Here is a 42853-nt window from a genome sequence, read left to right as displayed (position 1 = left end):
CTAAGAAGAAGCTGGACCCCGGATCAAGTCCGGGGTGACGAAGACTGTGAGGTATTTTAAACACCTTAAATCAAATGCCTAACGTCACCCCGGACTTGATCCGGGGTCCAGCTTTATCCCTCAATACCCCGCCCGAACCAGGCGCGCGTGATTCTCAGAATGATTGCACACGAAGCCACGAAGCCACGAAGAAGCCCCTTCTCTTCGTGTCTTCGTGGCTTTGTGTGGAAATTTGGAAAAAGAGCGGCCCCGACGATAGGGCGCATCAGTTCCAAAAGCGTGACGCCTCGCGAAGTGGACTGAAACGTCCGAGATTGGTGGATCGCTGTTCCTCGCTGCTATCGACCGATGGCGTAAAGTTGGCTTAACATCGTGGCGACGTCGCTATCTCGATCCGGATTACTGGGAAGCCCAATTCGATCGCAGACTATAGCTGTCAAATGATTGGCGATTTCGTCGGTCGGCGCATCGGTTTCGAGCAGCTTCAGCACTTGAAGCGCGTACATGTCGTATTCGTCGGAGGCTCCCTCGATACCGCGCACGCCGATCGGATCCCAAGCCCAGTGCAAAATGATTTGGATCATTTGAAGGTCTGCGATGCTGCTCATTGCGCGTTTCTGCGCCACGTATCGAACATCTGCAACTGGGCGAGCCCAGCCCTCACCCGTGCGGCTGCGGCCCCAGTGCCGGATCGAGATCGCGTGGCCGCGTCAGGTCAACCAGCCGCGCGCAACCCGCGTCCACATCCGCCCAGCGCGCCACGTCCAATTCCAACACGGCGAAAGTGGCGGTCGGGAACTTGGCCTCCACCACATCGCGCAAGGGGCTTGATCCATCATCGGGCACCAGATCGAAGATCAGGTCTTCCAGGCCCGGATTGTGGCCGATCATCAGCACGCTGCCCGGATCGCCGGGCAATTCGCGCAGCAAGTCCATCAGCGTGGCCGAGCTGGCGAGGTAGATGCGCCGGTCCCATTCCACCGGAAACACGCGGTTCCACGCCTTGCTGGCCCATTCGATGGTTTCGGCCACGCGCACCGCCGGCGAGGCGATCACGCGGTCAAAGCGGCGGCCGCTGTCGCGCACATGCTCGCCCATGGCGAGCGCGCCGCGCTGGCCGCGTTCGTTGAGCGGACGGTCGAAATCGCGGGCGCGGGCGTCGCTCCAGTCAGACTTGGCATGGCGGAACAGGGCGAGCGTCTTCACGGCGAACTTTCGACTTTCGATGCCAACACCGCCTCATCAACACGGCCGGCGATGGATTGTAAAGCCTGCTCCAGGCTGACCCGGCGCACTGGCGTGCCTTCGGGGAAGGCAGACAGCAGGCGCGATGGGAAGGCAGAGGAGAGGACCACGAAATGGCCCTTGTCATCGGCCGAGCGGATCAGGCGGCCGAATGCCTGGGCCAGGCGCGCGCGAATGATGCGGTCATCGTGCCCCTGCGCGCCGCCCTCTTCGCGCGGGGCGGCCATGCGCCGGGCGCGGTGCAGGATCGATGGCTTGGGCCAGGGCACCTGCTCCATCACTACCAGGCGCAGCGACTGGCCCGGCACATCGACCCCGTCGCGCAGCGCGTCGGTGCCGAGCAACGAGGCGCGCGGATCGTCGCGAAAGATATCCACCAGCGTGCCGGTATCGATCGGATCGACATGCTGGGCATAGAGCGGCAGCCCGGCGCGCGCCAGGCGATCGGCAATGCGCCCATGCACCGCGCGCAAGCGGCGGATCGCGGTGAACAGGCCCAGCACGCCGCCGCCGCTCGCCTCGATCAGGCGGGCATAGGCGCCCGCCAGCGCGGCGATATCGCCCCGCGGCACGTCGGTCACGATCAGCACCTGCGCCTGGTTGGGATAGTCGAACGGGCTCTTGGCGGCGAAGAGTTCGGGCTGCACCTCCAGCCGCGCGGCACCGCTGCGGGTGATCGCCCCGCTCCAGTCGCCGCCATCGGTCAGCGTGGCCGAGGTCATCAGCACGCCATGGGCCGGCGCCAGCACGACTTCGGCAAAGGGCTTCATCGGATCGAGATGGTGGCGGTGCAGCCCCATGTCCCATTCCCGGCCATCAGAGCGATCGAGGGCCAGCCAGTCCACATAATCGGGATCGGCCGGCCCGCCCAGCCGCCCGAGCAGCGCGATCCAACCCGCGAGCAGGTCGGTGCGCCACTGGATGGCACTGCGTGCGCCCTCGATCCGCGCGCGCGCCTGGCCGTCGAGCCAGTCGGGCCCTTCCTCCACGATCGCTTCCAGGCGCAGGGTCAGGCGCAGCAGCGGCTGGCGCAGGTCTTCCAGCGCTTCGAGCGCGGCGGCGGCGGCTTCCAGCATCGGGCCATCGAGTTGCGCCGCTTCGGTTTCCAGGCCATAGCCGGCCTCGGTGCCGCCGCTTTCATCGCGGGCGAGCACGGTGGCGCGTACGGCGGCAAGCAGACGCTCCACCGGGCCATCGGGCGTGCCTTCGCCAATCCGCGCCAGCCAGCCGTCACCGGGCAAAAGCTCAGCGGCCTCGCGCGCCTGGGTGATCGCCGTGGCGCCACCTTCGTCATAGCTGGCGACATCGGCCAGCCGCGCCGAAAGCCCGCGCCGCCGCCCGCGTGACTTGCCTTCCGGGCCGATCACCCAGCGGCGCAGCTCGATCGCCTCGGCCCCGGTCAGCGCCGCGCCAAACGTGCTGTCGGCCGCATCGAACACGTGGTGTCCTTCGTCGAACACGATGCGCGTGGGGCGCTGCGCGACATCGCGGCCGCGTGCGGCGTTGACCATGACCAGCGCGTGGTTGGCCACCACCAGCTCTGCCTCGGCACTGGCGCGCGCGGCACGTTCGATGAAGCATTTGCGATAATGCGGGCAGCCGGCATAGACGCATTCGCCGCGCTGGTCGGTCAGGGCGGCGATGCCGCGCTTGCGGAACAGCGTGCCCAGCCAGCCGGGCAGATCGCCGCCGATCATGTCACCATCCTGGCTATAGGCCGCCCAGCGCGCCACGAGATGCGCGAGGATCGCCGGCCGCCCGGTAAAGCCGCCCTGCAAGGCGTCTTCCAGATTGAGCAGGCACAGATAGTTTTCGCGCCCCTTGCGCACCACCACCGGAGGCGGCGCCTTGCTGCCCGGCGGCGGCATGGCAAAGGCACGCGCACTTTCGCGGCGCAGCTGCCGTTGCAGCGCCTTGGTATAGGTGGAAACCCAGACCGTACCGCCCGATTGCTGCGTCCACAGCGATGCCGGCGCCAGATAGCCCAGCGTCTTACCGGTGCCGGTGCCGGCCTGGGCCAGCACCACGTGCGGCTGCCGCGCCCCCCGGCGCGGCGCAAACATCTGCGCCGCCTCGCGCGCAAAGGCGCGCTGGCCTGGCCGGTCTTCCGCCCCGGCACCGGTCAGCGTGGCGAGCCGCGTCTCCACCGCCTGCGGATCGAGCACGACTTGCGCGGGCTGCGGCCGCTCGCCCGCCTCGTCCCATTCCGGCAGGCGGGAAAACAGCCAGCGCTCGGCGCGTTCGGGCCGGGCGATCTGCCCGGTGAGCAGCGTGGCCCAGGGCCAGCGCAGCTTGATCATGGATTGCAGCGCGCTCCACGCCCCTTCCCGCTCTGGCCAATCGGCCGCAGCAGTGGTGGCCAGCAAGGCCTGCGCCGCCTGCTGCAACAGCAGCGGGACATCGGCGTCTCCGGCCGGCTGCGGCAGGCCCAGCGCATTGGCCAGCCCCTTGGGCGTGGGTACCACGAATCGCGCAGGATGGACGAAGGCATAGAGCTCGAGCAGATCGAGGCCCGACAGATCGGGATAGCCCAGCCGGCTTGCCACCAGCGGCGCATTGAGCATCAGCAGCGGCGTATCGGCCGCCGCCACGATCGCCTCACCCTTGCCCACCGTGCGGGTGGAGGGGAACAGATCCACCCCGCGCAGCCAGCAGCCGCTGTGGCTGGCATGGACTGCGGGCAGATCGAGCGCCGGCGGGGCGGGATTGCCCGGGTCTGGAGCAGCAGGGACAGCCATGCCCGAACCTGTGAACGAAAATGGAACGAGGGGCAAGCATACACCCGTGCCCCACCCCCTCCACTTAAACAATCCGCGCCGGCGCCGTTTTTGCTGGCGAACCGGATGGGAACCGCCGGATCGTCACTCAACCCATAGTGGAGAATGGGAAAATGGCAGTCATCAACACCAATATCGCGGCGCTTCGTGCCGCCAACGCCTCTATCACCGCGTCGCAACAGACCGGCGTTGCGATGCAGCGCCTGTCGACCGGCAAGCGCATCAACAGCGCCAAGGACGATGCCGCGGGCCTGGCCATCACCACCACCATGACCGCGCAGATCCAGGGCATGCAGCAGGGCGTGCGCAACGCCAACGACGGCATCTCGATGGCGCAGACCGCCGATGGCGCGCTCAACGAAGTGACCGCGATGCTCCAGCGCATCCGCGAACTGGCGGTCCAGTCCAAGTCGGCCACCTACCAGGATTCCGATCGCACCGCGATGCAGTCGGAAGTGGGCAACCTCACCGCCCAGATTTCAGACGTGCTCAACAACACCCTGTTCAACGGCAACAACGTGTTCAAGGTGATGACCAGCACCCCCGCCACCGATGGCAGCGACGATCTCACGCTCGATATCCAGGCCGGCGCCAACACCACCAACGTGGTCACGCTGCGCTCCAAGGCGTTCGACGGCCAGATCCTGTTCGGCTCGGGCGCATCGACCTATGATGCTACGTCCACCACCCAGGCGCTGGACGTGAGCGATTCAGCCAAGGCTTCGACCACGATGGACAACATTGACTCCGCCCTGGCGCAGGTGACGGCCGTGCGTGCCGAATTCGGTGCCGGTCAGAACCGTCTGCAATCGGTGGTCAACAACCTGACCGACAACGTCACCAACCTGTCCGATGCGCGCAGCCGCATTCTCGATACCGATTATTCTGCTGAAACCACCGCCATGGCCAAGGCGCAGATCCTCGCCCAGGCATCGACCGCGATGATCTCGCAGGCCAACCAGAACCAGCAGAATGTCCTGACGCTCCTGAAGTAAGTCCCCCATCCACACCCGCTTCGGGAGCCTCCACGGAAATGCGGTACAGCCCACCCCCGGGCTGTGCCGCATTTTCGCATGGAACCGCCGCATCAACCGCCCCAAATGCCTTGCCTTCGCGCGCGGCAGGCGCGAAAGGGCGGGAACCATGACCCAAACCGAACTCACCACCGCCGCCCAAGTGTCGAAGTCCTGGCCGTTCGAGGAAGCGCGCAAGCTGGTCAAGCGCTATCCCGGCGGGAAACGCGACGGCGCGGGCGAGCTGGTGCCGGTGCTGTTCGAAACCGGCTATGGTCCCTCGGGCCTGCCGCATATCGGCACCTTCCAGGAAGTGTTGCGCACCACGCTGGTGCGCCGCGCCTATGAAGTGCTGACCGGTGGCCACCCCACGCGCCTGGTCGCCTTTTCCGACGACATGGATGGGCTGCGCAAGGTGCCCGACAACGTGCCCAACAAGGACCTCCTCACCGCGCACCTGCAGGAGCCGTTGAGCCGCATTCCCGATCCGTTCGGCAAGTACGAAAGCTTTGCCCACCACAACAACGCGATGCTGCGCGAATTCCTCGATCGCTTCAGCTTCGACTATGAATTCGTCTCGGGCGCCGAACGCTACAATTCGGGCGCTTTCGACGAAGCGCTCAAGAGCGTGCTGCGCCACTTTGACGCCATCATGGGCATCATGCTGCCCACCCTGCGCGAGGAACGCCGCAAGACCTATTCGCCGGTCCTGCCAATCTCGCCCAGCAATGGCCAGGTGCTGCAGGTGCCGATCGAGGTGGTCGATGCCGAAAGCGGCATGATCCGCTTTACCGACGTGACCGGCGAGGTGGTCGAGCAATCAATCCTGGGCGGCAAGTCCAAGCTGCAGTGGAAGGTCGATTGGGCGATGCGCTGGGTGGCGCTGGGCGTCGATTACGAGATGTGCGGCAAGGACCTGACCGACAGCGTGACGCAATCGGGCCGCATCGCCCAGGTGCTCGGCGGCCGCCGCCCCGAAGGCCTGATCTACGAACTGTTCCTGGACGAGAAGGGCGAAAAGATCTCGAAGTCCAAGGGCAATGGCCTGACCATCGAGCAATGGCTCGATTACGGCAGCGAGGAATCCCTCGGCTTTTACTTGTTCCGCGAACCCAAGAGCGCAAAGTCGCTGCACGTGGGCATCATCCCCCGCGCGGTCGATGAATACTGGCAGTTCCGCGAAAAGCTGCCCAGCCAGCCGGTGGAGCAGCAACTGGGCAACCCGGTGTGGCACCTGCTGCGCACCAATGGCGAACAATCTGGCGCGGGCGACAAGCTGCCGGTGACTTATGGCCTGCTGCTCAACCTCGTCGGCGTGCTGGGCGCCCATGCCACGCGCGAACAGGTGTGGTCATACCTTGCCAACTATGTCGACAATGCCGATCCGGCCGCCCATCCCGCGCTCGACGCGCTGGTGACGCGGGCGCTGGCTTACAACCGGGATTTCATCGCGCCCACGCTGGTGCGGCGCAAGCCCGAGGCTGGCGAGGCAGCGGCGCTGGCCGCCCTCGACGAAGAACTCGCCGCGACGAGCGACGATGCCACGGCCGAGGAATTGCAGAATATCGTCTATGAAATCGGCAAGGACCCACACTACGGCTTCGAAACCCTGCGTGACTGGTTCAAGGCGCTGTATGAGACGCTGCTGGGCTCTGCCCAGGGCCCGCGCATGGGCAGCTTCATCGCGCTGTATGGTGTAGGCAATACGCGCAAGTTGATTGCTGAGGCGCTGGCAGAGGGCTGACACGCCCTCCCCAAGCCCCTCCCGCAAGCGGGAGGGGAGATAGCTGTTTCCCCCTCCCGCTTGCGGGAGGGGGCCAGGGGGAGGGAATGTTATCCCGCCCCCAACAGCATTACGGCATCAGCACGGCATTGATCACGTGCACCACGCCGTTGGACTGCGGCACATCGGCGATCGTCACCGTGGCCTTGCCGCCCTTGGCGTCGGTCAGGACGACATTGCTGCCATCGAGCATGGCGGTCAGCGGTTCGCCTTCCACCGTGGTCAGCGTGGCAGTGCAGCCGCCGGCCTTGATCTTGGCGATCAGGTCAGCCGCAGTCACCTTGCCGGCCACCACGTGGTAGGTGAGGATCTGGGTTAGCTGCGCCTTGTTTTCAGGCTTGAGCAGCGTGTCCACGGTGCCTGCCGGCAGCGCGGCAAAGGCTTCGTTGGTCGGCGCGAACACGGTGAACGGGCCCTTGCCGTTCAGCGTGTCGACCAGGTCGGCGGCCTTGACGGCGGCGACCAGCGTGGTGTGATCGGACGACTTCGACGCGTTTTCGACGATCGTCTTGGTGCCAACCATCGCGGCGCCACCGACCATCTTCGACGCGGCGGCCTGGGCGGCGGGGGTGAGCGCAAGCGCCAGGCCGGCAGCGGCCAGCGACGCATAGAACTTGCCTTTCAGCATGGGAAACTCTCCACTCGGCATCATTGCCGCCGTTCGAACCAGATCAAACAGGCAGAGTTCCAGCACATGCCCCTGCCCACAAGGGCAACGCGGCGCAAACAAATGAAACGAAGCGGATTTTTAGGGAAAGGCCGCCTTTCCCTTTTGGGCGAAGCACGGCACGCGGCACGGACGCAGCAGCTGCCCGGCCGGGTCAATCGTCTTCGAGCGCCGCCGCCAGACCGCTGCGAATCTGTTCCAGATGCACGCGCAGCCGCGCCACCGCGGCAACCAGCTCGGTTTCCAACGCGGGGCTGGCCTTGCCCATGGGCGCGGTTTCCCGATCCGCTGCCAGCGGTGCAGAGACCGGGCCCTGGTCGGCCTTGTCCAACGCCACAGGCGCGTTGACGCGCAGGTCACCGTCCAGTGCCTGGCGGGCGCCGCGAATGGTATAGCCTTCGTGATTGAGCAGGCGGTCGATCGTGGCCACGAGCGCCACGTCTTCGGCCCGGTAATAGCGCCGGTTACCGGCGCGCGTCAGCGGGCGCAGCATCGGAAACTGCTCTTCCCAATAGCGCAGGACATGCGGCTTCACGCCCAGGAGCCGGGCCACCTCTCCGATCGTGCGCAAGGCATCGGGCGCCTTGCCATCATCAATCACACTTTCGGGAGAAACGAGATGGCCCTTATCCGTCATGTATCCATTCTATCAGGAACCGTCGCTGATGCGATCCTTCAGCATCTGGCTGGCGCGGAAGGTGAGCACGCGCCGTGGCGTGATCGGCACTTCCACCCCGGTCTTGGGGTTACGCCCGATGCGTTCGGCCTTGTCCCGCAACAGGAACGTACCGAAACCGGAAATCTTAACATTCTCGCCTTCGGACAGTGCACCACTCATGTGCTGCAATATGGCCTCGACCATTTCGAGCGAATCCGCCCGCGAAAGACCGACCCGACGATTGATGCTCTCGGCCAGATCGGCCCGTGTCAGCGTACCAACAGAACGCATGGTTGTTTTACCCCCCGGTAAAAAAATCCCTTCCCGTCCCATACAATAGCGCGTTTTGCAGGACAGGCAATGCACTCCATTCCGTCAAAGCCCTGATGGATTTTCTGCGCAGCAAAAATCCAGCGATGATCGGACTGTTTCAGATCGTTTCAGGCATCCCCATGCTCCAAAACGGTCGTGAAATCACTTGGCACCACAGTGGCGCGAATCACATGCGGGCGATGCACGCCCCCCAGGTAAACCCGCCGCCCATCGCTTCGAACACCACCAGGTGCCCCTTGGTGATGCGCCCGTCGCGCACGGCGGTGTCAAACGCCAGTGGCACCGAAGCGGCGCTGGTATTGGCGTGCTGGTCCACCGTCACCACCACCTTTTCCGCCGGCAGACCGAGCTTACGCGCGGTGGCATCGAGAATGCGGTAGTTGGCCTGATGCGGCACCACCCAATCGATATCGGCAGAAACATGGCCGGTGTCGGTCAGCACTTCCTGCAGTACCGAGGCGAGATTGGTGACGGCGTGGCGGAACACCTCGCGCCCCTTCATCCGCAGCTTGCCCACCGTGCCCGTGGTAGAGGCACCACCATCGACATAGAGTAGCTGGTTGTGGGCGCCATCGGCATGGAGGCGGGTGGCCAGAACGCCCGGCGCCGCCGCGTCAGCCGGATCGACTTCGCGCGCTTCGAGCACCATGGCGCCGGCGCCATCGCCAAACAGCACGCAGGTGGTGCGGTCTTCCCAATCGAGAATGCGGCTGAAGGTTTCCGCGCCAATCACCAGGGCGCGGCGCGCCATGCCGGTGCGCAGCATGGCATCGGCCGTACCCATCGCATAGAGAAAGCCCGAGCAGACCGCCGCGACGTCAAATGCCATGCCGCCATTGCAGCCCAGCGCCTGCTGCACGATCGTGGCCGTGGCGGGAAAGGTCTGATCCGGCGTGGCCGTGGCCAGCACGATCAGGTCGATGCTGGCAGGTTCGATCCCCGCAGCCTCGATCGCGCGGCGCGCGGCGAGGATGGCGAGCGAGGACGTGGTTTCGCCCTCCCCCGCGATATAGCGATTGCGAATGCCCGTGCGCTCCACGATCCATTCGTCGGTGGTATCCACCATCTGCGCCATTTCAGCATTGGAAACGGCACGTTGCGGCAGAGCGGAACCGCTGCCGGTAATAACCGAGCGCAGAGTCACAGCGCGGTTTCACCTTCCGTGTTGGCCGCACGGCGCCGGGCCGGCTGGCGAATCGTATCGGGATCGACCGCAGCCACGTCGGCCGCGATACGCTCGATCAGGTTTTCCTCCAGGAGGCGCGCGGTCACGGCGACGGCATTGGCCACCCCCATGGCCGATGCGCTGCCATGGCTTTTCACCACCACGCCATTGAGGCCGAGGAAAACCGCCCCGTTGTGGTTGTTGGGATCGAGATGATGCTTGAGCGTTTCGGTCGCCGGGCGCGAGATCAGGAAGCCTAGCTTGGACCGCAGCGACGAGGCGAAGCTGCGACGCAGCAGATCGCCCACGAAGCGGGCGGCGCCTTCCATCGCTTTCAACGCGATATTGCCGGAGAACCCATCGGTGACGACCACGTCGAAATCGCCGCGCGAGACCTTGTCCGCCTCGGCAAAGCCATCGAACGTCAGCGCGAGCGAGGCAGCGGCCTGCTTGAGCAGGGCGGCGGCATCGCGCAGGTTTTCGGTGCCCTTGGTTTCTTCGGTGCCGATGTTGAGCAGGCGCACGCGCGGACTGTCGAGCCCGTGGACGATGCGCGCATAGGCTGCGCCCATGATGGCGAACTGGAACAGATTGCGGGCATCGCAATCGGTGTTCGCGCCCAGGTCGAGCATGATGACATCGTGCGTGCCCAGCGTGGGCAGGAGGGCAGCCAGTGCCGGGCGATCGATGCCAGGCATGGTGCGCAGCGCCAGCTTGGCCATGGCCATAAGCGCGCCGGTATTGCCGCTGCTCACCGCAGCGCCAGCCTCGCCACGCTTCACCGCATCGATGGCCAATCCCATCGACGTGGTGCGTGCGCGGCGCAGGGCTTGGGTGGGCCGTTCATCGCCGGCCACCGCTTCGGGCGCGTGGAGGATTTCCGACGCGCTGCGAAGGTTGGGATGATGGTCAAGGGCTTGAGCGATCTTCGCCTCGTCCCCGACCAGCAGGAACTTGAAGCGATCGTGACGCCGACGCGCAAGCGCGGCGCCTTCGATCATCACGCGCACACCTTCGTCACCGCCCATCGCATCGACGGCGATTCTGGGCAGGCTCATGATCCGATCATCCCTCCGTCAGATCGGCTCAGGCGCCGACGGCGATGATTTCGCGACCGTTGTAGTGACCGCAAGCGTTGCACAGCATGTGCGGGCGCTTGAGTTCACCGCAGTTCGAGCATTCGTGGAATGCTTCTGCCTTCAGCGCATCGTGGCTGCGGCGCATGCCCCGGCGGGACGGGGAGGTCTTTCTTTTTGGGACGGCCATTTCGGCACCTGTTCCTGAAAATTACAACGATTGCGGGCGCGATAGGGAAAACCGTGCCACCGCACAACCCCGCATCTCACGACGAAGGGTTCATACGGCTTCCGTTCTGGATTAGAGCGGGTGGACCGGCATCGCCTATCACGGGCGAAGGCCGCGCCTATACGGATTTTCTGGTGCTTTGCAAGCATGGCCTCGTCGCAAAGGCGGCATTTGGCCCATGCACCGGCGCAGAAAACCTGGGCAGAACATGCGAGAGGGGAAAATACGCGATGCCGATCATCCTGCCCATCACCCTGGTTTCCGCCGGGGCGGCGGCGATTCTCAATTTCTGGCTGATGGTGCGCATCGGCATGGTGCGGCGCGAAGCCAAGATCGCGCTGGGCGATGGCGGCCATCCGCCGCTGGTCGCGCGCATGCGCGCCCAGGCCAACTTCATCGAAAGCGCCCCGATCGTGCTGGTCCTATCGGGCCTGGTGGAACTGGCGCGGCCGGGCAGCCCGTGGCTGCTCGGCGTCATGGGCATCTATATGCTGGGCCGCGTTGCCCATGGCGTGGGCATGGATGGCAAGCAGCCTTCGCGCCTGCGCATGATCGGCGCGCTGACCACGATTCTCGCGCTGCTTGGCCTTGCCGTCTGGGCGATTTCCATCGCGGCCGACGCCTGAAAAACCTGCGGGCCTGATTCGCTACGAATCAGGCCCGCCTCGTTCAGGCGAGCGCGGCATCCCCCACCCAGGGGTTGCTCGCGCGTTCATGGCCAAATGTGCTGCGCGGGCCGTGGCCGGGATTGAACATCACGTCGTCGCCCAGCGGCCACAGCCGCCCGGTGATCGAGGCGACCAGATCGTCAAAGTTGCCGAGCGGGAAATCCCAGCGGCCAATGCCGCCCTGGAACAGCACGTCGCCCACCACGGCAAAGCGCGAGGGCTGGTGGAAGAACACCACGTGGCCCGGCGTGTGCCCCGGGCAATGCAGCACATCGAGCGTCAGATTGCCCACCGTGACCGTATCGCCCTGGTCGAGCCAGCGCGTCGGCGTGAAGATTTCCGCCGGCACGCCCCAGCGCCCGCTATCCTCGGCCAGCTTGGCGATCCAGAACAGGTCCGCCTCGTGCGGCCCTTCGATCGGCACGCCGAGGTCGCGCGCCAGCTGCGCCGCGCCGCCGCAGTGATCGAGGTGCCCATGGGTGATCAGCAGCTTTTCCACTGTCACGCCAGCCTTGGCCACCAGGGCCTTGATCCGGTCGAGATCGCCACCCGGATCGATCACCGCCGCCTTCATCGTGGCCGTGCACCACAACAGCGTGCAGTTCTGCTGCAACGGCGTAACAGGCAGAATCGCCACTTGCATGGGCGGCAGGGTGCTGGATGGGGTCTGGTTCATGCCCCTGAAATGGCCAGCGCGCCGGCAAATGGCAAGCCATTGGCGCGCCGCACCTTCAGATCTTGCCGCCCTTCCACACCACGCGGCCGACCACGTCCACATCGGCCATGGGGCGTTCCATACGGGGATAGGCGGGGTTGTCGCTGATCACGCGGATCATGCCCGCCGCGCCTGCTTCCAATCGCTTGACCAGCAGCACATCGTCCACGCGGATCACGTGGATGCCGGCGCGCAGGGGGCGCGGGGTGCGGTCGACCAGGATTTCGTCGCTGTCGCGCAGCGTCGGCTCCATCGAGTCGCCTTCCACCTCGATCACGCTGAGCATGGCCGGATCGAGGCCCTGCGCCTTGAGCCAGCGGCTGGAAAAGCGCAGCCGGCCGACCGGCACTTCATCGGCCGTCAGCGCCCCTGCCCCGGCCGAAGCGCCCAGCGCCAGGCGGGGAATGTCAGCCCATTCGGCCTGGGTTCGCGGCGTGGAAAGACCGACGCCATCCTGCCGCAGCGCCGCGGGCACATGCACCGCCGGATCGGGCGCGCCCAGTTCCGCCTCGTCCACGCCAAAGAACCGCGCCAAGGTGCCGCGATCGATCTCTTCCAGCTTGCGCGGCGAACCCTTGCGCACGAATTGCTGAAGATAGCTAGCATTGCGCCCGATCAGCCCGGACAGCGCCGAGAGCGAAACCCCCCGCGCGGCAGCCAGTTCGACCAGCCGCGCCCGCGCCGGATCGAGCGGTTCGCCGCCACCTTTGCCTATCGTGCCAGCGCTTTCGACAGATTCCAGAGACTTCGCCATGGTGCGTCCAAACTCGAAGGATTTTTCCTAGACACTAAGCCTATCCAGCGGTTTATAGGATTTTTATCGGGATTTGTCCACAGGACTACACCGGAATCCGAGGAAATTTCATGTCGCGATTCAAGCCATGTCCTTAACCATCCAGACCAGCCTGCATGGCCGCGACAGTGGCAAAAGTGCCAAAGAACATTTCATGAACATATTGGGTTTTCAACACAAAGGATTGCTTCCCATGCTGCGCAATCACGATGCTTTCAGCCCCGGCAATGCCCCTCGCCCGCGCCGAGTCGCGCCAGGCCTGGCGCCGCGCGTGGTGCGCAGCGTGCTGGCGCTGGCCGGGCGTAACGCGCAACTGATCGATCACCGCGAACGCCCCTGGGCCAGCGTAACCTTTTCCGGCGCGCGCCACACCGTGATCCTGCGCTATACCGGCTGGGAAGCGTGCGACGATGGCGAGGCGCTGATCGCCGCCCTGCCCGATCACGAATTCACCGTGCCCGGCGCCGTGGTGGCCGATGTGACCGTGGTGCGCACCGACGAGGCCGTGCTGCCGCAGCGCACGCTGGAGGTGGAGCTGGAACTGCTGCTGCTCGATCAGGGGTGATTGGTGTGGCGCGCGCGGGCTTCGACAGGCTCAGCCCGAACGGGAGAGAGAGAGTTTCTTTTCATCCCCGTTCGCCCTGAGCTTGTCGAAGGGCCTTTTTAACCCAAGCGCCAGTCCCAGCCGAGTGGGTCGCCATCCATCGCGTCCACGCCCTGGGCCGCCAGTTCATCGCGCAAGGTGTCGCTGCGGGCAAAGTCCTTGGCGGCGCGGGCTTCGTGGCGGGCAGCGATGCGCTGGGCGATCTCGTCCTCGGTGATCGTGGCCGCCTTGGGCCGCAGGCGCAGGGCGGTGCGATCGAGCGTGAGCAGGTTGAGGCCCAACACGCTGTCGAACGCCGCAATCGCCGCCAGCTTGAGCGCCGGGTCGATCTTCTTGAGCGCCACCGCCTCGTCCAGCACGGTGAGCGCCACGGCGGTGTTGAGATCATCGCTGATCGCGGCGTCGAAGCGCTCCACCAGCGGCGCCAGCTTGGCATGGCTGCGCCAGGCGCTGGTATCGACGCCTTCTTCCGCGCGCTCTTTGAGCTGGGCCACGGCCATGACCATGCGCTTCAATCGCGTCAGCGCCGCGCCCAGCCCTTCCCAGGAAAACTCCAGCTCGCTGCGATAGTGTGCCTGAAGGCACATCAGGCGATAGGCGAGCGGGTGATAGCCCCGGTCGATCAAGAGTTGCAGGCGCAGGAACTCGCCCGAGGACTTGCTCATCTTGCCAGAGCGTTCGACCAGGAAATTGTTGTGCATCCACATGCGCGCGCCCGAATTGGCCGGGTCGGTGAGGCTGCCGGCGCAGCAGAACGCTTGGTTTTGCGCGATTTCGTTGGGGTGGTGGATCTCGCGGTGGTCGATACCGCCGGTGTGGATATCGAACGGAAAGCCCAGCAGCTTGCCCGACATGACCGAGCATTCCAGGTGCCAGCCCGGTGCGCCGCGCCCCCACGGGCTGTCCCACTCCATCTGGCGGGTCTCGCCCGGCGGTGTCTTGCGCCAGATCGCGAAATCGGCCTGGTGGCGCTTGCCCTCGACCTGTTCGATCCGCCCTTCGCCCTCGTCGGTCGCAGCGCGGGCGAGCTTGCCATAGTCGGCCACGGTGGAGACATCGAAATAGAGCCCGCCGGGCAACTCGTAGCAGTGCTTGTCGGCAATGCTTTGGGCAAATTCGATCATCGCCGGCACATAATCGGTGGCGATCGACCAGTGCGCCGGCTGGCGAATGCCCAGCGCGTCGATATCAGCCCAATAGGCCTGGGTATAATGGCGGGCGATGTCCCAGATCGACTGCGCATTGGCGCGCGCGGCCTTTTCCAGCTTGTCCTCGCCGGCATCGGCATCGTCAGTCAGGTGGCCCACGTCGGTAATGTTGATGACGTGGGTAAGCGCATATCCCTTCCACGACAGCGTGCGGCCCAGCACATCGGCAAAGACATAGGCGCGCATGTTGCCGATGTGGGGATAGTTATAGACCGTCGGCCCGCAGGAATAGACCCGCGCTTCGCCAGGATGGACCGGCACGAACGGTTCGAGCGCGCGGGTAAGGCTGTTGAACAGCATGAGCGGGGCGGATTGGTCGGTCATGCCGCGCGCTTTGCCCCGCGTGGGGGTGTGCGGTCAAGGTTGGGGTGGTGGGAGGGATGCGACAGCGCCCTTCGACAGGCTCAGGGCGAACGGGGGAGGCATAATACCCCCAAGACCCCGTTCGGGCTGAGCTTGTCGAAGCCCGTTGCAGGTGAGCGCAGTGCCAGCGCCCTTCGACAGGCTCAGGGCGAACGGAATATTGAAGTCAGGTTGCTGGAAAGCCCGGCAACCCAGCCCTCAATCCACCTCGAACAGGTCGGCCAGCTGTTCCACGATCGTGCCGCCCAGTTGCTCCACGTCCATGATCGTCACGGCGCGGCGGTAATAGCGGGTCACGTCGTGGCCGATGCCGATGGCGACCAGTTGCACCGGGCTCTGCTTTTCGATCCAGTCGATCACCCGGCGCAGGTGCTGTTCGAGGTAACCGGCGTGGTTGACCGAGAGCGTGCTGTCGTCCACCGGCGCGCCATCGGAAATCACCATCAGGATGCGGCGATCCTCTTGCCGGGCGAGCATGCGGGTGTGCGCCCAGAGCAGCGCCTCGCCGTCGATGTTTTCCTTGAGCAGGCCTTCGCGCATCATCAGGCCCAGGTTCTTGCGCGCGCGGCGCCAGGGCTCGTCAGCCTTCTTGTAAACAATGTGGCGCAAGTCGTTGAGACGGCCGGGATGCGCCGGCTTGCCACCCGCCAGCCACGCCTCGCGCGATTGGCCGCCCTTCCAGGCGCGGGTGGTAAATCCGAGCACTTCGGTTTTCACGCCGCAGCGTTCCAGCGTGCGCGCCAGGATATCGGCGCTGATCGCCGCGATCGAGATCGGCCGCCCGCGCATCGAGCCGGAATTGTCGATCAGCAAGGTCACGACGGTGTCCTTAAACTCGACTTCGCGCTCGATCTTGTACGACAGCGAATGGCCCGGCGCGATCACCACGCGGGCCAGCCGCGCGGCATCGAGCAGGCCTTCCTCCTGGTCGAAATCCCAGCTGCGGTTCTGCGCGGCCATCAGGCGGCGCTGCAGGCGGTTGGCCAGGCGCGTCACCACACTTTGCAGGCCCTTCATCTGGTTGTCGAGATAGGCGCGCAAACGCGTCAGCTCTTCCTCGTCACACAGGTCGGTGGCGGCAATCACTTCGTCGAAACGGGTGGTATAGGTCTTGTAGTCGAAATCCTCGGGCAGGTCGGTCCACGGACGGTTGGGCCGGGTGGGCAGCATGCCTTCCTCGCCCTCGTCGGCCATGTCGGCGTCGGCGGCATCATCGGGGCGATCGGCCTCTTCCTGCTGATCGCCATCGCCTTCCCCGTCAGAGGTATCGCCGGCCTGCTCGACCGGTTGCTGGTCATCCGCGCTGGACTCGGACTCTTCGGGCTTTTCGGTGCCGTCGTCCTGTTCGTCCTCGCTGTCTTCGTCCTCGTTCTCGTTCTGCTCGGGCGCAGAGGCCTGGGTGAGATCGAGATGGCCGAGCATCGAGAGCGCCAGCTTCTGGAACGCCTTCTGGTCTTCCAGGCTGCCAGCCAGGCTTGCCATGTCGTCGCCGGCCTTGGCCTCGATCCAGCTGCGCACCATGTCGGTGCCAAGCTTGGCCAGCGCCGGGATTGGCGCGCCGGTAAGCTTTTCGCGCAGCAGCAACGAAAGCGCGGTGGGCAGCGGCACTTCTTCGGGCTTGGTCGCGCGGCTGATCGGATCGGCGCTGACCCGCTGCGCGGTCACGGCATCGAGATTGCCGCGCATGCCCTGATATCCGTCAGAGCCGAGCACTTCGTAGCGCACCCGCTCCACCGCGTCATAACAGGCGCGGGCGAGCATTTCCGCCGGCGCGCCGGCATTGTGCAGCGCATCGTTGTGATAGCGCAGGCGCAGCGCCATGGAATCGGCGGCGCCACGCGCCTGGGCCACCTGCTCTGCCGGCAAGGCGCGGCCGGGCATGGGCACGCGCATCAGCTTGCCGGTCTGGCTGGCCTGGTCCGATGTCCATGCCACTTCCACTTCGGGCTGTTCCGCCAAGGCGCGGGACGTGCCGGTGAGAACGGAGCGGAAGGTATCGAGCGGGGATTCGGCAGCCAAGAATCAATCCAGTTTTGCAAATCGCGCCCCGGCCACAGAAACCGGGGCGCGTGTGTTCATCAACCGATAGATTGGCCGGTCTTGGCCCAATCCGCAAGGAACCCTTCGATGCCCTTTTCGGTCAGGACATGCTTGAACAGGCCCTTGATCACCGCCGGCGGTGCGGTGATCACGTCGGCGCCGATGCGCGCGCTTTCCAGAATGTGGATGCCATGGCGGATCGAGGCGACGAGGATTTCGGTCTCGTAGGCATAGTTGTCATAGATCAGGCGGATGTCGCGGATCAGGTCCATGCCGTCAAAGCCGTTGTCATCGTGGCGGCCGACGAAGGGCGAGACGAACGTCGCGCCGGCCTTGGCCGCAAGCAGCGCCTGGTTGGCCGAGAAGCACAGCGTGACGTTGACCATCGTGCCATCGGCGGTCAGCTTCTTGCAGGTCTTGAGGCCGTCGATCGTCAGCGGCACCTTGATGCACACGTTGTCGGCGATCTTGCGCAGGATTTCGGCCTCGCGCATCATCCCGGCGTGATCGAGCGCGACCACTTCGGCCGAAACCGGCCCGTGCGTGAGGTGGCAGATTTCCTTGGTCACCTCGATGAAGTCGCGGCCCGACTTGGCGATCAGGCTGGGGTTGGTGGTCACGCCATCGAGAAGCCCGGTGGCGGCCAGATCGGCGATTTCGGCGGTATCGGCCGTGTCGACAAAGAACTTCATGAGGGATTGTCCTGCGCAAGGGTTATGATTTGATAATGGCGTTAACACCATAACGGCGAATCTGGCGCGGGCTATAGGGCAGCCCCATCGCGCTGTCAGGCCTGCTTGTGCGCCATACCCCGATCAACGTTGGCGCAAAGGCCGCGTTCCCCATTTGCCCCATGCGCCCGGCTGCCTATATGCACGGGGTGATGAGCCAGCCCCCGCCGCGCAGCCAATCCCGCCGCATCCGTTGCGTGGTGTTCAACGCCGCGCTGGGGCCGCTCGACTACAAGGTGCCCGCACATCTCGATGTGGTGCCGGGCCAGGTGGTGGTCTGCCCGCTGGGGCCGCGCCAGATTCTGGGCGTGGTATGGGAAGAAGACCGCCTGCCCAGTGCCGACGTGCCCGAACACAAGCTGCGCCCGATCCTGGGCGTGGTGCCGGTGCCGCCGCTCGGCGCGCCGCTGCGCCGCCTGATCGAATGGTGCGCCGATTACTACATGGCCCCGCTTTCGGCCGTGGCGCGCATGGCGCTGTCGAGCACGGCGGCGCTGCAAGGCGGCAGCACAGTTACCGAATATCGCCTGTCCGGGCGCGAGCCGGGCCGGCTGACACCGCAACGCGCGCAGGCGATGGACCTGTTGATCGACCAGCAGGCGACGATCCGCGAACTTGCCGAAATTGCCGAGGTTTCCGACGGGGTGCTGCGCGGCATGGTCAATGCCGGCCTGCTCGAACCCGTCACGGTCGATGCCGACCGGCCCTACCCCGCCGCCGATCCGCGCCATGCCGTGCCGGAATTGACCCCCACCCAGGCGCAGGTCGCCGGGCGGCTGGTAGAGGCCGTGGCGGCGCGGCGTTTCGTCACGTTCCTGCTCGACGGGGTGACCGGATCGGGCAAGACCGAGACTTATGCCGAGGCGATTGCCGCCGCGCTGGAACAGGGGCGCCAGGTGCTGGTGCTGCTGCCCGAAATCGCGCTGACGCAAAGTTTCCTCGCCCGGTTCGAGGCGCGCTTTGGCGTGGAGCCGGTCACCTGGCATTCCTCGCTCAAATCGTCGGAACGGCGCCGGGCCTGGCGGGCGGTGGCGCAGGGGCGCGCGCAAGTGGTAGTGGGCGCGCGGTCGGCACTGTTCCTGCCCTTTGCCGCGCTGGGCCTGATCGTGGTGGACGAAGCCCACGAGATCTCGTTCAAGCAGGACGACGGCGTGCGCTACAACGCGCGCGATGTGGCGGTGATGCGCGGCTATTTCGAAAGCATCCCGGTGGTGCTGGCCAGCGCCACCCCCGCGCTGGAAAGCCTGCATATGGCCGCGAGCGGGCGCTATGAACGGCTGGTGTTGCCCAGCCGCTTTGGCGGCGCCGGCCTGCCCGATATCCGCATTCTCGACTTGCGCGAACAAGCGCCGGAGCGCGGCCACTGGCTGGCCCCGCCGCTGGTGGAGGGCCTGCGCGAGCGGCTGGCCAAGGGTGAGCAGAGCCTGCTGTTTCTCAACCGGCGCGGCTATGCCCCGCTGACGCTGTGCCGCACCTGCGGCTATCGCTTCCAGTGCCCCAATTGCTCGGCGTGGCTGGTCGAACACCGCCTGTCGCAGCGCCTCGCCTGCCATCATTGCGGCCACGAGGTGCCAACGCCCCGCGCCTGCCCCGAATGCGGCGAGCCCGATTGCCTGGTCGCCTGCGGCCCGGGGGTGGAGCGCATTGCCGACGAAGTGGCCACGATCCTGCCCGAGGCGCGCGTGGCGCTTGTCACTTCGGACACGTTGACGAGTGCGGCCAAGGCGGCCGAATTCGTGGCCCAGGCAGAGAACAAGGCCATCGACGTGATCGTGGGAACGCAACTGGTAACAAAGGGCTATCACTTCCCCGACCTAACCCTGGTGGGGGTGGTCGATGCCGACATGGGCCTGGAAGGCGGCGACTTGCGCGCCGCCGAGCGCACCTATCAACAGGTGGCGCAGGTTGCCGGCCGCGCTGGCCGGGGGGAAAAGCCCGGTGAAGTGCTGATCCAGACGCGCCACCCCGATGCCCCGGTGATCGCCGCGCTGGCCAGTGGCGATCGCGACGCGTTCTATGCGGCCGAGACAGAGGCCCGGCGCGAAGCCCACGCCCCGCCGTTCGGCCGCTGGGCCGCGATCATCGTGTCGAGCGAGGACGAGGCCGAAGCGCGCGATGCCGCCCGCGCCATTGGCGGCACCGCGCCGCGCCTTGACGATGTGATGATCCTTGGCCCCGCGCCCGCCCCGCTTTCGCTGCTGCGCGGGCGTTATCGCTATCGCCTGCTGGTCAATGCCCGCCGATCGAGCGAGGTGCAGAAAGTGATCCGCCAGTGGCTGGAGCCGTTCCGCTTTCCCCAAGGGGTAAGGGTGGCGGTGGATATCGATCCCTACAGCTTCGTTTGAGCGATCATGAGCAACGGCCCCGTCCTTGTCCCCGTGCTGGGGGACCAGCTTTCCCATGGCCTGTCGAGCCTGGCTGATCGCACGCCCGAAGACACCGTGGTGCTGATGATGGAGGTGTGGGACGAGACGCAATATGTGCGCCACCACAAGGCCAAGATCGCGCTGATCTTTTCGGCAATGCGCCATTTCGCCCGGGAACTGCGCGATACCGGCTTCACCGTCGATTACGTAAAACTGGATGATCCCGGCAACACCGGCAGTTTCACGGCGGAGGTACAGCGCGCGATCCGGCGCCATGCCCCGCGCGGCGTGCAGATCACCGAACCGGGCGAATGGCGCGTGCGCGAGATGATCACGGCCTGGCGCGATACGCTGGGCGTGCGGCTGCGGGTGCTGCCCGATACCCGCTTTGTCTGCCCGCTACCCGATTTCTTCCAGTGGGCCGCCGGGCGCAAGCAATGGCGCATGGAGTATTTCTATCGCGAGATGCGCCGCAAGACCGGCCTGTTGATGGACGGCGACAAGCCGGCGGGCGGCAAATGGAACTTCGACGCGGAAAACCGCGGCGGCCCCGACGCGGAGTGCCGCCCGCCCGCCGTCTCGCACTTTGCCCCCGATGCCATCACGCAAGAGGTGATTGCCCTGGTCGAGGCGCGCTTTGCCGGGCATTTCGGCAGCCTCGATCACTTTGCCTGGCCGGTTACGGCGGCACAGGCCGCCCATGCCTTTGACCGCTTCCTGAAAACGCGGCTGCCGCTGTTCGGCCGCTATCAGGATGCGATGATGGCCGGCACCGACACGATGTATCACGCGGTGATCAGCCCGGCGCTCAACATCGGGCTGATCGATCCGGTGGAGATGTGCCGCCGCGCCGAGACCGAATGGCGCGAAGGCCGCGCCCCGATCGAGGCAGTCGAAGGCTTCATCCGCCAGGTCATCGGCTGGCGCGAATATGTGCGCGGCATCTATTGGCTGACCATGCCCGATCTGAGCAAAGCCAACCAGCTGGGCGCCACGCGGCCCCTGCCCGAATTCTGGTGGACCGGCGAAACCGACATGGCCTGCGTGGCCGATTGCGTGCGCGCCACGCACAAGAATGCCTATGCCCACCATATCCAGCGGCTGATGGTCATGGGCAATTTCGCACTGCTTGCCGGGCTGTCTCCGCAAGACGTGGCCGACTGGTTCCTGGTGGTTTACGCCGATGCCTTTGAATGGGTGGAACTGCCCAACGTGGCCGGCATGGCGCTGTTTGCCGATGGCGGCAAGCTGGCGTCGAAACCCTATGCCGCCAGCGGCGCCTATATCGACCGGATGAGCAACTATTGTGGCGATTGCCGCTATGACGTGAAGCGCAAGGTGGGCGACGGCGCCTGCCCGTTCAACGCGCTCTACTGGGATTTCCTCGCCCGCAACGAGGAACGCCTGGCCGGCAACCCGCGCCTCGCCAACCCCTACGCCACCTGGCGACGCATGAGCGCCGACAAGCAGGCCGAATACCGCGACAGCGCCGCTGCCTTCCTCGAAACGCTGGAACCGGCAAAGAAAGGCTGGGCACGCGCGTAAGGCGCAGCGCCGAACAATTCCTGCGCGACGTGCCCGGTTGTCATGCCTAAGATCGCGCTGCTGCGCTGGCATGGGGGCCAGGTTGCCGCGTGAGGGAGTACAAGCATGACAAAAGCGCTGTTGCTGGGCGGTGCGCTGCTGCTGCTGGGATGCGGCAGCACGGGGGTTATGGCGCGCCCGGCAAATGCCGATGGTGTTCCAGCCGGCGCGCAGGCGCTGATCCGCCATTTCCACATGGAAAACATCCCGCACGAAGGGCCGTGGTTCATCCAGACCTTCAAAAGCAAGGATGAAGTCGGCGGCGCACTCGCTGATCGCTATCCCGGCACGCGCTGGGCTTATACCGCAACCTACCTGATCCTCACCCAGCGTGACTTTTCCGCCATGCACCGGCTCGCCACCGACGAGATGTGGCACTTCTACGGCGGCAATCCGGCCCAGTTGCTGCTGCTCTACCCCGATGGCCATGGCGAGGTCAAAATCTGGGGCAGCAATGTTCTGGCGGGCCAGGAGCCGCAGATCCTGGTGCCGCGCGGCACCTGGATGGGGGCGATCCCGATCGGCGCGCCCCGCAGCGCCTACAGTTTTGGCGCCAACACCCTGGCGCCCGGCTTTGAATATGCCGATTATGAGGCCGGAAAGCGGGCCGATCTCTTGGTGCGATACCCGGCATTTGCCAAACAGATCAGAAAACTGACGCGCGACGATGCCCCTGGCAAAAGCGCAGCCGAAGCGCCGGCGCCCGCCACCCCCGCCGCAAATCCGGTATCGTTGCAGGAACTGGTCGGCCGCACCGCGCCGCAGCACGCAGACCAGATCAGCGCGGCCCGCTTTGTCATCGCCGCTGGACGCGCCATGCCCAGCATGATGACCAAGGAAGGGCACGAAGTGATGTTCGTCACCAGTGGCGAAGGCAGCGTCCAGATCGGCAGTGCCGTGCAACCTCTCAAAACCGGCTCGGTGGTCTATCTACCGCCACAGGTGCCGCACCGCATTACGGCCACCGCGCGCCTCACGTTCTATGTGGCGGCCACGCCGGCCTGGCGCCCCGCCGATACGGTGATCCTCGCCCCTTAAGACCGCTCACGCTCCAGCAGCTGGCGCTTGATCTCCAGGCCATAGGCATAGCCGCCCAGGGTGCCGTCCGATCGCACGACGCGGTGGCAGGGGATCAGCACCGCGACGTTGTTGGCACCATTGGCACTGCCGGTGGCGCGCATCGCGCCGGGCTTGCCGACGGCGGCGGCGATCTGAGCATAGCTGCGGGTTTCGCCCGGCGGGATCGCCTGCAACTGCCGCCACACCGACTCCTGAAAGGCGGTGCCGGCCACATCGAGCGGGATATGGTCGGCCCGCCCCGGCACTTCCACCGCATCGACCACGGCATCGAGCAGCGCGGCAAAGTCTGCCCCGCCCGCGATCAGAGTCGCCTTAGGAAAGCGGGCGCGCAAGGCGTCCTCCCCTTCGCCAAACGACAGGCGGCAAACGCCCTTGTCGGTGGCGGCCACCAGCATCGGCCCAAGCGAGGTGGCCACCTGCGCCCAGCGGATCGTCACGCCCGCCCCGCCATTGCGCCAGGCCGATGGCGCCATGCCCAGCCGGTCGCTTTCGGCATAAAAGCGCGAGGGCGCGCCATAGCCGGCCTCGTGGATCGCCTCGGTCACGCTATCGGCACCGGCCAGCACATCGCCCATGCGCCGCTGGCGCAGCGCGCGGGCATAGGCGGCCGGGGAAAGCCCGGTGTGGCTGGTGAACAGCTTCTGGAAATGGGCGGGGGAATAGCCGGCCTGCGCCGCCAGGGCATCGAGCGTGGGCGCAGTCTCGGCCGCCTTGATCGCGGCGATCGCCCCGGCCACGGCAGCGGCATCGCGCGCCAGGTCATCAGGCCGGCAGCGCAGGCAGGCCCGCAGCCCGGCCGCGCGTGCTTGGGCGCCATCGGCAAAGAAGCGCACATTGCCCCGCGCCGGATGGCGGGCCGCGCACGATGGCCGGCAATAGATCCCGGTGGTCAGCACGCCGGTGACAAACACCCCATCCCACGCCCGGTCGCGCGCCAGCACGGCCTGCCAGCAGGCCTGGGGATCGAGGGGTGGGGTGTTGTTCATGGCCAGTCCTGTGTGTTTTCCTCTGCCCTTCATGCCATCCTTGCCGCCCGCGCGCATCCCGCGCCTTGCGATCAAAGCAAATCCCGGCAATGACCTGCGCCATGTTGCGCCGCCTCATCGCCTCGCTCATCGTTGCCCTTGTCCTGGTGCCGGCCCTGCCGGCGCTGGCCGATCCGGCCGACATCGCCGCCGCCAGCCGTGGCGTCGTGCGTGTCGTGATCGTCCAAACCGAAGGGCGCAGTTCCACCATGATCGGCCATGGCAGCGGCTTTGCCGTCACGCCCGAATATGTCGTCACCAATGCCCACGTGGTAGAGGCGCTGCGCCAGGACGATACCCTGATCGCCGGCATCGTACCGCCGCAGGGGCGCGGCGGCTATGAAGCGCGCGTCGTCGCCTATTCCCCGCGCAACGACCTGGCCCTGCTCAAGATCCAGGGCGGCGGCCGGCTCGCGCCGCTTTCGCTCTATGCCGGCCAGGTGAGCGATGGCGCCGATGTCAGCGCGGTGGGCTATCCCGGCAACGTCGATCTGGCGCAGGGCCTGTCGCTGTCGGATCTGGTCAGCCCCCAGGCGGCGGTAAAGACCCGGGGCTACGTCTCGGCCGGGCGCAGTTCCAAGGAATTCGACACGATCCTGCACACCGCGCCGATCGGTGCGGGCAATTCGGGCGGTCCGCTGCTCGATGCCTGCGGCCGCGTCGTCGGGGTCAACTCGTTCGGCACGGTCAGCGACAACAGCACCGATTCGGCGTTCTATTTCGCCATCTCGATGCGGGAGCTGTCACGCTTCCTGCAGCAGAACAATGTCCAGGCCCACGCCAGCGACCTGCCCTGCACCTCCATCGCCGATCTCGACCGCGCCGACAGCGAACGCGCTGCCAGCGACCAGGCGCGCCAGGCTGCGCAAAACGAAGCGCGCCAGAATGCCCACGCCCGCGCGCTGGAAACCGCGCGCCGCCAGGCCGAGATCGAGATCTTGACCCAGCGCGACAACGGCATGGCGATTGCCGTGCTGCTGCTGGTGGCAACGCTGGGCGCAGGCGGCGCGGCGTTCATCTATGCCCAGCGCGACAACGCCAATGCCACGCGCATCGCCGGCGGCAGCGCGCTGCTGCTGCTGCTGGGCACCGTGGCGGCCTGGGCACTGCGGCCCAGCCTGCTGTCGATCGACAACCGCGCGCAGGATATCGTGGCCGCCGCCAGCGGCACGCCCGATGCCCTGGCGAGCACGGCGGCCGGCGGCAAAGCCGCTACCGGCAAGTTCATCTGCGTGCTAGATCCCCAGCGCAGCCGCGTGACCGTGTCAGACATCACCGATGTGCCGATCACCTGGAGCCAGGACGGCTGCATGAACCAGCGCAGCCAATATGGCCTGGCCGCCGATGGCTGGTCGCGCGTGCTGGTGCCCAATGGCGAGGATACCATCGCGGTTACCCACTTCGATCCCGACAGCCGCAGCTATACCGTCGAACGCTTCCTCATGGGCCTCGATGCCATGAATCAGGCGCGCGATGCCCGGCAAAAGGTGGTGGCCCCGGCCTGCGGCGCCGGAGAGGCCGAAGCCCGCCGCTTTGGCGACGCCCAACAAGCGATCCGCGCACTGCTGCCCGCAGAACCCAATGAACGCATGCGCTACAATTGCCAGCCGGTGCCCTGATCGTTGGCCGCCTCTCCCCCTCCTCTTCAGAGGAGGGGGTCGGGGGTGGCGGAAGGGTAGTGCAAGGCTTCCCACCACCCCCAGCCCCGCCTCCCCCGAATCACCCTCGGCGGGCCAAGCCACCTTTCCCCGCCTACGCCGTCCCACGCGTGAGACGTTTCGACACGCTGATACGCATACGTTTGCGCCTCCATTAACAGGGGCTGCCAACTGGTGACTTGTCATATGGCGGTGACGTTGCTAGGCGCGCCGGGACTGCGGGCCGTCACGTGCATTTTTTGCGCGTCATGCGCCTTGCTTGAAATCCTTGGACGAAGGGGACTGAGGCGCGTGGAGATTTCCAGCGGCATCACGGCCAGCCTGGCGGGGCGTTATGCTTCCGCACTTTATGAGCTGGCAAATGAACAGGGCCTGGTTGCGGCCGTGGAAGGCGATCTTGAGCGCCTGGCTGACGCCCTGCGCGAATCGGCTGATTTCGCCGCGCTGATCCGCAATCCGCAGGTCGCCCGCGAAGACGCCGCCCGTGCGATCGCCGCCGTTGGCCAGGTGCTGGGCGTTTCGCCCCTCACCGCCAACTTCCTCGGCGTGATCGCTGGCAACCGCCGCCTGTCCGCCCTGCCCGATGTGGCGCGCGCCTATGCCGCGATTGCTGCAGCTGCCCGCAACGAAGTGACTGCCCATGTCACCAGCGCGCATCCGCTCGACGACGGCCAGATCGCTGCGCTGTCGGAAAAGCTCGCTGCCCGTGCCGGCAAGTCGATCAAGCTCAAGACTGCGGTCGATCCCGAGATTCTCGGCGGGCTGGTCGTCAAGATCGGCAGCCAGATGATCGACAGCTCGATCCGCACCCGTCTCAATTCGCTCGCCCAGGCCATGAAGGGCTGAAGCCAAAAAGTTTGCACGAAAGGCTGAACGATGGAAATCCGCGCCGCTGAAATCTCTAAGGTCATCAAGGACCAGATCGCCAGCTTCGGCACCGAGGCCCAGGTCTCGGAAGTCGGCTCCGTGCTGTCGGTCGGCGACGGCATCGCCCGCATCCACGGGCTGGATCAGGTCCAGGCCGGCGAAATGGTCGAATTCGCCAACGGCATCAAGGGCATGGCCCTCAACCTCGAAGCCGACAACGTCGGCGTCGTGATCTTCGGCTCTGACGCCGAGATCAAGGAAGGCGACACCGTCAAGCGCACCGGCACGATCGTGGACGTTCCGATCGGCAAGGGTCTGCTGGGCCGCGTGGTCGACGCGCTGGGCAATCCGATCGATGGCAAGGGCCCGATCGAATACACCGAGCGCCGCCGCGTCGAAGTCAAGGCTCCCGGCATCATCCCGCGCAAGTCGGTGCACGAACCCGTGCAGACCGGCCTCAAGGCGATCGACGCCCTGGTGCCCGTGGGCCGTGGCCAGCGCGAACTGATCATCGGTGACCGCCAGACCGGCAAGACCGCCGTCGCGATCGACACCTTCATCAACCAGAAGGCCGTCAACGCCGGTTCGGACGAAGGCAAGAAGCTGTACTGCATCTACGTCGCGATCGGCCAGAAGCGCTCGACCGTGGCCCAGATCGTGCGCCAGCTCGAAGAAAACGGCGCGATGGAATACACCATCGTCGTGGCCGCCACCGCTTCGGAACCGGCCCCGCTGCAGTACCTGGCGCCCTACACCGGCTGCACCATGGGTGAATTCTTCCGCGACAACGGCATGCACGCCGTGATCGTGTACGATGACCTTTCCAAGCAGGCCGTGGCCTATCGCCAGATGTCGCTGCTGCTGCGTCGCCCGCCGGGCCGCGAAGCCTATCCGGGTGACGTGTTCTACCTGCACAGCCGCCTGCTCGAACGCGCCGCCAAGATGAACGACGACAACGGCGCCGGTTCGCTGACCGCCCTGCCGATCATCGAAACCCAGGCCGGTGACGTGTCGGCCTACATCCCGACCAACGTGATCTCGATCACCGACGGCCAGATCTTCCTGGAAACCGGGCTGTTCTACCAGGGCATCCGTCCGGCCATCAACGTCGGCCTCTCTGTGTCGCGCGTGGGCTCCTCGGCCCAGACCAAGGCGATGAAGAAGGTGGCCGGCTCGATCAAGCTGGAGCTGGCGCAGTACCGCGAAATGGCGGCCTTCGCCCAGTTCGGGTCTGACCTCGATGCCTCGACGCAGAAGCTGCTCAACCGCGGTGCGCGCCTGACCGAGCTGCTCAAGCAGCCGCAGTTCTCGCCGCAGGGCTTTGAAGAGCAGACCTGCGTGATCTTTGCCGGCACCCAGGGCTACCTCGACGCCGTGCCGGTCGACCAGGTCACCGAATACGAAGCCGAACTCTTGAGCTTCCTGCGCACGCAGAAGGCCGACCTGCTCGCCGAAATCCGCGACACCAAGGATCTGGGCGACGGCGCCAAGGCCAAGCTCAAGGAAGCGCTCGACGCTTTCGCCAAGCAGTTCGCCTGATAACGCATGATTCATCCCCCCGGTGGGCCAGCACGGCCAGCCGGGGGAGATGAAGTGGAGATAGACGAGTGGCCTCGCTCAAGGAACTCAAGCTGCGGATCAACTCGGTCAAGTCGACCCAGAAGATCACCAAGGCCAAGCAGATGGTCGCCGCGGCCAAGCTGCGCAAGGCGCAGGCCGCTGCCGAGGCCGCGCGCCCCTATGCCGGCCGCCTCGCCGGTGTCATGGCCAGCCTCGCCAGCAAGGTGCAGGTTGGTGAAGGCAGCCCCAAGCTGCTGGCCGGCAATGGCAAGGACCAGGTTCACCTGCTGGTCGTCGCCAATTCCGATCGCGGCCTGTGCGGCGCGTTCAACGCCAACATCGTCAAGGCCGCCAAGGCCAAGGCGCAGGAACTGCTTGCCCAGGGCAAGACGGTGAAGTTCTACCTCGTCGGCCGCAAGGGCCGCGCCCCGATCCGGCGCGATTATCCCAGCGCGATTGCCGGTGGGTTCGACACCACCGTGGTGCGCGAGGCCGGCTTTGCCGAAGCGGAAAAGATCGCCAACGAACTGCTGGCCATGTACGAGGCCGGCCAGTTCGACGTGGCGCACCTGATCTATTCCAAGTTCCGCAGCGCGCTGGTGCAGATCCCCACCACCCAGCAGATCATCCCGGTGCCGGCCCCGACCGTGGCCGTTGCCAACGATGGCGGCGCCGTGGTCGATTACGAACCCGACGAGGAAGCGATCCTCGCTGACCTGCTGCCGCGCTATCTGCGTGTCCAGCTGTTCGGGGCGCTGATTGAGAACATGGCCAGCGAACAGGGCGCCTCGATGACCGCGATGGACAATGCCACGCGCAACGCCGGCGAGCTGATCAAGAAGCTGACCATCCAATACAACCGCAGCCGCCAGGCCGCGATCACCACCGAACTCATCGAAATCATCGCCGGCGCCGAAGCGCTTTGACGACGACCCAGCAGGCAAGGAAAGACTAGAATGGCAACCGCACCTGTCATCACATCGACCGGCAAGATCAGCCAGGTCATCGGCGCCGTCGTCGACGTTCAATTCGACGGCGAACTGCCGGCCATCCTCTCGGCTCTCGAAACCAGCAACAACGGCAACCGCCTGGTGCTGGAAGTGGCGCAGCACCTGGGTGAAAACACCGTGCGCACCATCGCCATGGACTCGACCGAAGGCCTCACCCGTGGCCAGTCGGTGACCAGCACCGGCGCGCAGATCTCGGTGCCGGTCGGCCCCAAGACGCTTGGCCGCATTCTCAACGTCGTGGGTGATCCCATCGACGAACGCGGCCCGGTTGGCGCCACCCAGTTCGCCCCCATCCACGCCAAGGCTCCCGAATTCATCGACCAGTCGACCGAAGCGGCGATCCTGGTCACCGGCATCAAGGTGATCGACCTGCTCGCGCCTTATGCCAAGGGCGGCAAGATCGGCCTGTTCGGCGGCGCCGGCGTGGGCAAGACCGTGCTGATCCAGGAACTGATCAACAACATCGCCAAGGGCCACGGCGGCGTGTCGGTCTTTGCCGGCGTGGGTGAACGCACCCGCGAAGGCAACGACCTCTATCACGAATTCCTCGACGCCGGCGTTATCGCCAAGGACGCCGATGGCAACGCCACCTCGGAAGGTTCCAAGGTTGCGCTGGTCTATGGCCAGATGAACGAACCGCCGGGCGCCCGCGCTCGCGTCGCGCTCTCGGGCCTGACCATGGCCGAATACTTCCGTGACCAGGAAGGCCAGGACGTGCTGTTCTTCGTGGACAACATCTTCCGCTTCACCCAGGCCGGCTCGGAAGTGTCGGCGCTGCTTGGCCGCATTCCCTCGGCCGTGGGTTACCAGCCCACCCTGTCGACCGACATGGGCCAGTTGCAGGAACGCATCACCTCGACCAACAAGGGTTCGATCACCTCGGTCCAGGCGATCTACGTGCCGGCCGACGACTTGACCGACCCTGCGCCGGCCACCTCGTTCGCCCACCTCGACGCCACGACCACGCTGAACCGCGCGATCTCGGAACTCGGCATCTATCCGGCGGTGGACCCGCTCGACTCGACCAGCCGCGTGCTCGAACCGCGCATCGTTGGTGCAGAGCACTACGAAACCGCACGCCGCGTCCAGGAAACCCTGCAGAAGTACAAGTCGCTGCAGGACATCATCGCCATCTTGGGCATGGACGAACTGTCGGAAGAAGATAAGCTGACCGTGGCCCGCGCCCGCAAGATCCAGCGCTTCCTTTCGCAGCCGTTCCACGTGGCCGAAGTGTTCACCGGCATCCCCGGCAAGTTCGTCCAGCTCGAAGACACCGTCCGCTCGTTCAAGGCGGTGGTTGACGGCGAATACGATCACCTGCCCGAAGCCGCGTTCTACATGGTTGGCGGCATCGACGAAGCCGTTGAAAAGGCCAAGAAGCTGGCTGCCGAAGCCTGATATAAAGCACCCCCCTCCCGCACGCGGGAGGGGTCGGGGGAGGGCCTGTAGGGGCGCCCTCCTTCGGAACCGGCAAACAGCCCCTCCCCCAGCCCCTCCCGCCCGCGGTAGGGGCGTGTAGAGACGGCCCATGCTCCACTTTGAACTCGTCACCCCGGCTCGCCTCGTCCGCTCGGAAGCGGTGTGGCAGGTTGTCGTTCCCGGCACCGAAGGCGAATTCGGCGTTCTCGAAGGCCACGCGCCGTTCATGTCCACGGTCAAGGACGGCACGATCAAGGTCTATCGCACGCAGGGCGGCCAGCCGGAAGAAATCCGCGTGCAAGGCGGCTTTGCCGAAGTGAACGCCAAGGGCCTCACGGTTCTGGCCGAACACGTCGAAGGCTGACGCACGCATCCCACGGATGTGCAAACGGGCCGGTGCCTTTGGGGCGCCGGCCCGTTTTGCGTTTCAGGCGTGCAGCTTGGCAAACATGTCGGCAAAGGTCAGCCGGGTGTCGATCCAGTCATAGACGCGCATGGGCCGCCCATCCGGCCGGGGCAGGTAGGCACCCTGGCCATCCAGCCGCGGCGTGGGCGCCAGGTGATAGCGGCACGATGCACTGTCGGGCTCGAACGCGCTTTGCAGGGCTGTCAGCGTCACCAGCGGGCTATCGCCCAGGGCATAGGTCTCGCCAAGATTGAGCCCCATTGGCACGACGGCCCGGCGCGTCCGCGCCAGCTGTGCCACCAGCCACGCGCCGACCGGGCCGCTTTGCCCCAGCAGGCGCAGTTCGGCCAGACTGACCAGCATCTGGCGATAGGCATTGCGCGGCACCTGCCAGATGGGAATGGCGCTTTCGCCAAACACGTACTGCGCCGCTGCCGGATCGATGGTGAAGTTGTATTCCGCCTGCGCTCCGCCCGGCGGCGGCGCGGCCCCCTCGTGCTCGCTGCCCCCGATCCAGACCAGCGTCATACGCGGCGCAATGCGCGGCTCGGCCCGCAACGCGGCGGTCAGATCGGTCAGCCCGGCGCCGGCCGTGTAGAACAACGGAGTCTTGGTATCGCTGCGCATTGCTTCCGCCACGATGGCGGCAACCGCCTGCGCCGAATCACGCCGATCGGCCCGTCCCAGAGCCCCTTCGGCACCGCGCACTACGGGCACGCGCCCGGTGATGCCCATCACGTCGAGCAGTTCACGCGCCTTGGCCGCAGCCTTGTCGGCCTGATGCCCATCGTCGGGCTCGGCGTCCCGGGGCGAATGCAGGTGCGACCCGACGATGAGGCGCACGTCGGCCGAAGGGCTGCGCAGCGCATGGGCCAGCGCGAACAGGCCGTCGGGATCGCCCGCGAGGTCGTTGTCCACAATCACCCGCATGCGCGGCGGCGAATCGGGCAAGATTTCCTCGGCGCGAGCCACAAGCGGGAACATCGGTAGGGCGGAGAGGCCCAACAGGGCGGCGCGGCGTGACAGGTCCATCGAACAATCACAGCACTTTGGGCAGCCCTGTCAACCGAGCGCGGCACAGGCTTTTTTGATAGGCACGCGAACTTTTTTGCAAATTCACGTTTGTGAACTTTTCAACAGAGTGAATTTAAGGCATGGAATGTGCCGACAAAGCCCGAGGGAGAGATACCTGTCATGACCCAAAACCTGGCCAACGTGATTGGCGCGCAAGCCAACCTGGTCGATTTCCTGCGTAACCAGCAGGTCGGCCCCAACGTCTATCCCGGCGTGCCTGCCGAATATTCCAACTGGCGGGCGGAGCAGTGGGCATGGGGCCACACCGCTGTGCTGTATAACCAGTCGTACCACATGGTGGACCTGGCCGTGCGCGGGCCCGACGCGTTCAAGATGCTGGAATACCTGGGCATCAACACTTTCAAGAACTTCCAGCCCGATCGCGCCAAGCAGTTCGTGCCGGTTACCCCCGATGGCTATGTCATCGGCGACGTGATCCTGTTCTACCTGGACGAGAACGAGTTCAACCTGGTTGGCCGCGCACCCACGATCGAATGGGTGGAATACCATGCCGCCACCGGCAACTGGAACGTGACGGTGGAGCGCGACGAGCGCTGGGCGATGCGCAGCGATGGCAAGCGCAACAGCTATCGCTTCCAGATCCAGGGCCCCAACGCGATGAAGATCATCGAGAAGGCCACGGGCAAGACCCCGCCCGAACTCAAGTTCTTCCACATGACCCGCATGACCATCGGCGGCAAGGACGTGCGCGCCCTGCGCCATGGCATGGCCGGCCAGCCGGGCTTTGAACTGTTCGGTCCGTGGGAAGACTATGGCGCGGTGCATGCCGCGCTGGTCGAAGCCGGCAAGGAATTCGGCATGGCCCTGGTCGGTGGCCGCGCCTATTCGTCCAACACGCTGGAATCGGGCTGGATCCCCTCCCCGCTGCCGGCGATCTACACCGGCGAGGCGCTGGCGCCCTACCGCGAATGGCTCTCGGCCAATTCCTATGAAGCCAAGTGCTCGGTCGGCGGCAGCTATGTGCCCGAAACCGTCGAAGGCTATTACACCACGCCGTGGGACCTGGGCTATGGCCCGTTCGTCAAGTTCGACCACGATTTCATCGGCCGCGCCGCGCTGGAAAAGATGCACGCCGCCGGCAACCACCGCACCAAGGTGACCCTGGCGCTCGACAACGAAGACGTGATGCGCGTGCAGTCTTCGGCGCTGAGCAAGGGTGATCGCGCCAAGTTCATGGAATATCCCAGCGCGGTCTATGCCATGCATCCGTTCGATCAGGTGCTCAAGGACGGGCAGCGGGTCGGCCTGTCGACCTGGATCGGCTATTCAGCCAACGAGGGCAAGTTCCTGACCCTGGCGATGATGGACAAGGGCCACGAAACCATCGGCGGCGAAGTCAGCCTGCTGTGGGGCGAGCCCCATGGCGGCACCACCAAGCCCACCGTAGAGCCGCACGTGCAGACCGAAATCAAGGCCGTGGTCAGCCCCGTGCCCTATTCCGAAGTGGCGCGCGACGCCTATGCCGAGGGCTGGCGCACGCAAAAGTAAGCGCGAGGGAGCGATCCCTGGTGCGGGCGCCGGCCTCCTCCCGACGGAGGCCGGCGCTTTCTTTTGGGCGGATATTTTGTTTGCCTTGCTAACAATTCATGGCATGATCGTGGCAACCAAGGAGAGGATGCCGCCATGGCACAAGACAACAAGATCACGTTCTACGACCTGGCCCTGTCCACCGGCGCGACGATCAGTCCGTTTGTCTGGGCCACCAAATATGCCCTGAAACACAAGGGCTTTGATCTGGATGTCGTGCCCGGCGGCTTTACTGGCATTCTCGAACGCACCGGCGGCAAGACCGAGCGTCTGCCTGCGATCGTCGACGATGGCACCTGGGTGCTCGATAGCTGGGGCATCGTCGAATACCTCGACAAGACCTATCCCGATCGCCCGCTGCTGATCCCGCATGAAAGCGTGGCGGCCACGCTCAAGGCGCTGGACCACTGGTTCTGGGGCGCGGCAGTGGGGCCGTGGATGCGCTGCTTCTGCGCCGATTATCGCGATCTTTCGGTGCCGCAGGATCACGAATACATCACCCATTCGCGCGAAAAGATGCTGGGCCGCAAGCTGGAAGAAATCCAGGCCGGCCGCGAAGACCGCCTGGCCGGCATTTCCGCCGCGCTGGAGCCGCTGCGCTCTGCCCTGGGGCAGCACGCCTGGCTGGGCGGCAGCAGCCCCAACTATGCCGATTACCGCATCCTGGGCGGCTTCCTGTTCACCGCTTCGGTGTGCAAGACCCCGGTCCTGGCCAACGATGACCCGCTGCGCGACTGGCTCGATCGCTGCCTCGATCTCTATGGCGGCCTGGGCCGCCATCCTGGCCTGTTCCCGCTGTTCGGCCTGGTCGAGCGCGAGGGCGACGTGCCGGCGTTCACCCGCCAGGGCGGGCTTGGCGGCATCTACAAGCGCAACACTGGCCCTGCTTCCACCCAGGCGGAAACGCAGAAGATCACGCAAGGCATGAAGCAGCCGGCCTAACGCTTGCGCTTCGTCCCCCGGGTCATCAGGTCTGGCTTGGGGGGCGGGCGCCAGCCGGGCGGCGGGGTCATGGCTTGTTGGCTGGTGCCCAGCCCCATCGCGCCGGGTGCCTGGCGGTTGATGCCGGTGGTGTCAGACCGGGCGGCTTCGTCGGCACTGGCACCGCCCCGCATCAGAATGATGATATCGCGCAGCCGCCGCGCTTCCTCGAAATCGAGCGCGGCCACGGCGGCCTCCATCTGCGCGGTCAGGGTCTGAATCGTTTCGGCCATAATGCGACAATGCGCGAGCGGCGCGGAAAGTGCCATCCCGGCTGTGCGCACCGGCCAAAGGGCAACTGGCCGGGGTTGGTCGGGTGTGCCAGTGTGCGTGGCGTGAGGTTTCGCACCACCCCCACCCCCCTCCTCTGAAGAAGAGGGGGCTTCGTCCGGTTCTCCCCCTCCTCTTGAGAGGAGGGGGTCGGGGGGTGGTGCTGGGCCTGACGCAACGCCCCAAGGGAAACCGCCCGCCATGCGCCTGCCATTGCTCCTCGCCACTGCCATGTTCTTCGCCAGCCCGGCCTATGCCTATGACGTGGCGGAAAAATCGCTCGACGTGCTGCGGGCCGATCTCGATGCCGGGCGCGTGACCTCGGCCGAGCTGGTCACCGCCTATGAGGCGCGCATTGCCCGGTTCGATCCCACGCTGCATGCGGTGATCGCGCTCAATCCCCAGGCGCTGGAGCAGGCGCGCCAAGCCGATGCCGGGCGGCGCGCGCATGCCACCCATCTGCAGCTGGAAGGCATTCCCATCCTGATCAAGGACAATATCGAAAGCGCCGATCCGGTGGCGACCACGGCGGGCAGCCTGGCGCTGGCCGGCAATGTAACCGGCCGCGATGCGCCGCTGGTGGCGCGGCTGCGCGCGGCGGGCGCGATCATCCTGGGCAAGACCAACCTTTCCGAATGGGCCAATATCCGCTCCAACCATTCGATCAGCGGCTGGAGCGCCACGGGCGGCCAGGCGCGCAATCCCTACGATCCGCGCCGCAGCACCTGCGGATCGAGCGCGGGTTCGGGCGCGGCGGCAGCGGCGAGCTTTGCCGCAGCGGCGGTAGGCACCGAAACCGATGGCTCGATCACCTGCCCTTCGGCCATCAATGGCCTGGTCGGCTTCAAGCCCACGGTGGGCCTGGTCTCGCGCACCCATGTCGTGCCGATCAGCCATAGCCAGGACACGCCCGGCCCGATGGCGCGCAGCGTGCGCGATGCCGCGCTGCTGCTGGGTGGCATGGCCGGCAGCGACCCGGCCGATCCCGCCACGGCGCGGGCCGACAGCCTGGGCCACGATTTCACGCGTGGCCTTACGCCCGATGCCCTGAAAGGCGCGCGGATCGGCGTGATGCGCTTTGCCGCCGGGTTCCATCCCGAAACCGATGCCCTGTTCGACCGCGCGCTGGCCACGCTGCGCGCCGCCGGCGCCACGCTCGTGGAGATCAAGGCACCGCCGCCCGCCACCGATGGCGTGGGCGAGCGCGAGCAGCTGGTGCTCTCCACCGAGCTCAAGGCCGATATGGCAACCTACCTCGCCTCCACCGATCCGGCCAAGGTGCCCAGCCGCACGCTGGCCGATCTGATCGCGTTCAACCGCACGCATGGGGCGCAGGAACTGGCGCTGTTCGGGCAGGACTATTTCGAAGAGGCGGAGCAAACCAAGGGCCTGGCCGATCCCGCCTATATCAAGGCGGCGGCCGAGGCGAAGGCCAAGGCCGGCCCCGAGGGGATTGACCGCATGCTGGCCGACAACCACGTGACCGCGCTGGTCGCCCCCACGCTCGGCCCGGCCTGGCTGATCGACCCGGTGCTGAAAGACAATTTCGTCGGCGGCGGCGCGGGCGGCCTGGCGGCGGTGGCCGGCTATCCCCACCTCACCGTGCCGATGGGCGCGGTATCCGGGCTGCCGGTGGGCCTCTCGTTCGTGGGCACGGCGTGGGACGATGCCCGGCTCCTCGCCTATGGCTATGCCTTTGAACAGGCCGCTCACGCCCGCCAAGCGCCGGTGCTGCCGCCACGCTGAGGAACGGCGCCGACGCAGACACGTTGCCCCCGTAACAACAGGGGCACAGCATGAGAGCATGGATCATTGCCGCCGTGGCGCTCGCCGCCACGCCGGCCGCCGCACAGGATACCGGCACGCCCGATGAAGTGGCGCAGGACAGCACGCACCACCCCACCCTGCGCGATCTGTGCAGCGACCGGCCGGGCCTCAACACCCCGGCCTGCACGGTCGATCCCGGCCGGCTCCAGGTGGAAGTGGGCCTGGGCGACTGGACGCTGGACCGCCAGGCCGACCAGCGCATCGACACCATCACCAGCGGCGACGTGCTGCTGCGCTATGGCGTAACCCCCACCACCGAACTGCGGCTGGGCTGGACCGCCTTTGGCCACGTGCGCACCCGCGACATTCCCACCGGCAGCATCGACACCGCGCAGGGCGTGGGCGACGTGACGCTGGGCGTGAAACAGAACCTGCGCCACCCCGCCGAAGGCAAGACCGGCCTCGCCATCGCGGCGCTGCCGTTCGTCACCCTGCCCACCGGCCATGCCGAAGTGGGCGCGGGCGACTGGAGCGCCGGGCTGATCGTGCCGACCAGCTACAAGATCAACGACACCGTCTCGCTGGAACTCTCCCCCGAAGTGGACGCGGCGGTGAACGAAAGCGGCCAGGGCCGCCACCTCGCCTATGGCACGGCGATGGGCGTGCAGGTGCACCTGTCCAAGACCATCCGCCTGACCCCGGAACTGCAATTCCTGCGCGACCAGGACCCGGAACACCATGCAACGATGAGCCGCGCGGCACTATCGTTCGACGTGCAGCCGGCGAAGATGCTGCAACTCGATGTGCAGGCAGTGGCGGGGTTGAATAGGGATACGCCGGATGTGGAACTGGCGTTTGGGGTTACGCGGAAGTTTTGAGGGGCACATCACCGAGCTCCCCCTACCGGAGAGCTTTTGCGGTCGACGTTAGCGGACGTTCTGGATGGACGGGGCGCCCTCAGTTTCCCTTATTCATATTTAGCCCAGCGACGGCATTTTACCTGAAATTGCGATTTTATATTGCCATTCTGCATATTTCTTGCATGTAAGCACCAATATACCGTTTTTCTGAGCGGAGAGAGACCAAACGTGCCTATATTTAATTTGTTCAGTAAGCGGCAGAGTGATGCCGCTAAGGCGGGTCAATCTGACGTTTATCGGTACGACTTTGTTCCAAGCAAATTTCGCGTCCAACTTCTTAATTTGGCGCAAAAATCTTTTGGTCAAGATCGGCACTACCGCCAAGGGATCGGTCACGTCAGCAATCCGAATTGGGTTTGGATAGATGAAACCTATTGTCATGAGAAGGGAATAAATCCGCTCGGTGGAAACGAGCATATGCCCAATCAAATACGCGAAGCATTTAAGAAATTAAATAATGAAGACGCGCTTGATATGGTTGAGCTTATTATTTTTAGAATTTCAAAAACAGAACAATTATCCAATCCCTATCAGAAAAAACATGATATTTCTGACAAAAAAGTGGATGAAGTTAATTACCGCCTACGCGAGGCTGGCATGGGCTATCAGTTTGAGAATGGCCAACTTTCCCGCGTCGACAGCCAATTTATTCACTCTGAGGCGGTCAAGCCCGCGCTAACTCTGCTTTCGAGGCCAGGATACGAGGGTGTGCAGGAAGAGTTCCTGAATGCTCACTCGCATTACCGCGCCGGGAAAAGTAAAGAGGCTGTAGCCATGGCAGCGAATGCTCTTGAGAGCACGTTTAAAGCAATATTTGATAAAAAGGGATGGGCATACAATAAGGGATCAAGAATCAGCGACCTTATGAAGATAGCACGCACGAACAACCTATGGCCTAATTATCTGGACAATAGCTTCGATCAATTAGCCGCAACGCTACAATCAGGACTTCCAAAGATTAGGGACAATGATGCATCTCATGGCCAAGGTCCTACGCCAAAAGATGTTCCCGATTATTTGGCCGCATACGCACTGCATTTGGCCGCAAGCAAGATCGTATTACTCGTATCGGCAGCCGATTACACCAATTGAAAATTGGCAATTCGTTCGCATAATTTTCTCAATAGAGTTTTATTATTAATTTAACACCTCAGGGACGAGCACGCAGGTGTGCTATCAATGTTCGAGAGAAAGTTAGACAGATACCCTCACCCCACTGCCCCAGCCGCGCGCCTAAGCGCACTGCGCACCCGCGCCGCCAGCGCTTCGTCAAAGCGCACTTCCGGCACGGCCACGCTCAGCACGCCGACCATCTGGCCGTCGCTCAGCACTGGCACGGCAGTGCCGCAGATGCCCAGGGTGGCTTCGTGGCAGGCGGTGCTGATGCCTTCCTCGCGGATGTGGGCGAGGTCGGCGCGCAGGTCTTCGTCGCGGACGCGGGTGTGTTCGGTCATGGCGAGGCGCGTGCTTTCGGCGAAGTAGCGGTGCAGGTCTGCGTCTGACAGCCAGGCGAGGATGACTTTGCCCGCCGCCAGGCAGTGCAGCGGGCGGCGCGCGCCCGGTTCGATGGCATAGCGCAGGGTCTGGTCGCTCGCTTCGGTGACCACGGCTTCCACTTCCCAGCCGACGCGGACCATGAAGCTGGCGGTTTCGTTGAGCTCCACCTTGAGCGCGCGGACCAGCGGGGCCATGCGGTCGGCGAGCGGCAGCGCCGCCGGAGCGACGCGCAGCCGCTCCAGCCCGGGGCCGGGCAGATAGCGCCGCCCTTCCCGCGCCAGGTATTGCCGCTCTACCAGCGTGGCGAGCAGGTAGGACAGGCTCGACACCGGAATGCCCAGCGCCTGCGCCACATCCTGCGCCACCACGCCGCCGGCATGGGCCACGACGAATTCGATCACGTCGAGCGTGCGCAGCGCCGATTTGACCGGGGCGGAAGTGGACGGGGCAGAGGCCATGGGTGGGGTGGTCCTTTGTTCGGGGCGGCTTTGGCGTTTGCGCTTGGCTTCGCACCACCCCCCAACCCCCTCCTCTGAAGAGGAGGGGGCTTTTTGTTTTTGGTTAGGGTTGGAAGAGGAGGGTGCCGCGTCTTTCGGAAAAGCGCCAGCCTTGGGGGGTGCGCACGAAGCGATCGTGGAACGAGCCGACCAGCGGAGCGGGCGCGCCGGTGAACAGCAGCATGGCACTGGTGCCGCGCGCGGTGTCGGCGCTTTCCACGTCAATCACCACGTTGCTGCACACGTGCCGGGTGGTGCGCGGCGGGCGGGCGCGGAAGGCGGCGAGGATCGCGTCTTGCCCCACGATCGGCGCATCGGGCGCGGTCGGCCGCGTCATCAGGCCATCGGGGGCATAGAGCGCGGCGGCCTCTTCCCAGCGCGCCTCGTCATTGAGATTGGCGTAGAGCGCGATGAGGCGGGCGCAATCAGCCTCGATCGCGCGGCGCTCGTCTTCGGTCAGTGCGCCAGTCACAGGCGCGCTCCGGCGATATCGGCGCCCTCGCGCAGGGACTTGAGCTTGCGCCAGGTGACGATCGGATCGATCTTGCCATAGCCGGCAAAGGTGCCGAAGCCGCAATCGGTGCTGGCCACCACGCGATCGGGGCCGACGATGGCGGCAAAGCGCTCGATGCGCTGCGCCACCAGTTCGGGATGCTCGATATAGTTGGAGCAGGTGTCGATCAGGCCGGGCGCCAGCACCTTGGTATCGGGCACCTTGGCACCGGCCCAGACTTTCCATTCATGCTCGTGGCGGGGATTGGCCGCCTCGAACAGCACGGTGGAGGGCCGCGCCTTGAGGACGATATCGATCACCCGTTCAAGCGGGATATCGTGATCGTGCGGGCCTTCGTAATTGCCCCAGCACACGTGCATGCGCATCTTTTCGGGCGGAATGTTGGCCGTGGCGGCATTCAGCGCCTCGACATTGGCGGCGGCCACTTTCAGGAAGTCCGCCTCGCTCATGTCCTGGTAGCCGGTATGGCGCGACATGGCGAGATCGGGGCAATCGAGTTGCAGGAAGAACCCGGCGTTGACGATCGTCTCGTATTCCTCGCGCATGGCATCGGCGAGGTCGGCCAGATAGGCTTCGTGGCTGGGATAGTGGCGGTTGACCTGGAACGCGGTGATCAGGCCCGGCGAGGCCGCGTTCATGAAGCCCTGCGTATCGGGCCCACCATGGGCGTCGAGCGCGGCGCGGAAGCGGCGGATATCGTCATGCAGCGGTTCGAGCGTGACCAGCTTGACCGGCCCGATGCACGAGGCGCGCACGAACTCCTGACTGCCCATGATCGCCGAAAGCTTCTTGGCCAGGCCCGGCACTTCGGCCAGGTCAGCCGCCGGCTTGCGATCGATGTGCCCGCCAAAGCCTGACAGCCGCTCGATCATGTAGGTGGAATAGCCCACCTTGCCCAGTTCGCCATCGCTGACGATCGACACGCCCGCGTCCACCTGGTGGCGCACGGCATCCTTCACCGCCGCGCCGACCTTGGCATCGAAATCGGCAGCGTCATAAGGCTTGCCGGCATCGCGGGCGAGCAGCAGCGGCGTGAGTTCCTCGCCCCGCGGCAGGCTGCCGACATGGGTGGTCTTGATATGGGCCACGGGGCCTCTCCCTTGCGCTATTTCACGGTTGTGAAGATTTCATAGCGGCTCACCCACGCCTTGCAAGGCCGATTGCGTGGGGCCGGCGCGATCCTGCGCCGGGCGGCGGCCGGTGAGGCGCAAGTAGAAGCGCGAGAAATAGGATGGATCTTCAAAGCCCAGCTCGGCGGCCACCTGGGCGGCGGTGGCGTTGGTATAGCGCAGCAGGCGATGCGCCTCGCGCGCCAGGCGGCGGTGGACCACGTCCATGGGGGAACAGCCCAGCCGCGCCGCGGTGAGGCGCGAGAGGGTGCGCGGCGTGGTGCCGAGCGCGCTGGCATAGAACGCCAGGTCGCGATGGCTGCGAAAGTGCACCTCTACCAGTTGGGCAAAGCGATCGAGCCGCGTGTCGGGCGCCGGGCCGGCATCGGGCGCACCTTGCGCCACGCAGCGCGCCAGGGTTTCGGCCATGGCCAGAAGCAGCGGATCGCCGGTGGTGTGATCGGCTTGAAGGGCGAGCATTTCGGCCGCGAGCCAGGCCGCGCGGCGCGCCGGCGCCCCCTCGAGCGGGGCGGCCTGCCCCTGGGTCAGCGCGCGGCGCAGCGGATCGGCCGGCGCCGGCGCGCGGGCGAGGAAATCGGCACCGAGCGTGACGACATGGCCCACCACATCGGCGGCAAAGCGGAAGCCGTGCACCACGCCGGCCGGCACGATCACCGCCAGGGGACCGGCGAGCGCCTGTTCCACCCCATCAAACGTGATCCGCGCCTGTCCGCTGTGCACCAGCAGCACTTGCACGAAATCGGCATGGCGATGGGGCCTGATTTCCCAATCGTGCAAGGAAGAGCGCGCGGCAATGGTTTCGATATGGGCAAATCCGGCGGCGATCCCACCCTGCTGCCCGCCATGCTGCTCACCGTAGAGGGCATAGCTGGGAATGCGCAGGCTGATCATCGCTTGTCCTGAAAGTGCCATCTTATGTCAGCCCCATGCATTCCCGCATGGCCCTGCCGATGTCAAGAAAGCAGGGCATGGCAGCCCCGCCCGATGGGCCGCCACGGGAGAGACACGCGCGATGAAAACCCAAGTTGCGATCATTGGTGCCGGCCCCGCCGGGCTGTTGCTGGGCCACCTGCTGCGTGCCGAAGGCATCGAATGCGTGGTGGTGGAACGCCAGACCGGTGACTATGTGCTGGGCCGCATTCGCGCCGGCGTGCTGGAAGCAATCACCGTCAACCTGATGGAGCGGCTGGGCCTGGATGCCCGGCTCAAGGCCGAGGGCCTGGTGGAAGAAGGCTTCAACCTGGCCGATGGTGAGCGCCTGATCCGCATCGACGTGGCCAACCTCACGGGCCAGACCGTGACCGTCTATGGCCAGACCGAAGTGACGCGCGACCTGATGGATGCCGCGCCCGAACGCGGGTTGCCGGTGCTCTATGGCGCCAGCGACGTGGCGCTGCACGCGATCGAGAGCGACGCGCCCTACCTCACCTTCACCCACGACGGCCGCGAACAGCGCCTGGACGCACGCTTCATCGTTGGCTGCGATGGTTTCCATGGCCCCTCGCGCAAGGCCATTCCCGCCAGCGTGGCGCGCGAATACGAGCGGGTCTATCCGTTCGGCTGGCTGGGCATCCTGGCCGACGTGCCGCCGTGCAACCACGAGCTGATCTAT

Annotated in this window: 40 protein-coding genes (1 of these 40 only partly in view); 19 read left to right on the top strand and 21 right to left on the bottom strand. The window is 65.5% G+C overall.

The window, feature by feature from the left end:
• Nucleotides 1-338 precede the first annotated feature (338 nt).
• From IP65_RS13000 to IP65_RS12990, 3 genes are read right to left on the bottom strand one after another with little or no spacing between them, the layout of a single operon-like run.
• Nucleotides 339-608, bottom strand: coding sequence for a hypothetical protein (locus IP65_RS13000; RefSeq protein ID WP_054131991.1), 270 nt, complete (start codon nucleotides 606-608; stop codon nucleotides 339-341).
• 52 nt (nucleotides 609-660) lie between these two features.
• Nucleotides 661-1206, bottom strand: a complete 546-nt coding sequence (locus IP65_RS12995) for a histidine phosphatase family protein (protein ID WP_054131990.1) — start codon at nucleotides 1204-1206, stop codon at nucleotides 661-663.
• On the bottom strand, nucleotides 1203-3983 hold the full coding sequence (locus IP65_RS12990) for an ATP-dependent DNA helicase (RefSeq protein WP_054131989.1): 2781 nt from the start codon (nucleotides 3981-3983) through the stop codon (nucleotides 1203-1205). Before IP65_RS12990 ends, IP65_RS12995 begins: the two co-directional genes overlap by 4 nt.
• 152 nt (nucleotides 3984-4135) lie before the next feature.
• Here IP65_RS12990 and IP65_RS12985 point away from each other — a divergent pair, with 152 nt between their 5' ends.
• Both IP65_RS12985 and IP65_RS12980 read left to right on the top strand, forming a co-directional pair.
• Nucleotides 4136-5017 (top strand): flagellin, encoded by an 882-nt coding sequence (locus IP65_RS12985; RefSeq protein ID WP_054131988.1) that lies wholly within the window; start codon nucleotides 4136-4138, stop codon nucleotides 5015-5017.
• Nucleotides 5018-5165: 148 nt separating this feature from the next.
• Entirely contained in the window at nucleotides 5166-6779 is a 1614-nt protein-coding gene (locus tag IP65_RS12980) for a lysine--tRNA ligase (RefSeq protein ID WP_054131987.1), read from the top strand.
• 109 nt (nucleotides 6780-6888) lie between these two features.
• Here the strand turns inward: IP65_RS12980 and IP65_RS12975 are convergent, their stop codons facing one another.
• The 6 genes from IP65_RS12975 to rpmF all read right to left on the bottom strand — a co-directional run bounded on the left by IP65_RS12975 (nucleotide 6889) and on the right by rpmF (nucleotide 10907).
• The gene (locus IP65_RS12975) at nucleotides 6889-7446 is read right to left on the bottom strand and encodes a fasciclin domain-containing protein (RefSeq protein WP_054131986.1); all 558 of its coding nucleotides are present in this window, start codon (nucleotides 7444-7446) and stop codon (nucleotides 6889-6891) included.
• A gap of 193 nt (nucleotides 7447-7639) precedes the next feature.
• On the bottom strand, nucleotides 7640-8122 hold the full coding sequence (locus tag IP65_RS20875) for a MerR family transcriptional regulator (RefSeq protein ID WP_082350127.1): 483 nt from the start codon (nucleotides 8120-8122) through the stop codon (nucleotides 7640-7642).
• 12 nt (nucleotides 8123-8134) lie between these two features.
• Nucleotides 8135-8434: an integration host factor subunit alpha gene (locus tag IP65_RS12965; RefSeq protein WP_022676834.1), complete on the bottom strand. Its 300-nt coding sequence runs from the start codon at nucleotides 8432-8434 to the stop codon at nucleotides 8135-8137.
• 208 nt (nucleotides 8435-8642) lie between these two features.
• On the bottom strand, nucleotides 8643-9620 hold the full coding sequence (locus tag IP65_RS12960) for a beta-ketoacyl-ACP synthase III (protein ID WP_022676833.1): 978 nt from the start codon (nucleotides 9618-9620) through the stop codon (nucleotides 8643-8645).
• Nucleotides 9617-10699, bottom strand: a complete 1083-nt coding sequence (gene plsX, locus IP65_RS12955; protein WP_054131985.1) for a phosphate acyltransferase PlsX — start codon at nucleotides 10697-10699, stop codon at nucleotides 9617-9619. Before plsX ends, IP65_RS12960 begins: the two co-directional genes overlap by 4 nt.
• 28 nt (nucleotides 10700-10727) lie before the next feature.
• The gene (gene rpmF, locus IP65_RS12950) at nucleotides 10728-10907 is read right to left on the bottom strand and encodes a 50S ribosomal protein L32 (RefSeq protein ID WP_022676831.1); all 180 of its coding nucleotides are present in this window, start codon (nucleotides 10905-10907) and stop codon (nucleotides 10728-10730) included.
• 269 nt (nucleotides 10908-11176) lie between these two features.
• Between rpmF and IP65_RS12945 the strand changes: the two genes are divergently transcribed.
• A complete protein-coding gene (locus IP65_RS12945) occupies nucleotides 11177-11572 on the top strand; it encodes an MAPEG family protein (RefSeq protein WP_054131984.1) in 396 nt (131 codons plus the stop codon).
• A gap of 43 nt (nucleotides 11573-11615) precedes the next feature.
• Here the strand turns inward: IP65_RS12945 and IP65_RS12940 are convergent, their stop codons facing one another.
• Entirely contained in the window at nucleotides 11616-12290 is a 675-nt protein-coding gene (locus IP65_RS12940) for an MBL fold metallo-hydrolase (protein WP_054131983.1), read from the bottom strand.
• A 55-nt stretch (nucleotides 12291-12345) separates the two neighbouring features.
• Nucleotides 12346-13083, bottom strand: coding sequence for a S24 family peptidase (locus IP65_RS12935; RefSeq protein ID WP_054131982.1), 738 nt, complete (start codon nucleotides 13081-13083; stop codon nucleotides 12346-12348).
• 232 nt (nucleotides 13084-13315) lie between these two features.
• Between IP65_RS12935 and IP65_RS12930 the strand changes: the two genes are divergently transcribed.
• Nucleotides 13316-13687 carry a hypothetical protein gene (locus tag IP65_RS12930; protein ID WP_082350126.1) on the top strand — a complete coding sequence of 124 codons (372 nt, stop codon included), beginning with the start codon at nucleotides 13316-13318 and terminating at the stop codon, nucleotides 13685-13687.
• Between the two features lie 98 nt (nucleotides 13688-13785).
• Here the strand turns inward: IP65_RS12930 and cysS are convergent, their stop codons facing one another.
• From cysS to fsa, 3 genes are all read right to left on the bottom strand, one after another.
• A complete protein-coding gene (cysS, locus tag IP65_RS12925) occupies nucleotides 13786-15258 on the bottom strand; it encodes a cysteine--tRNA ligase (protein WP_054131981.1) in 1473 nt (490 codons plus the stop codon).
• Between the two features lie 237 nt (nucleotides 15259-15495).
• Nucleotides 15496-17316: a cobaltochelatase subunit CobT gene (gene cobT / locus IP65_RS12920; RefSeq protein WP_054131980.1), complete on the bottom strand. Its 1821-nt coding sequence runs from the start codon at nucleotides 17314-17316 to the stop codon at nucleotides 15496-15498.
• A gap of 59 nt (nucleotides 17317-17375) precedes the next feature.
• Nucleotides 17376-18029, bottom strand: a complete 654-nt coding sequence (fsa, locus tag IP65_RS12915) for a fructose-6-phosphate aldolase (RefSeq protein ID WP_022676824.1) — start codon at nucleotides 18027-18029, stop codon at nucleotides 17376-17378.
• A 191-nt stretch (nucleotides 18030-18220) separates the two neighbouring features.
• Here fsa and IP65_RS12910 point away from each other — a divergent pair, with 191 nt between their 5' ends.
• From IP65_RS12910 to IP65_RS12900, 3 genes are all read left to right on the top strand, one after another.
• Nucleotides 18221-20413 carry a primosomal protein N' gene (locus IP65_RS12910; RefSeq protein WP_054132004.1) on the top strand — a complete coding sequence of 731 codons (2193 nt, stop codon included), beginning with the start codon at nucleotides 18221-18223 and terminating at the stop codon, nucleotides 20411-20413.
• Nucleotides 20414-20419: 6 nt separating this feature from the next.
• Nucleotides 20420-21979 (top strand): cryptochrome/photolyase family protein, encoded by a 1560-nt coding sequence (locus tag IP65_RS12905; protein ID WP_022676823.1) that lies wholly within the window; start codon nucleotides 20420-20422, stop codon nucleotides 21977-21979.
• Nucleotides 21980-22084: 105 nt separating this feature from the next.
• The gene (locus tag IP65_RS12900; RefSeq protein WP_022676822.1) at nucleotides 22085-23056 is read left to right on the top strand and encodes a cupin domain-containing protein; all 972 of its coding nucleotides are present in this window, start codon (nucleotides 22085-22087) and stop codon (nucleotides 23054-23056) included.
• On the opposite strand, the gene IP65_RS12895 is transcribed toward IP65_RS12900, so the two are convergent.
• Complete coding sequence (locus tag IP65_RS12895; protein WP_022676821.1) at nucleotides 23053-24084, bottom strand: bifunctional transcriptional activator/DNA repair enzyme AdaA; 1032 nt, start codon at nucleotides 24082-24084, stop codon at nucleotides 23053-23055. The genes IP65_RS12900 and IP65_RS12895 overlap by 4 nt on opposite strands.
• 101 nt (nucleotides 24085-24185) lie before the next feature.
• Between IP65_RS12895 and IP65_RS12890 the strand changes: the two genes are divergently transcribed.
• From IP65_RS12890 to IP65_RS12865, 6 genes are all read left to right on the top strand, one after another.
• The gene (locus tag IP65_RS12890) at nucleotides 24186-25742 is read left to right on the top strand and encodes a S1C family serine protease (RefSeq protein WP_231627683.1); all 1557 of its coding nucleotides are present in this window, start codon (nucleotides 24186-24188) and stop codon (nucleotides 25740-25742) included.
• Nucleotides 25743-26072: 330 nt separating this feature from the next.
• Nucleotides 26073-26627, top strand: a complete 555-nt coding sequence (locus IP65_RS12885) for a F0F1 ATP synthase subunit delta (protein ID WP_022676819.1) — start codon at nucleotides 26073-26075, stop codon at nucleotides 26625-26627.
• Between the two features lie 30 nt (nucleotides 26628-26657).
• The gene (gene atpA / locus IP65_RS12880) at nucleotides 26658-28187 is read left to right on the top strand and encodes a F0F1 ATP synthase subunit alpha (protein ID WP_022676818.1); all 1530 of its coding nucleotides are present in this window, start codon (nucleotides 26658-26660) and stop codon (nucleotides 28185-28187) included.
• A gap of 68 nt (nucleotides 28188-28255) precedes the next feature.
• Nucleotides 28256-29134: a F0F1 ATP synthase subunit gamma gene (locus tag IP65_RS12875; protein ID WP_022676817.1), complete on the top strand. Its 879-nt coding sequence runs from the start codon at nucleotides 28256-28258 to the stop codon at nucleotides 29132-29134.
• Nucleotides 29135-29164: 30 nt separating this feature from the next.
• Nucleotides 29165-30616, top strand: coding sequence for a F0F1 ATP synthase subunit beta (gene atpD / locus IP65_RS12870; protein WP_022676816.1), 1452 nt, complete (start codon nucleotides 29165-29167; stop codon nucleotides 30614-30616).
• Between the two features lie 130 nt (nucleotides 30617-30746).
• On the top strand, nucleotides 30747-31001 hold the full coding sequence (locus IP65_RS12865) for an ATP synthase F1 subunit epsilon (protein WP_022676815.1): 255 nt from the start codon (nucleotides 30747-30749) through the stop codon (nucleotides 30999-31001).
• Nucleotides 31002-31064: 63 nt separating this feature from the next.
• Here the strand turns inward: IP65_RS12865 and IP65_RS12860 are convergent, their stop codons facing one another.
• Nucleotides 31065-32075: a nucleoside hydrolase gene (locus IP65_RS12860; RefSeq protein ID WP_022676814.1), complete on the bottom strand. Its 1011-nt coding sequence runs from the start codon at nucleotides 32073-32075 to the stop codon at nucleotides 31065-31067.
• 162 nt (nucleotides 32076-32237) lie between these two features.
• Between IP65_RS12860 and IP65_RS12855 the strand changes: the two genes are divergently transcribed.
• Complete coding sequence (locus IP65_RS12855; protein ID WP_054131979.1) at nucleotides 32238-33626, top strand: aminomethyltransferase family protein; 1389 nt, start codon at nucleotides 32238-32240, stop codon at nucleotides 33624-33626.
• Nucleotides 33627-33761: 135 nt separating this feature from the next.
• Nucleotides 33762-34607 (top strand): beta-etherase, encoded by an 846-nt coding sequence (locus tag IP65_RS12850; protein WP_054131978.1) that lies wholly within the window; start codon nucleotides 33762-33764, stop codon nucleotides 34605-34607.
• Here IP65_RS12850 and IP65_RS12845 read toward each other — a convergent pair.
• On the bottom strand, nucleotides 34604-34879 hold the full coding sequence (locus IP65_RS12845) for a UvrB/UvrC motif-containing protein (RefSeq protein ID WP_054131977.1): 276 nt from the start codon (nucleotides 34877-34879) through the stop codon (nucleotides 34604-34606). The genes IP65_RS12850 and IP65_RS12845 overlap by 4 nt on opposite strands.
• 238 nt (nucleotides 34880-35117) lie before the next feature.
• On the opposite strand from IP65_RS12845, the gene IP65_RS12840 reads away from it, so the two are divergent.
• The 3 genes from IP65_RS12840 (at nucleotide 35118) to IP65_RS21355 (ending at nucleotide 38695) form a co-directional block, all read left to right on the top strand.
• Nucleotides 35118-36662, top strand: a complete 1545-nt coding sequence (locus IP65_RS12840) for an amidase (protein WP_082350125.1) — start codon at nucleotides 35118-35120, stop codon at nucleotides 36660-36662.
• 50 nt (nucleotides 36663-36712) lie between these two features.
• Entirely contained in the window at nucleotides 36713-37561 is an 849-nt protein-coding gene (locus IP65_RS12835) for a transporter (RefSeq protein WP_054131975.1), read from the top strand.
• A 210-nt stretch (nucleotides 37562-37771) separates the two neighbouring features.
• Complete coding sequence (locus IP65_RS21355; protein WP_156306584.1) at nucleotides 37772-38695, top strand: STM4504/CBY_0614 family protein; 924 nt, start codon at nucleotides 37772-37774, stop codon at nucleotides 38693-38695.
• Nucleotides 38696-38811: 116 nt separating this feature from the next.
• On the opposite strand, the gene IP65_RS12830 is transcribed toward IP65_RS21355, so the two are convergent.
• From IP65_RS12830 to IP65_RS12815, 4 genes are all read right to left on the bottom strand, one after another.
• Nucleotides 38812-39558 carry an IclR family transcriptional regulator gene (locus IP65_RS12830; RefSeq protein WP_054131974.1) on the bottom strand — a complete coding sequence of 249 codons (747 nt, stop codon included), beginning with the start codon at nucleotides 39556-39558 and terminating at the stop codon, nucleotides 38812-38814.
• Between the two features lie 103 nt (nucleotides 39559-39661).
• On the bottom strand, nucleotides 39662-40069 hold the full coding sequence (locus tag IP65_RS12825) for a nuclear transport factor 2 family protein (protein ID WP_054131973.1): 408 nt from the start codon (nucleotides 40067-40069) through the stop codon (nucleotides 39662-39664).
• A complete protein-coding gene (locus tag IP65_RS12820) occupies nucleotides 40066-41199 on the bottom strand; it encodes a cobalamin-independent methionine synthase II family protein (protein WP_054131972.1) in 1134 nt (377 codons plus the stop codon). Before IP65_RS12820 ends, IP65_RS12825 begins: the two co-directional genes overlap by 4 nt.
• Before the next feature lie 39 nt (nucleotides 41200-41238).
• Complete coding sequence (locus IP65_RS12815; RefSeq protein WP_054131971.1) at nucleotides 41239-42132, bottom strand: helix-turn-helix domain-containing protein; 894 nt, start codon at nucleotides 42130-42132, stop codon at nucleotides 41239-41241.
• 121 nt (nucleotides 42133-42253) lie between these two features.
• Between IP65_RS12815 and pobA the strand changes: the two genes are divergently transcribed.
• Nucleotides 42254-42853, top strand: the 5' portion of a protein-coding gene (gene pobA, locus IP65_RS12810; protein WP_022677390.1) for a 4-hydroxybenzoate 3-monooxygenase. 570 nt of this gene lie beyond the right edge of the window; only the first 600 of its 1170 coding nucleotides appear in the window; it begins with the start codon at nucleotides 42254-42256; its stop codon lies off the right edge, out of view.

Origin of the sequence: Novosphingobium sp. AAP1 (assembly GCF_001295765.1) — a bacterium.
GTDB lineage: Bacteria > Pseudomonadota > Alphaproteobacteria > Sphingomonadales > Sphingomonadaceae > Novosphingobium > Novosphingobium capsulatum.
The sequence above is the reverse complement of the archived record's forward strand: the minus strand, read 5'-3'. Positions and strand labels throughout refer to the sequence as shown.

What these genes read in the sequence shown, in the direction of transcription:
- IP65_RS13000 (WP_054131991.1), bottom strand. Translation starts at nt 608, where the DNA reads ATGAGCAGCATCGCAGACCTTCAAATGATCCAAATCATTTTGCACTGG.
- IP65_RS12990 (WP_054131989.1), bottom strand. Translation starts at nt 3,983, where the DNA reads ATGGCTGTCCCTGCTGCTCCAGACCCGGGCAATCCCGCCCCGCCGGCG.
- IP65_RS12985 (WP_054131988.1), top strand. Translation starts at nt 4,136, where the DNA reads ATGGCAGTCATCAACACCAATATCGCGGCGCTTCGTGCCGCCAACGCC.
- IP65_RS12980 (WP_054131987.1), top strand. Translation starts at nt 5,166, where the DNA reads ATGACCCAAACCGAACTCACCACCGCCGCCCAAGTGTCGAAGTCCTGG.
- IP65_RS12975 (WP_054131986.1), bottom strand. Translation starts at nt 7,446, where the DNA reads ATGCTGAAAGGCAAGTTCTATGCGTCGCTGGCCGCTGCCGGCCTGGCG.
- IP65_RS20875 (WP_082350127.1), bottom strand. Translation starts at nt 8,122, where the DNA reads ATGACGGATAAGGGCCATCTCGTTTCTCCCGAAAGTGTGATTGATGAT.
- IP65_RS12965 (WP_022676834.1), bottom strand. Translation starts at nt 8,434, where the DNA reads ATGCGTTCTGTTGGTACGCTGACACGGGCCGATCTGGCCGAGAGCATC.
- plsX (WP_054131985.1), bottom strand. Translation starts at nt 10,699, where the DNA reads ATGAGCCTGCCCAGAATCGCCGTCGATGCGATGGGCGGTGACGAAGGT.
- rpmF (WP_022676831.1), bottom strand. Translation starts at nt 10,907, where the DNA reads ATGGCCGTCCCAAAAAGAAAGACCTCCCCGTCCCGCCGGGGCATGCGC.
- IP65_RS12945 (WP_054131984.1), top strand. Translation starts at nt 11,177, where the DNA reads ATGCCGATCATCCTGCCCATCACCCTGGTTTCCGCCGGGGCGGCGGCG.
- IP65_RS12940 (WP_054131983.1), bottom strand. Translation starts at nt 12,290, where the DNA reads ATGAACCAGACCCCATCCAGCACCCTGCCGCCCATGCAAGTGGCGATT.
- IP65_RS12935 (WP_054131982.1), bottom strand. Translation starts at nt 13,083, where the DNA reads ATGGCGAAGTCTCTGGAATCTGTCGAAAGCGCTGGCACGATAGGCAAA.
- IP65_RS12930 (WP_082350126.1), top strand. Translation starts at nt 13,316, where the DNA reads ATGCTGCGCAATCACGATGCTTTCAGCCCCGGCAATGCCCCTCGCCCG.
- cysS (WP_054131981.1), bottom strand. Translation starts at nt 15,258, where the DNA reads ATGACCGACCAATCCGCCCCGCTCATGCTGTTCAACAGCCTTACCCGC.
- fsa (WP_022676824.1), bottom strand. Translation starts at nt 18,029, where the DNA reads ATGAAGTTCTTTGTCGACACGGCCGATACCGCCGAAATCGCCGATCTG.
- IP65_RS12910 (WP_054132004.1), top strand. Translation starts at nt 18,221, where the DNA reads ATGAGCCAGCCCCCGCCGCGCAGCCAATCCCGCCGCATCCGTTGCGTG.
- IP65_RS12905 (WP_022676823.1), top strand. Translation starts at nt 20,420, where the DNA reads ATGAGCAACGGCCCCGTCCTTGTCCCCGTGCTGGGGGACCAGCTTTCC.
- IP65_RS12900 (WP_022676822.1), top strand. Translation starts at nt 22,085, where the DNA reads ATGACAAAAGCGCTGTTGCTGGGCGGTGCGCTGCTGCTGCTGGGATGC.
- IP65_RS12895 (WP_022676821.1), bottom strand. Translation starts at nt 24,084, where the DNA reads ATGAACAACACCCCACCCCTCGATCCCCAGGCCTGCTGGCAGGCCGTG.
- IP65_RS12890 (WP_231627683.1), top strand. Translation starts at nt 24,186, where the DNA reads ATGTTGCGCCGCCTCATCGCCTCGCTCATCGTTGCCCTTGTCCTGGTG.
- atpA (WP_022676818.1), top strand. Translation starts at nt 26,658, where the DNA reads ATGGAAATCCGCGCCGCTGAAATCTCTAAGGTCATCAAGGACCAGATC.
- atpD (WP_022676816.1), top strand. Translation starts at nt 29,165, where the DNA reads ATGGCAACCGCACCTGTCATCACATCGACCGGCAAGATCAGCCAGGTC.
- IP65_RS12865 (WP_022676815.1), top strand. Translation starts at nt 30,747, where the DNA reads ATGCTCCACTTTGAACTCGTCACCCCGGCTCGCCTCGTCCGCTCGGAA.
- IP65_RS12860 (WP_022676814.1), bottom strand. Translation starts at nt 32,075, where the DNA reads ATGGACCTGTCACGCCGCGCCGCCCTGTTGGGCCTCTCCGCCCTACCG.
- IP65_RS12855 (WP_054131979.1), top strand. Translation starts at nt 32,238, where the DNA reads ATGACCCAAAACCTGGCCAACGTGATTGGCGCGCAAGCCAACCTGGTC.
- IP65_RS12850 (WP_054131978.1), top strand. Translation starts at nt 33,762, where the DNA reads ATGGCACAAGACAACAAGATCACGTTCTACGACCTGGCCCTGTCCACC.
- IP65_RS12845 (WP_054131977.1), bottom strand. Translation starts at nt 34,879, where the DNA reads ATGGCCGAAACGATTCAGACCCTGACCGCGCAGATGGAGGCCGCCGTG.
- IP65_RS12840 (WP_082350125.1), top strand. Translation starts at nt 35,118, where the DNA reads ATGCGCCTGCCATTGCTCCTCGCCACTGCCATGTTCTTCGCCAGCCCG.
- IP65_RS12835 (WP_054131975.1), top strand. Translation starts at nt 36,713, where the DNA reads ATGAGAGCATGGATCATTGCCGCCGTGGCGCTCGCCGCCACGCCGGCC.
- IP65_RS12830 (WP_054131974.1), bottom strand. Translation starts at nt 39,558, where the DNA reads ATGGCCTCTGCCCCGTCCACTTCCGCCCCGGTCAAATCGGCGCTGCGC.
- IP65_RS12815 (WP_054131971.1), bottom strand. Translation starts at nt 42,132, where the DNA reads ATGATCAGCCTGCGCATTCCCAGCTATGCCCTCTACGGTGAGCAGCAT.